We start from the raw sequence: 57671 nt of genomic DNA on the forward strand, positions 1-57671 counted from the left end.
CGGCGCGCCGTGGGGACGATGATCAAGGGAGACAACGGCTTCGTACCGTCCGTGCCGCTGCGGATCGCCGTACGGGGCGGTCTGGACGCGATGGCGCTGCTGGTCACGGAGCGCGGGACGGTCAGGGGCGACGGGGACGTGGTCTTCCACGGCTCGCCGGTGCATCCGTCCGGTGCCGTGCGGCTGACGGAGGCCGGCGACGGCACGGCATGGCTGGAGATCGGCCTGGCCTCGGTCGAGGAGCGGATCGCGCGCGTCCTGCTGGTCGGGTCGACGGAGCGGGGCACGATGCGTGACGTCGCCGGTCTCGTGGTGGAGGCGTACGCCCCTGACGGCACGTCGGTCGCGCGGTACGAGGTGACGGACGGCGCCGGGGAGACGGCGATGGTGCTGGCCGAGCTGTACCGGCGGGCGGGCGGCTGGAAGTTCCGGGCCGTCGGCCAGGGGTACGCGAACGGCCTCGCGGGCCTGGCCACGGACCACGGGGTGGACGTGGCGGAGCAGGGCGCGGACGGGGCGGCGCCGGTCCCGCCGGTGGCCCCGCCGATGATCCCGCTTCCTCCGCAGGCCCCGAACGTGGCGGTTCCGCCGCACCCCGCGCCGGCCTTCGCGTCGCCACCCCCGCCGGCACCGGCCTTCGCGTCGCCGCCCCCGCCGGCACCGGCCTTCGCGTCGCCGCCCCCGCCCGCACCGGCCTTTGCGTCGCGGCACCCCGCGCCGGCCTTCGCGCCGCCGCCCCCGCCCCCGCCCGGATTCGCGGCGCCCGCGCCCCCGCCGGCCTTCGCATCGCCCGCGCCCCCGCTCCAGCCCGCGCCTCCGTCCCCGTACCCGTCTCCGCCCCCGCCCCCGGCTCCGTCTCCGCCCCCGTACGTTCCCGCGCCGGCGGGCTGGTGGTCGTACGGTCCCGTCTTCACGCCGTACACGCAGACCGGCCGGGACAACGACGTGATCACGGTCAGCGGGCTTCCGCCGGGGCCGGTCGTCGTGCAGCTCGACGTCCAGGGCGACGGGTACACGGGTCTCACGGTGCTCAACCGGCGCAACAAGGAGCAGGACCTCCTCGTCAACAGCACCGAGGAGGACTTCCGGGGCCGGCTGCTCGCCACGGTGCCCGGGAACGGGACCCTCCGTATGAGACTGGAGGCGGACGGGCCCTGGCGTGTGGAGGTGTCGCCGCTGGCGGCGGCCCGTCGCCTGACCGAGGAGGAGGCGGAGTTCCGTGGCCCCGATGTGCTGCTGCACATGGGCGGCGTGGCCGACCTCGCCATCCACTACCGAGGCGACGACAACCTCATCGTGAACATCTACGAACTCGCCGGGCACGACGACCACACCGCGCTCCCGGAGGACGAGAACGTGGTCAACGAGATCGGCAGGCGGCACGAGACCGTCCCGCTGCCCGAGGGGCCGCTGGTGGTGCAGGTCGAGGCGGCGGACAGCTCGTGGACGGCCCGCCTGAGACGGCTGTAGGCGGGTGCGGGCCTCCGTTCGGGCGGTGCGGAAGCGGAACGACCGTGTCCGTCGGGACGTCGTCCCGTTGTGAGGGTGTGACCTCAACACGACGTATGTCCACAGTCCTCGCCGTCGCCGCCGCTTTCTCGTGCCTCGGCGCGTCCGCGGCGAACGCCGTCGCCCCGGCCGGCCCGCTCGGCCCGCCGATCAACCCGATCAGCGAGCTCGACTCCCTCGCCACGACCGGCATTCCCGAGGAGTCCCGTGAACAGTTCCCCGGGATCGCCGGTCAGCTCGGCGGGCTCAACCAGGTGCACCAACTGAACCAGCTGCACCAGCTCACCGACCAGGCCGCGCCGGTCACCGGCCTGCTGCCCGAGATCTCCTGACCGACCCCTCGCAGGGCGGCGCGACCGGACTCCCCTCGCGCCGCCCCCGAACCGGTACACGGCGATCCACCCTCCCGGCGCAACCTCCCGAGCCGCCGGTGGGGCACACGTGCAGGAGGCTCGGGGGAGTCCCGCGGCCACGGCCCGGGGCAGCCTGCCGGACGCCGCCGCCATCCGGGCAGCTCCCCACCGGGTTCTCCCGGTCCGGCGGACAAAGCGATGGCCGTCCGCCCGGCAGTCCTGACACGATCCGGGTGTGACCACGTTGTTCCTGATGGTCGGCCTGCCAGGGGCCGGCAAGACCACGAGGGCTCGGCAGCTCGCCGAGGAGCACGGCGCGCTGCGCCTGACGCCCGACGACTGGATGATTCCCCTGTTCGGTGAGGCGGACCCGGACGGGAAGCGCGACGTACTGGAGGGGCGCATGCTCTGGCTCGCCCTGGAGGCGGTCAGGCTGGGCACCGACGTCGTGGTGGACTACGGCTGTTGGTCCCGGGACGAACGGTCCGCGATCCGCCGGCTGGCGGAGGCCGAGGGCGCGTGCTTCCGGATGGTCTACCTGCCGGTGGACGTCGAGACCCAACGCACCCGGATCGCCCATCGCAGGGCGACCACCCCCGAGGAGACGCTCCCGATCACCGAGGCTGACATCCTGCAAGGGCGTGCGTACTTCGAGGAGCCCGACGCGGCGGAGCTGGAAGGTTGCGGGGCCGTCGCCCCGCCCCCCGGCTGGGCGGGCTGGCGGGAGTGGGCCGCCGACCGGTGGCCGTCGTTCGCGTGACTGTTCCGGCCCGGCACGGAGTGGCCGGGCTCCGGAGGCAGGGCCTCGGTCAGCCGGCTTCCGGCAGGGACTGCATCGCCTTGCTCGCCCGCTTCTCCATCTCCTCCTCCGAGACGTCCTCCACGTGCGTGGCCAGGCTCCAGCGGTGGCCGAAGGGGTCTTCGAGCTGGCCGGTGCGGTCTCCGTAGAACTCGTCCTTGACCGGCGACAGCTCCTTCGCGCCCCGGGCCAGGGCCTTGGCGAAGACGGCGTCGACGTCCTCCACGTAGACGTGCAGGGTGACGGGTGTGCCGCCGACCGCCTTGGGTGAGCGGAACCCCATGTCGGGGAACTCGTCCGCGAGCATCACGACCGAGTTGCCGAGGGTCAGCTCGGCGTGGCCGATCGTGCCGCCGGGCGCCGGCATCCGCATGCGTTCGACCGCGCCGAGCACCGACACGTAGAAGTCGATCGCGGCCGCGGCTCCGTCGACGCAGAGGTACGGCGTGACGCGCGGGTATCCCTCGGGAATGGGCTGGACAGCCACGGTCTCCCACCTTTCCGGAACGGTGACGGTCTCGGGCGCCGTCGCCTGTGACCATGGATAGCCCGAACCCTCGTCGGAACAGTCGACGCCGCGCGACGGCCTGCGCGGGTTCCATCGAAGGGCTGCGGTCCACACCGTCCGTACGGCGGCCCGCCGGTCGAGGCGGCGCGCGAGGCCGGCGCGGCCGGCGCGCGAGACCGTTCCGGATTGGGGCTGTCCGAAGTCTTGTCGGGGTGATCCGTTCTCTCTAATGTGAACCTTCAAATCCCGGGAATGCCATGCACCGGGCTTCATGAGGGGCATATTTTGAACGATCAAATTCATCCACGGGCACCCGAGGCCGCCGCCCCCGCGGCTCCCGGTTCGACCCCCGTCCGTGGTCCGATGCCGGGATACCTGGACCACGCCAGGATCGGCCCGCTCTCCCGCCAGGCGGCCGACGCGATCGCCACGGCGGCCGCGCTGGCCACCCGCGCGGCCCCCGCCGACCTCGACCGGCTCTTCGCGCTGAGCGACGCCGCGCGGGCCTCGGCGGCCCGGCTCCTCGACGCCCGGCCGCACGAGATCGCGCTCTCCCCGTCCACCAGCAACGGTCTGTTCACCGTGGCCGCCGGACTCCAGGGACCCGGCACCGTCCTGGTGCCCCGCGGCGAGTTCCCCGCCAACGTCTACCCGTGGCTCCGGTTCGCCGGCCGTGGCGGCCCGGACGTCCGTCTCCTCGACGCGGACGGGAAGCGGCACATCACTCCCGACCTGCTGCGCCGGAACCTCACCCCCGACGTCACCGCGCTCACGGTCAGCGCCGTCGACTCCCTCACCGGACACGTCGCACCGCTCGCGGCCCTCAAGGAGGTCCTCGGTCCCGACCGCCTCCTGATCGTCGACGCCATCCAGGGGCTCGGCGCCGTCCCGCTCGCGGCGGACGCCGCCGACGTCCTGGTCAGCGGCGGTCAGAAGTGGCTACGGGCAGGCTGGGGCGCCGCGCTGCTCCTGATCCGCGACCGGTGCGCCGAGCGCGTGGCCCCCGGCCTCGGCGGCTGGGCCGGTGTCACGGAGCCCTTCGCGGCACGGCATCCGGCGCCGCCGCTGTCCGGGGCCGCCGCCCACCTCGCGACCAACCCGGACTTCCCGGCCGCCGCGGCCATCGGCGCGGCCGTCGACGCCCTCCTCGACCAGGGCGGCCCGGCCGCCGTGGGCGCCAGAATCAGGGCCACCCTCGCCGAGTTGCTCGACCGGGCGCGGCAGGCCGGCGCCGACGTCCTGCTGGACGGGCTCGGCCACCAGGAGCGCGCCGGCATCGGCACCTTCCGGCTCCCCGGTCACGACCCCGTGACCGTTCACCGCACTCTCGAAGCGGCCGGTGTGATCACCACGCGCCGCGACGAGTGGATCCGCCTCTCTCCCCACGCCTCCACCCCGGCCCTCGCCGTGGACCTGTTCGCGGAGGCACTGCACACCCTCACCCACTCCACCCGGACCAGCGCCGACGACAGCACCAGCAGCGCAGCCACCAACCCTCGTACGCACGACACCCAGGAGCCGACATGTCCCACCAGCTGAGCCGCCGACAGATCCTCCACCTCGCCACCGCCACCGCCGCCGGACTCGGCCTGACCGCCTGTGGCGGCAGCGGCAGCGGCGGTACGGGCGGTGCCGACGACGGTGCCGACGGCGACAGCGGCAAGATCACCGTCTGGAGCTGGACCACCGCGGCCGAGGCCCTGCGCGGCGTCGTCCCCTCCTTCGAGCGGGACAACCCCGGAATCACGGTCGACGTCCAGGACCTCGGCAACCCCGCCATCTGGGACAAGATCACCGTCGGCCTCGCCTCGGGAGGCAAGGGCCTCGCCGACGTCATGCACATCGGTGTCGACTACCTGCCCGGCTACATGGAGAAGTTCCCGCAGGGCCTCGCCGACCTGTCCAAGCTCGGCGCCGACCGGCACAAGGACGCCTTCGTCAACGGCCTGTGGCCGACCGTCATAGGCAAGGACAGAGCCGTCCACGCCCTCCCGTGGGAGGTGAACCCGCTCGGCCTGTTCTACCGCCACGACTACTTCGAGAAGGCCGACGTCGACCCCGCCTCGATCGCCAGCTGGGACGACCTCATCGCCGCGGGACCGAAGATCCGCGCCGCCACCGGTGCCCAGCTCCTCGGCCTCGACAAGCCCGGCACGACCCAGGACATGGACTTCTTCCAGAACCTGATGCAGCTTCAGGGCGCCTTCTACTTCGACGCCGAGGGCAAGGTCACCCTCGCCTCCGACGAGGCCGTCCAGGCCCTCACCGTCATCAAGCGGCTCAACGACGCCGGCCTGCTCGCCGACACCGCCGGCCAGGGCACCTGGAAGCGCCTCGTGGGCCAGGGCAAGCTCGCCACCGTCCCGTACCCCGCCTGGGCGATCGAGTACCTGGCGACCAAGTTCCCCGCCCAGAGCGGCAAGTGGCGCGTCATCCAGCCGCCGGCCGCCGTGCCCGGGGGAGGCCGCAGCGCCATCGTCAACTCCACCTTCCTGACCGTCTCCGCCACCAGCAAGCGCCGCAAGGCCGCCTGGCGATTCGTCGAGTACGCGCTCACCAAGCCGGCCGAGATCAACCGGATGTTCGCCTCCGGCGGCGTCTTCCCCGCCCTCAAGGGTGCTTACGCCGACCCGAAGTTCAGCGCGCCCCACCCCTTCTACGGTGGCCAGAAGGTGCTGCGGTCCTTCGTCGACTCGCTCGAATCCGGCGCCGGCGCGACCAACTTCACCGGCGACTACAGCCGCGCCCTCAAGCTCGCCAGTGACGCCCAGAGCCAGGTGCTGATCAAGGGCGCCGACCCGGCCGAGGCACTCAAGGCCGCGGCCAAGCAGCTCGCCCAGCAGACCGGTCGGCAGCAGGCGGCCTGATCATGTCCCTCGCCCCGTCCGAACGCGCTCCCGCCTCCGGGACCGCGACCGCCACCGCGACCGGCACTCCCGCCGGTCGCGGCACCCCCCGGCGCACCGACCGTGCCCGCCCGGGCCGACGCCGCCTGCTGACGCGGGAGTCCGTCCCGTACCTGCTGATCATGCCCGCCGTCCTGGGCTTCGCGATCTTCAAGGCGTACCCGATCGCCGCCTCGTTCTGGATCAGCCTCACCACCGGAAACGGCGACGCCCGGCAGTTCACCGGGCTCGCCAACTACCGGCGCCTCCTCGACGACCCGCTGTTCTGGACGGCGCTGAAGAACACCGCGCTGATCCTCGTCGTCCAGGTCCCGCTCATGCTCGGCCTCGCCCTGCTCGTCGCGCTCGGCCTCAACTCCACCAAGGTCTGGCTGCGCCCGCTCTGGCGACTCGGCGTCTTCGTGCCGTCGCTGACCGGTCTCGTCGCCGCCGGCGTGATGTTCTCCGTGATCCTCAACCGCGACGCCGGCCTGCTGAACTGGGTCCTCTCGCTCTTCGGCGTCGACCGGGTGAACTGGCTCGGCAGCACCTTCTGGGCCCGCGTCGGCGTCGTCCTCGTCATCACCTGGCACTACACCGGCTACAACGCGGTGATGTACCTCGCCGGCCTCCAGGGCATCCCCAAGGAGCTGTACGAGGCCGCCATGGTCGACGGCGCCGGACCGATCCGCCGGTTCGTCTCCATCACGCTGCCCCAGCTGCGGCCGATCCTCCTCCTCACCGTGGTGCTCTCCACCATCGGCACCCTGCAGCTCTTCGACGAGCCGTACGTCCTCACCGGCGGCGGCCCCGACAACGCCACCCTCACGGTCACCATGTACCTCTACAACAACGGCTTCAAGTACTTCGACTTCGGCTACGCCTCGGCCCTCGCCTACGCGCTCGCGCTGATCGTGTCCGTCCTCGGCATCCTGCAGGTCCGCCTGATGGGAGAACGCCGATGAAGACGCGAGGCCCCCTGCTCACCCTGCTGCTCGCGGGCGCCTTCGGGCTCTGCGTCGGCCCCTTCTACTGGCTCGCCATGGCCGCCACCCAGGACGACAAGGACGTCTTCTCCTGGCCGCCGAAGCTGCTCCCCGGCGGCCACCTCATGGACAACCTCCAAGGGCTCCAGGAGTCGATCGGACTCACCCGCGTCCTCCTCAACACCATCCTGGTGGCCGGACTCCAGACCGTCGGCGCGGTCGTCGTCTCCGTCCTCGCCGGCTACGCCTTCGCCAAGTTCGACTTCCGCGGACGCAACCTGTTCTTCGTCCTGCTGCTCAGCACCCTGGTCATCCCCGACACGGTGATGCTGATCCCGATCTTCCAGATGATGATGGACCTGGGCCTGATCGACTCCTACGAGTCCGTCATCCTGCCCGGCCTGGTCACCCCGTTCGGCATCTTCCTGATGCGGCAGGCCCTGCGGTCCATGCCCGACGAACTCCTCGACGCCGCCCGCGTCGACGGCGCCGGCGAACTGCGGGTGCTGTGGAAGATCGTCATCCCGGTCAACCGGCCGATCATCGCGGCGCTCGCGCTGTTCGTCTTCCTCGGCGGCTGGAACCAGTTCGTCTGGCCGCTGATCGCGCTGCGCAGCCCCGAGATGTACACACTGCCCGTCGCCACCGCCACCCTGCAGGGCCTGTCGACGACCAACTACGCCCAGGTCCTGCTCGCCAGCGCCATCGCCGCCATCCCCGTGATGGCCCTCTTCCTCGTCCTGCAACGCCAGTTCATCTCCGGCCTGCTGGCCGGGGCCACCAAGGAGTGACCACCGTGACCACCGCACCACCGAACGCCACTCCCGAGGACGCGGAGGGCGACACCGCTCCGCAGCCGCCCGTCCCCGCCTGGCGTCCCAACGCGGCGGCCGAGGACGTCCCCGGCACCGTCGTCCACCGGCAGCTCCCCACCGGTCTGCTCCACTCCACCGGCACCCCGCTCACCGTCCATCTCACCGGGCTCGGCGGCGACGCGTGGGAGTCCACCGTCACCCAGGTCGACCACGGGGTGGTCCTGATCGAGGTCACCGCGACGGACGCGGTCACCCTCCGCGCCGAATGGCGCGTCCCCTGCGTCGGGGCCACCGCCTACTGGACTCCGGACACCAACGCCTCCCACTGGCTGCCGCAGTCCTGGATCGTCCCCCGGACCGTGTCGCTGGCCCTGGGCGCCCCCGTCGCCAGCCTGGTCGGCACCCAGGACCGCGCCCTGTGCACCGCCGCCGCGGGCGAGACGGCCGCGCCGGTACGCGTCGGCGCCGGCGTGGTGGAGGAGAGCGGCGAGTTCGCCTTCACCGTCGAGCAGGAACTCACCCCGGACGGGGCGCCGTTGCGGCTGCGCATCGACCTCAGCGGCCGCCACTTCGCCACCACCCTGCAGGCCGTCAGCGACTGGTGGGGCGAGGGACAGCGGCATCCCGGCGTCGCCCCCGCCGCGCGGATGCCCGCGTACTCCACGTGGTACAGCCTCCACCAGAACGTCGACGCCGCCGTCGTCGAACGCCAGGCCGCCCTCTCCGCCGACCTCGGCATCGAGAGCATCATCGTCGACGACGGCTGGCAGACCGCCGACCGCACCCGCGGCTACGGCCACTGCGGCGACTGGGAGCCCAACACGGCGGCCTTCCCCGACCTCGCGGCACACGTCGCCGAGGTCCACCGGCTCGGTCTCGCCTACCTCCTCTGGTACGCGGTGCCCTTCATCGGCCGGCACAACGACGCCTGGGACCGCTTCAAGGGCATGACCCTGCGCGAGGTGTCGCAGCTGGACGCGGCGGTGCTCGACCCCCGCCACCCCGAGGTCCGCTCCTACCTGATCGAGAAGATCTCCCGCGCCGTCGAGGAGTGGGACATGGACGGGGTGAAGCTCGACTTCATCGACCTCTTCGCCGTCGCCGACGTGCCGCCCGCGCCCGCCGGCGCGGACCACGACACCGTCCACGAAGGCGTACGCCGGCTCCTCGCGGACCTCGACGCCCGACTGCGCCGCACCCGGCCCGACGTGATCGTCGAGCACCGCCAGCCGTACGTCAGCCCCGGCCTCCGGCCGTACGCCACGATGGTCCGCACCGTCGACTGCCCGCTCAGCCTCGCCGAGAACCGCCAGCGCATCGTCGACTGCCGGCTCACCGCCGGCCCGCTCGCCGTCCACGCCGACATGATCATGTGGAACGCCGCCGAGACGCCCGAGTCCGTCGCCGTCCACCTCGTCAACGCCCTGTTCTCGGTGCCGCAGATCTCCGTCGACCTCACCACCCAGACCCCCGGACAGCTCGCCACCCTGCGCTTCTGGCTCGGTGTCTTCCGCCGGTACGCCGACGTCCTCCAGCTCGGCTCCCTGGAGCCCGCGCGCCCGGACCTCGGCTACCCCCTGGTCCGCGCCGGCGACGGCCGCACCACCGTGGTCGCCCGCTACGCGCCGCTGCCCGTCGCCCTCCCGGACCGGGACGCATCCGCCGGTCAGGAGACCGTGCTCGTCGCCAACGCGGACGCCGACCCCGTCGTGCTCCTGACGACCACGCGGCCGGAGCAGGCCCTCGCCCGCGTCCAGGACTGTCGTGGTGAGATCCTGTCCGAGACCGTTCTCGACCTCGTCGCCGGGGTGAACCCGGTGACCGTGCCGACCGGTGGCCTGCTCACCTTGACCCGCGAGCACTGACCCACGGGGGGCTGGGGGCGGCCGCCCGCCGCCCGCAGCCCGCCGACCACCGCACACAGAGGAACGATGACCGCTCGACAGGTGACCATCGAGGACGTCGCACGGACGGCGGGCGTCTCCCGCCAGACCGTCTCGAACGCCCTCAACGCCCCCCACCGGCTGCGCGCCACCACCCTCGCCCGGGTCACCGCCGCCATCGACGAACTCGGTTACCAGCCCGACCAGTCCGCCCGCAGCCTGCGCACCGGCACCCGCAAGGTCATCGGCTACCCCGCGCCCGCCGACAACCCCGCCGACCCCAACCCCCTGATGGGCGGCTTCCTCCAGGCGCTGGTGAGCGCCGCCGACGCCGTCGGCCACCGCATCCTGCTCTTCCGCTGCGACCCCGAGCAGGGCGCCGGAGCGGTCGCCAAGTCCTTCAACGGCCTGATCGCGGCCCGCCAGGTCGACGGGTTCGTCCTCTCCGACGTCATCCACGACGACCCCCGGGTCGAGGTGCTCGCCGAGGCCGGATTCCCCTTCGCCGCCTTCGGCCGCACCGCCCCCGGCCGCCCGCAGAACTGGGTCGACATCGACTCGGCCGCCGCGACCGCCGCCCTGGTCCGTCTCCTGCTCGACCAGGGCCACCGCCGGATCTGCTACGTCAACTCCGCGGCCTCCCTGCCCTGGCTCGCCGACCGCAGGGCAGGCCTGCTGCAGGCCGCGGCCGCCGCGCCCGACGGCGCCTTCGAGGTCGGCGTCCCCGACGACGACCCGGCCGCGCTCTCCCACGCCGTGCAGCGCCTGCTCGCAGGACCCGACCGGCCGACGGCCCTGGTCTGCGCGAACGACTGGCTCGCCCTGACCGCGTACCAGGCCGTCCGCGCGGCGGGCCTCACCGTCGGCGCCGACGTGGCCGTCACCGGCTTCAACGACATGCCGCTCTGTACGGTGCTCCAGCCCGCCCTCACCAGCGTGCGCCTGCCGCTGTCCGGCATCGCCCACGCGCTCGTGGACCGGCTGATCGCCGCCGTGGAGGACCCGGCCGCCGCCCCGTCGAGCGGGCTGCTGCTTCCGGCGGAGCCGGTCGTACGGGACAGCACGCCCGGGCGGTAGGCGCCTGCCCCGGGGGATGGGGGAAGGTCCTCCTCGGGAACGCCCTCCTCCGGAAGGCCCTACTCGGGCGTGGTCCGGCCGGTGGGGACGCGGTAGAACGCGGCGGCGTTGTCCCACAGCACGGCGTCGAGGTGCTCCTCGCCGACGGTTCCGGCGACCAGGGCGAGGTCGTCGTCCGCGAACGGGCGGCGGGCACGGGTGGAGGGCAGATCGGTGCCGGCCATGAGGGCGGTGGGGTCGGTCCTCATGATCGCGGCCATGGCCTCGGCGGGATCGAGGTCGACACGGCCGAAGCCGGTGGCCTTGACCTTGACGCCCCGCTCGACCAGGGCCAGCAGCGGGGGGAGTCCGTCCCGGTGCAGGCCGAGGTGGTCGACGGCGACGGCGGGCAGCGCGGCCAGGGTGGAGGCCAGCTCGGGCAGGTCTCGGGCGTCGACGTAGAGCTCGGCGTGCCAGCCGGCGACATCGTGGACGCGGCGGGCGAGACGGTCCAGCTGGTCGAGCGTGGCCGAGCCGCCGCGGCGCACGTTGAAGCGCACCGCGCGGACCCCCGCGGCGTCGAGACGGGTGATCTCCTCGTCCGTCACGCCGGCCGGCACCTGGGTGACGCCGACGAAGGAGGGGCCGAGCGCGGCCAGGGCGGCACACAGGTAGCCCTGGTCGAACCCCTGGAAGGAACCCGAGACCACCGCGCCGCCACGGACGCGCAGGCCGGCGACGCGCTCGCGGTACTGCGCCACCGTGAAGGCGGGCGGCAGATAGCCGTCGTTCTCGACCAGCGGGAAGCGTGGGTCGACGATGTGCAGGTGGGCGTCGAAGAGCGGACGTGGCAGAGGTACACGCTCGTTCACGTGGGGGACTCCTCGGTGGTCGGGGCTCCGGCCCGCCCGGTCCGTCGGTCGAGCTTCCTGAACGGAGGATTCCCGCTGACCAGCGTTTTGACACGAATTCGTACGGAAGTCGCCGAGTGGGGGGAGACTGGGAACGGGGCACGGGAGGAGGCATCCGATGGAAGAGGTCCGACTCTCGGCGCGCGAGCGGCGCGCCCTCGCGGAGATCGAGGAACAGCTGGACCGGGACGAGCCGCTCGCGGAGCGACTGCGCACGATGCGTAACGGCCCGGGTCTCTCCGCGCCGTCGCTCTCCGGAGGGCGACGGCGACTGCCCGTGCTCGGGGTCGCCGTGCTCGGCGTCATGGCTCTCGCGCTGCTCGTCCTCGCCGTGGCCACCGAGGTACCGGCGCTGATCTGGGCCTTCGCGGCCGTGTGGGTCCTGACCCTGGTCGGCCTGCTGGGCCTGGTCGTGCGCTGGTCGCGGCGCCGGGCGCGCAACGGCCCCGCCCGGGAGCCGTGACCCCGATTGACCAGGGAGACGGCCGCTCCGGCTCCCCTCGCCGGAGGCTTCTTTCCGAGGCGTACGGCATCGCCCCCGCCGGTCGGCCGATACGGCCCGTGCGCGGCGGCGGAGTCAACTAAGTTACCGACGTGGAACAGTTGACCTCCGAAGACCCGACCTCCCTGGGCGCCTACCGCCTCATCGCCCGCCTGGGAGCGGGCGGCATGGGCCTCGTGTACCTGGGACGCTCCGAAGCGGGGCGTACCGTCGCCGTGAAGGTGGTGCAGGCCGAGCACGCCCAACACCCCGAGTTCCGGCGTCGGTTCGCGCGCGAAGTGGCTGCGGCCCGCCGGGTCGGCGGGGAGTGGACCGCGGCCGTACTGGACGCCGACACCGAGGCGCCGGTGCCGTGGGTCGCGACCCAGTACATTCCCGGGCCCGACCTGACCACCGTGGTCGCCGAGGACTTCGGGCCGCTGCCCGAGCACTCGGTCCGCACCCTCGCCCACCGGCTCGCGGCCGCCCTGCGGTCCGTGCACGGCGCGGGCCTGATCCACCGGGACCTGAAGCCGTCCAACGTCCTCGTGACGGTCGACGGGCCCCGTGTGATCGACTTCGGCATCGCCCGGGCCATGGACACCCTCGCCGGCGACAGCCTGCACACCCGCACCGGGATGCTGATCGGCTCCCCGGGCTTCATGTCGCCCGAGCAGGTGCGAGGTCTCGAACTCACCCCGGCCAGCGACGTGTTCTGCCTGGGCGCGGTCCTCGTGTACGCCGCCACCGGACGTCTCCTCTTCGGCGCCACGGAGACGGGGCTGAACGCGCACCTCTTCCGGATCGCGGAGGAGGAGCCGGACCTCACCGGTGTACCGGAGTCGCTCGTCGACCTCGTCCGCGCGTGCCTGGACAAGGACCCGGCGCGGCGGCCCACCCCCGCCGAGATCGCCGACCGTACGGAGGCGGAGCGGCCGGGGGAGTGGCTGCCGGGCTCCGTGCTCGCCCAACTCGGGCGCCGTTCCGCCCAGTTGCTGGACTTCGCCCCGGATCCGCGGGTCGTGGCGGTGGATCCGAGGATCCCCTCGCAGGTCCCGCCTCAACTCCAGCCCCAGGCCGCCGAGTCCCGGGCCGGCGCCCACAACCAGCCGTTCCCTCCCTCGCCCGCCTATGTGCCGACGACTCCGGTCGGCAGCCCCGCGGCCCCGGCGGGCTTCGGACCGGCCGACGCCGTCGGACCCGGAGCCTGGACGCCTCCCGCGTTCCCTCCCGAGGTACCGGAGCCGTCCCCGAAGCGGTGGTGGGGACTGGCGGCGGCCGTGGCGGCGCAGCTGCTCGTCGTGATCGGCGGGTCGATCACGACGGCGGCCGCACCGGTCCTCGCGGCCGACCTGCATCTCGCCGACGACGCGTTCAGGCTGATGTTCCTCGCCTACGGACTGGCCTTCGGCGGCCTGCTGCTCCTCAGTGGGCACATCACCGACCTCCTGGGCCGCAAGAGGACGGTGCTCGTCGCACTGCTCGGCTTCGCCGTGGCCGCCGCGCTCGGCGGCTCGGCGACCGTCACCGCCGTGCTCGTCACGGCCCAGGCCCTGCAGGGCGCGTTCGCCGCGCTGCTCTCGGCGGCGGCCCTGGCGCTGGTGGCCGGCGGGTTCACCGAACCCAAGGAACGCGCCCGGGCCTTCGGGGCCTACGCCGTGCTCGTCGGCGGCGAGATGGCGATCGGCGCGTTCGCGAGCGGCTGGCTGGTCGAGTTCCTGACCTGGCGCCTGTGCCTCTACGCCCTCGTCCCGCTCGCGGGCGTCGTGGCCCTCGTGGCGAGCCGCCTGCCGAGCGACAGCGCGCCCCGTACCCCCGCGGGCGGTGACGTGCCGGGCGTGCTGCTCGGCACCGGTGGGCTGGCCGCCCTCATCTACGGCCTCGACAAGGCCACCGTGGTCGAGGGCTCCGACGGCCCCCTGCCCGGCGGCTGGTCCGACCCGCTGACCCTGGTCCTCCTCGTGGGCGGCACCACGCTGCTCGTGGCCTTCGCGTGGTGGCAGACCCGGGCGCGTACCCCGCTCGTCCCCGCGTACGTCCTCAAGGACCGTCAGCGCGTCGGCTCGCTCCTCGCCCTCGCCCTCGCCGTCACGGGCATGTTCATGCTGTTCCTGATCCTGTACCGCTACCTTCCGGGCGTCCTCGGCCTCGGGTACGGACCGGGCGCGACGGGCCTGGCTCTGCTGCCCGTGGCGGGAGCGGTCCTGATCGGCTCCACCCAGATCGCCGCGCGCCTCCAGTACCGGGTGGCCCCCCGTCTGCTGATCGTGCCGGGCCTGGTGCTCGCGGCGGCGGGCCCCGCGCTGATGACCCGGATCGACGGCGTCACCTCGTACGCCGGCGTCGTCCTGCCCGGCACGATCCTCCTGGGCCTCGGTCTCGGACTGGCCTTCGCGCCGCTGATCGCCACCGTGACGGGGACGACGACCCCGGAGCGGCCGGGAGGGATCGCGGCGCTGGTCCTCGTCGCCCAGAGCCTGGGCGGCTGGATCGCCTCGCCGCTCCTCGGCGGCGTGCTCGCCTGGACGATCTCGGACCGGCTCGGCGAGGTGGCGGGCATGCCGGAGGAGCTGGTCGACGCGTACAGGAACGGCGCCCTGCTCGGCGGGCAGGGCCTCCCGGAGTCGATGGCCGACATGGTCGCGCAGGCGGACGCCGCGGTGCTCGGCGCCTACTCCGCCGCCCTGTGGTGGGCGGCCGGGCTGATGCTGCTCGCGAGCCTCCTGGCGGGTCTCCTGGTCACGGACCGGGCGCCCGAACGGCGCTGAGCGCGAGCCGCACCGGCGCCGTGGTGGCGTGGGGGGTCACCCGACGGGGTGGCCCCCGCTGTCCGTGCGGTCGGCCTGGCTGGAGAACTTGTTGAGGAAGACGTCGTACCGGCCGTCGGGGCGCTGGGTGACCGTCGCGCCGTCCTGCCAGATCCCGTTCTCCGGCCACCACTGCGAGCCTTCCGGATCGCCCTGGTTCTGATGGACGTTGTGCATCCCGAGGTCGCCTTCGGGGTCGTCGGTGAACGGCTCGCCGAAGATGAGGACGCGCTGCCCGGGAGCCAGGACGGTCTCCAGCGCGGCGGCCGCGTCGACGTTGGAACCCGTGTGCCACGGCCGTGAGCCGAGCAGGTCGAGGAGCTCCTGCAGCCAGGACGGCGGACGGCGCCGGAACAGGACGCCGGTGCGGTCCGTGAGCTCCGGATGGCGCAGATAGTCCATCGCGCCGGAGTCGGGCGTGGAGTCCAGGTCGTGATAGCCGGGGGCGAGGGCCGCGGCCGGGCCGAGCGCTCCGGCGTCCACGGTGAAGCTCTTCCACTGCACACCCACGTTGGACTTGTGGCTGTCGACGTCGATGGCGCAGTGGTACCGCCCGGCGGGCGCGTCCACCTCCAGGTTGACGTGGAACCAGCGACCCTGGGTGTCCGGCTGGTCGCGGTAGTGGCGGTGGAGGGTTCCCGAGAGGACGCCGTAGTAGTCGAAGGGCATACCGCCAGTGAAGCACCCTCCGTCACCATCCGCATCGGGAACGTGACGTGGAGTAATCGTGCGGATGTGCGCCCGCACGCCGCTGACCACGGGAAACGCGGGTGAACGGCACCCCGGAGGCCTGGTAGATTGATCTCTGTCGCCGCGGACATCACTCCGCGTCACGACACACACCTGGTCCAAGTGGCGGAATGGCAGACGCGCTAGCTTGAGGTGCTAGTGCCCTTTATCGGGCGTGGGGGTTCAAGTCCCCCCTTGGACACGGGATATCCCTCCGCCCGGACAGGCCACGGCCTGTCCGGGCGGAGGAGCATCCGGACCGGGTCAGGCCAGGAACACCGGCAGGTCGAACAGGTCGTTCTGGGTGACCACCGGCTTGTTCCGCAGCTCCTCGCGCGGCACCGCCAGCCGGAGCGCGGGGAAGCGCTCGTACAGCGCGGGCAGCGCCACCGACGCCTCCAGCCGGGACAGCGCGGCCCCCGGGCACACGTGCGGACCGTGACCGAAGGCGATGTGCCGGTTCGACTCACGGGTCACGTCGAACTCGCCCGCCGTCGGACCGTGCTGCGCCTCGTCCCGGCCGATGGCGCCGAACGACACGATCAGACCGTCCCCCTTGGGCAGGATCCGGTCGCCGACCTCGATGTCCTCGGCCGCGAACCGGATCAGGACGTGCGAGGTGGGCGTCGACCAGCGCAGGGTCTCCTCGATCACGTCCTCCCACGACACCTCGCCCTTCAGCACGAGTGCGCGCTGCTCGGGATGGGTCTCCAGGGCGACGACCGCGTTGACGATCAGGCTGATCGTCGTCTCGTGGCCGGCGGCCACCATCAGCTGGAGGGTGTTGGTGATCTCCTCCGTGCTGAGCCGGTCGCCGCCCTCCGACGCCTCGATCAGCGCGCTGGTGAGGTCGTCGCCGGGCTGCGCGGTCCTGGCCGCCACGATCCCCGAGAAGAGGGCACCGAGGTCGGCCATCATCTGCGGCACCTCCTCGGGCGGGGTCTGCGTCGAGAAGAACTTGTCGAAGAGCGCCTTCATCCGCGGGTGGTCCGCCTGGTCGACACCCATCAGGTCGCTGACCACGTTCATCGGCAGCGGGTACGCGAACTCCGCCTTCAGGTCCACCACCTCGTCCGCCGACCGCTCCGCGAGCCGGTCCAGGCTCTCCGTCGTGAGGGCCTCGATGCGCGAGCGCAGCCGCTCCACCCGGCGCGCGGTCAGCGCCTGCGCGACCAGCGTGCGCAGCCGCCGGTGCTCCTCGCCGTCGACGGTCAGCATGGACTTGCCGGGGTTGACCAGGCCGATCAGCGGCCAGTCCAGGGGTATCTCGCCGCGCTGCCAGGCGCCCCACACGTCGATGTCCTTGACCAGGCGCGCGTCCGTGAGCAGCTTCCGCGCCTCGGCGTGGCGGGTGACGGCCCAGACGGGCACGCCGCCGGGCAGGACGACGCGGGTCAGCGGGCCCGCCTCGCGCAGCCGGGCGCTCTCGCCGTCGAGGTCGGCGACGAAGGGGTCGAGGACGATGACGTCGGTGCCGGGCGTGGCGGTGTGGTCGTACGGGCAGCTCATGCGGAAGCTCCAAGGGCGGGAGTCGGGGTGTAGGTCACGGGGAGCGCGGTGAGGCCTCGCAGCCAGGGGGACGGGCGGCGGGTGAGCGCGTCCTCCGCGACCGCGAGATCCATGTCCGGGAGTCGGTCGAGCAGGACCTCGATGCCCGTCCGGGCGATGGTCTCGGCGACTTCCTGGGCGGGGAAGGGGCAGCGGTGTTCGCCGTGCCCGAAGGAGAGGTGGGCGTTGTTGCCGCCGGTGAGCGCACCGGAGTCGGCCCGTACGTGCGGGTCGGAGTTGGCGGCGGCCAGGCCCAGCAGCAGGAGGTCGCCGCGGCCGATCCGGCGTCCGCCGAGATGGGTGTCGCGGGAGGCCCACCGGCCGGCGACGTTCTGGGTGGGGGTGTCCTCCCACAGGACCTCGTTCATCGCCTCGCCGACGCTGTGCCGGCCACCCGAGAGGGAGGCCGCGAACCGGTCGTCGGTGAGCATGAGCCGCAGCGAGTTGCCGATCCAGTCGGCGGTGGGCTGGTGGCCGGCCGCCATCATCACCATGAGGTCCTGGGCGACCTCCTCGACCGTGAACCCGGCGGTGTTGGCGATCATGTGCGAGGCGACGTCGTCGCCGGGCGTCGCGGCCTTGGCGGCGAGCAGCGCGAACATGGACTCGGCCAGGTGGCGCTGGCCCTCCAGGGCCCCTTCCTGACCGTTGATCATGTCGTTCATGGCGGTCACCAGGGCCGGACCCTGCTCGTCGGCGAAGCCGTAGATGCCGGCGAGGACGCGGACCGGCAGCAGCATCGCGTACTCGGCGATGATGTCGCAGGCGCCCTTGCCGCAGAGCGCGTCGATGAGTTCGTCGGCGAAGCGTTCGGCCCGTTCCTTCAGGGCGAAGGGGTCGACGGCTTCGAGCGCGTCGCAGATGACCCCGGCGCGCTCGCGGTGCCGCTCGCCCACGGTGTAGAGGATCGAGGGCTGCTTGCGGCCGATCATGGGCAGCAGCGGCCAGTCCGCCGGGATGGCGTCCCACTGGTTCCACAGCTCGGAGTCGCGCGAGAACAGGACCGGGTCGCTGGTGACCTGGTGCAGCTCGCGGTAGCCGAGGACCAGCCAGGCGGGGACGTCGCCGTCGAGCACGACCGGGGCGACGGCGCCGTGTTCGCGCCGTATCCGGCGGTACAGCTCGACGGGATCGGTCTGGAACAGGGGGCCGCTCAGCGGGATGGGCCGGTACTCGGGATGGGTCACTGGGTGGGCTCCGGGATCGGCTGCGGGTGCGGCTGCGGGTTCGACGGCGGGATCGGCCGCGGGTCCTTGGCGACGACGGTCTGCAGGTGCTCGACGAGCGAGATGAGGACCTGCTTGCTGGACTCGCGCGACCGGGCGTCGCAGAAGACCAGCGGGACGTCGTCGGCGAGGTCGAGGGCCTCGCGGACCTGGGCGGGGGAGTGGGTGGGGCCGCCGAAGTCGTTGCAGGCGACGACGAACGGGGTGCCGTGGTGCTCCAGCCGGTCGACGGCGTACCAGGAGTCGGCGAGCCGGCGGGTGTCGACGAGGACGACGGCACCGAGCGTTCCCGAGAAGAGCCGGTCCCACAGGAACCAGAACCTCTCCTGGCCGGGGGCACCGAACAGGTACAGGACGTTGCGCGCGTCGAGCGAGATCCGGCCGAAGTCGAACGCCACGGTGGTGGCCGTCTTCGTGGCGACGCCGCCGGTGTCGTCGATGTCCTCGCCGGCCTGCGTCATCGTCTCCTCGGTGTTCAGCGGACGGATCTCGCTGACCGAGCGGACGAGGGTGGTCTTGCCGACTCCGAACCCGCCGACGACGACGATCTTCAGTCCGTTGTCGGCGGTGCTGTGCAGGGTCTGGCGCTGTTCAGAGGCTACGGAGTCCAACGAGCACCTGCTCCAGGATGTCGTGATCGGGAAGGCGGTACGTGGGCCGGGGATGGCGGGCGCTGATCCGGCCGGTGTCGTGCAGGTCGGCCAGGAGGATCCGCGTGATGGAGACCGGCAGGCCGAGCCCGGCCGCCACCTCCACCACGGCCATGGGGAACCGGCACATGCGCAGGATCGCGGCGTGCTCGGACTGCATGCCGGGGACCGGGTCGCTCTCGGAGACCACGAGCGTCACCACGTCGAAGGCGGTGGAGCCGGCACGGCTGCGACCGCCGGTGACCGTGTAGAGGCGGTCGGGGGAATCGTCCCTGCCCGGCCTGGCGCGGCTCATCCCCGGGGCCTGGCGACGAGGTGTTCACCCAACTGCTCGACCAGCTCCGTCATGTTGTGGCCGACGAGTCCTGCGTCGGCGTCCTCGTCGGCGACGAGGGCGAGGTGGGCCCCGTCGCCGGCCTCGACGATGAAGAGGATGCCGCCGTAGAACTCGGCCATCGCCGAGCGGACCCCGCCCGTGCCGTCGCCGAACTCGACGGAGGCACCGTGCGACAGGCTCTGGATGCCCGCGGCGATAGCGGAGAGCTGGTCGGCCTGGTCGACGGACAGCCCGGCGGTACGGCAGAGCTTGAGGCCGTCGCGGGAGAGCACCAGGGCGTGACGGGTGCCCGGGGTGCGTTCCAGCAGTCCTTCCAGGAGCCAGCTGAGCTTGTCGTCGGTGGTGGTGCCGGTCATCGCGGGTTGCCTTCCGAATACGGGGGGTTCGGGGAGTACGGGGAGGTCGGGGCGTTCGGAGCGGGCGGGGACGGCACCGCGGGAGGTACGGCCGCCGGGCTCTGAGGGGCGGGCGGGACAAGAGATACGGGTGTGGCGGCCGGGCTGTCGGCGCCGGGGGTGTCGACGACCGGGCCGTGGGCGCCGGGGCTGTCGGCACCCGGGATGTCGGCGGCGCGGGGGGTGTCGGCACCCGGGATGTCGGCGGCGCGGGGGATGTCGGCACCCTGGCGGTCGGCCGTCCCGCGCACCGCCTTGTGGAAGCTGCCGAAGCGCGGCGGGGTCCCGGTGGTCCCGCCTGCCGCGCCGGTGCGCGAGGCCGCAGGGCGGGTCTCCCCGGCCGTCTCGCCGGACTTGAGCTGGGCGGCCAGGGTCTCTCCGCGGCGGCGCCGCGGCAGGATGATCCCGTCCGGGGCGGGTGCCTCGCCGTCGGCGGCGCTGGCGTGGTCGGTTCCGGGCTCACGTACCGGACGTACGGCAGGGGCGACGTCAGGGGTGGGCGCGGAAGTACGGGCGGAGGGCGCCCGGTCGGCCGCCGGAGCGGTCACGCCGCGCGCCGCCACGGGCAGCGGCGGTTCGCCGGGCGAGGCGACCGGTTCCTCGGGCGCACGGCTGATCAGCTCCTGCGGCACCATCAGCAGGGCCCCGGTGCCGCCGCGCGCCGAGGGGCGGAAGGACACGGTCAGACCGTGCTTGCGCGCCAGCCGGCCGACCACGTGCAGGCCGAGCCGGGTTCCGGAGAGACCGGCCAGGTCCTGCTTCGCCGCTCCGACGGCGGCCTCGGCGCGCCTCAGTTGCACGTCGCTCATCGCCAGGCCGCTGTCCTCGACGGTGATGACGATGCCGGCCGGGACCTCCTCGACGTAGACGTGGACCTCCGCGCTCGGCGGGGAGAAGTTCGCCGCGTTGTCGAGGAGTTCGGCCAGCGCGTGCATGATGCCCTCGGCCGCGTGGCCGGTGACGGCCGCTTCGCTGCCGGAGTGCAGCCGCACCCGCTGGTAGCCGCCGATCCGCCCCATGGCGCCGCGCAGGATCGACTCCATGACGATCGGGCGCGACCAGCGCCGGCCCGACCGGGCTCCGGTCAGGACGGCGACGGAGTCGGCGAGCCGGCCGGCCTGGGCGGTGCGGTGGTCGAGGTGGAGCAGGTCGCCGAGGACGTCCTCGTCGGCGTGCCGGTGCTCCATCTCCCGCAGGTCCGCCATCATGCTCGTGGCCAGCGCCTGCATCCGTCCGGCCGCGTTGGCGGCCGCGGCCATGGCCGCGGACCTGCCGGACTCCGCTCGCCGGACCCGGCCTTCCAGGCGTTCGAGGTCGGCCGCCCGTGCCGCGACGAGCTGTGCCGTCTCGGCCTCGTGCGCGCGGACGAGCTCGCCCGTACGTGCCGCGTGGTCGGCGGCCGAGGCGGCGACCGCCGCCGCGTGCCGCTCCTCGGCAGCGGCCGTATCGCGTTCGGCGGTGGCCTGGTACCGGCCGATGTAGGCGTCGCGCGAGGCGAGTTCGGCGGCGAGTACCTCCGTCCGCCGGGCGAGTACCCGTGCGGTGCGGGCGTACCAGGTGACGGCGAAGGCCGCGGCGGACAGGAGGAGGACGCCGCATGCGGCGAACCAGCCGAGTGCGGGGCGGACCTCGGCGGGCGCCGCTGTCGTCGCCGCCACGGCGAGCGCACCACCGGCGGCGAGTGTCAGCAGCGAGGCGATCAGGGCAGGGCGGAACGGGGTGGGCGACGCCGTCATCAACCAGACTCTCGAGAGCAGTCACACGGGGGAAGAAGGTTGAACGACGGAACTATAGAGCCGATCTTGATCGGTTCGGAACTCTCCTGAGCGGATTGGTATTCACCAGACGACAGAGTCATCCGTCGTCGCGCCCAGGAATGCCGGACATGGCGCGATCTATGTCCAACTCTCCCTGTCGCCCAGGTCAGAGCGGACGGACCACCCGGGATCACACGGCGAAAGCGGCGCCGTCCAGGGTCCAGTGGGGGTCGGGTGTGATGCCCAGGGCGGTGTAGACGTGGGCCGCGACGTCGGCGTGGTGAAGGGGCGCGGGGAGCGCGCCGACGGGCAGTCCGGGACCGCACGCGGCGATCCAGGCCGTGCGCTCCAGGTGGCTGCGTCCCCCGTGCCCGCCTTCGTCGCGGTGGCCGTGGTCCGTCACCACGATGACCGTCCACTGCTCGGCCGCGTGGCCGGGGCGACGGCGTACGGCGTCGAGGAGCCGTCCGAGCCGGCGGTCCGCGGCCTCGATCGCCGCGCGGTACTCCTTGTCGCAGCCGAGGAAGTGGGCGGTCTCGTCGACGGCGCCGAGATAGACGAAGCCGGCGTGGAGCTCCTCGTCCAGGCCGAGGAGGTGTTCCGCCTCGGCGGTCACCAGGTCGTCCACCTCTTCCCAGGCCTCGGGGGTGTCCTCGCGGGGAGCGACGTAGCGGAGCCGGGTGGGGGCGACGAAGAGCGGGCCGCCCTGCTGGGCGAGGAAGAGGGGGGCCCACCCTCCGACGGCGAAGGTGCGCCGACCGCAGTCGGCCGCGAGGCGGGTCGTGAAGTCGGGGAAGACGTCGAGCCGGTTGCCGTCCAGACGGTTGCCCCACACGCCGTGCTTGGCGACGCCGACGCCGGTGACGATGGTGGTCCAGCACGGGCCCGACATCGTGGGGGTCACGGCGTCCACCTCGACGGGGGCCAGGAAGCCCGCTCGGGCGACGCCGTCGAGGTGAGGGGTGAACAGTTCCGGGAGCAGATCGAGGCGTACGCCGTCGATGCCGATGACCAGTACGCGGGCGGTGTCCATGGGCGGGTCCAAGGTGTCGTGGGCGGAGGGGGAGGGAGGGGAGAGGGAGGGGTGGGGGCGGGCCCGGGTTCAGGGGCCGACGCGGCGGAGCCGGATGAGGCTGCTCGCGTAGTCGCCGTCGGGAAGCCGCGGGTCGATGCCCTTGCGTACCAGAACGGCCCCGCTGTGCACGCGGTTCAGTTCCGGGTCCAGGTAGAGCGCCTCGGGGTCGAGCGCCGGAAGCCGCACCGGGTCGGGCCCGTGACCGAAGCGGGTCGTGGGGCGCCACACGAGGAGCGCGTGCTCGCTGTCGTCCGGCGCCGCGTAGTGGACGGCCGTCACCGGTCCGGGCGGTGTGACGCGGTGCTGGTGTCCCCGCTGGACGAGCGGACGGATCTCCTTGTACCGGGCGACGAGTTCGGTGGCCTCCGCCAGCTCCTCCTCGGACCAGGAGGTCAGGTCACCGCCGAGACCCAGGGCACCGGCCATGGCGACATGGAAGCGGAAGCGCAGCGGAGTCCGCCGTCCGGTGGTGGTGTTGGGGCTGTCGGTGACCCACGCGGCCATCGCCTGGGCGGGGAAGAGCTGACCGAAACCGTGCTGGATGCCGATCCGGTCGACGGGATCGGTGTTGTCCGAGGTCCAGGCCTGGTCGGTGCGGGCGAGGATGCCGAGGTCGACGCGCCCGCCGCCGCCCGCGCACGCCTCGATGCGCAGCCCGGGGTGGTCGGCGCGGAGCTGATCCATGATCCGGTGGACGGCCCGCGTGTGGTCGATCCACAGGCGGTCGGGGTCCGGGTGCCCGGGCCAACCGGCCTCCGTGAAGGCCCGGTTGGCGTCCCACTTGAGCCAGTCGACGCCGTGGGTGCGGACGAGGTGGTCCAAGGTCCGCCGCGCCCACTCCTCGACCTCGGGCCGGGCGAAGTTCAGCACCAGCTGGTTGCGCAGTTCCGTCGCGTCGAGCCGGGGGGAGTGGAGGACCCAGTCGGGATGTGCCCGGTGCAACTCGCTGTCGCGGTTGACCATTTCCGGCTCCACCCACAGCCCGAAGTCCATGCCCAGGCGGTGTACCTCGTCGGCGAGCGGACGCAGCCCGCCGGGGAAGGCCTCCGGGCGCGGGGTCCAGTCGCCGAGCCCGGACCGGTCGTCGCGGCGGGTGCCGAACCAGCCGTCGTCCAGGACGAAGAGCTCGGCGCCGACGCGGGAGGCCAGCCGCGCCAGCCGGATCTGGCCGGCCTCGTCGACGTCGAACCCGGTGGCCTCCCAGGAGTTGTAGAGCACCGGCCGGTCCCGTTCGGGCTCCGGCAGCACGTGCCCGCGTATGTAGTGGTGCCAGACGCGACTGGCCGCGCCGAACCCGTGCGGAGTGTAGAGACCGGCGTACGCGGGTGTGCGCAGGCTCTGGCCCGACCGCAGCGTCCAACTGAGCCCCTCGTGACCGAATCCGCCGGTCCAGGTGGTCCTCCCGACCGGATCGCGGTGGACCGTGACGCGCCAACTCCCGCTCCAGGCGAGCGCGGTGCTCCACACCTCGCCCTGCTCCTCCGTCGCGGTTCCGTCGTCGACGGTCAGCCAGGGGCCGGCGTGGTGGCCCGTGATCCCGCGGCGGCTCGTCAACACGGTCTCGGCGACGGGCAGTCGGTCGCGCTGGAGCTGGAACTCACTGTTCCAGCCGCCGACCAGATGGCCGAGCCGGTAGTCGGACAGCGGGGGAGCGGTCCAGGATGCGGAGTCCAGCCGGTCGACGGTGATCGGCTCCGGCGGACCGTCCGGGGAACCGGTGTGCGTCAGCTCGGTCCAGCGCTCGATGACGTCCGTGTCGGCCCGCACGCGGTAGCAGAGTTCGGCCCGCAGCGGGCCGTGCCGGTCGTCGAGGCGCAGCCGCAGCTCGTCACCGTCCACGCGGTGACCGGTGAAGCGCCACTGGGCGCCCCGGGTTCCGTCGGCGAAGCGGACCTGAAGACCGGCAGGTCCGAACCTCGCCCCGGTCTGCGGCGCGAGCTCGTCGGGGGCGGCGTCGGCCTCGAAGCTGCTCGCGGCGGGCGAGACCGCCTCCGGGAGCGCGGCGAGGGTGAGGGTGTCGAGCGGGGCGCCCCAGTACAGGTGCCGGGGACTGCCGTCGGGGGCGACGCGGAGCGCGTACAGGCTGTTCGGCGTACGCAGCACAGCGAGGCCGAGGTCGGAATCGAAGGTGACGGGTGGAAGCGTGGCGAGCACGAATGGTCCCCTGACGTACTGAGGAGGAACAGAGCTACGTCCAAGGCGACTTGGCGCGAGAACGGTGCCGTCTTCGAGCGTCGTGGAGCGCGCACGGAGGCGGGCATGAGCGTAGGACAGCATCAACTCCCCATTCAATACTGGAAGAAGTTATTTATTTGCTCTACGTTGCATCCGTGTTTCGACATCACTCGCAGCCCTTGGTCACCGCACCCGCCGAGACCGCGGTGCTCGCCCTGCTCCTCGCCGAGGGGCCGCTCAGCCGAGTGGAACTGGCGCGGCGGACGGGGCTCTCCTCGACCGCCGTCACCAAGGCCGCCAGGCCCCTCATCGACGACGGCTACCTCTACGAACTCCCGCCGGAGCGCACCGCACCCGGTGCGGGCAGGCCGGTCAACCCGCTCGCGGTCGCTCCCGACCGGGAGTTCTTCGTCGGGCTGAAGATCAGCGCCGGTCGGCTCCTCGGGGCCGTCTGCGATCTCCGGGCCGGCATCCGGGCCACGGCCGGCCGTGCGATCGGCACGTGCACCCCCGAGGCCGTCGCCGCGCTCACCGCCGAGCTCGTCGACGAACTCCTCGACACCGAACCGGTGTTCCGGGACCGCACGCGTCACCTCGGTGTCACGGTCAATGGTGACGTGGACCGGGACAGCGGCCGGGTTCGTCACTCCGGACTCCTCGGCTGGCGGGACGTCCCCCTCGCCGAACTCCTCGCCGCGTCCACCGGTCTGTCGGTCACCGTCGAGAACGACGTCAGGGCCCTGACCGTCGCGGAGCACTGGTTCGGCGAAGGCATCGGAACCGGCTACTTCGCCCTGGTCACCATCGGCGCGGGCATCGGATCCGCCCTCGTCGTCAACGGACGCCTGCTCAGGGGCGCCTACGGCGTCGCGGGCGAGGTCGGACACATCGGCGTCGACCCGACGGGTCCGCGCTGCTGCTGCGGCGCGCTCGGCTGCGTCGAGGCGATCGCCTCGACCGACGCGATCCTCGCGGCCGTCCGCCGTGACACCGCGTATGCGCACCTCACGTTCGACGAGGTCGCCACCATGGCCCGCTCGGGACACCCCGCGGCCGGAGGGGCGTTCGCCCGGGCCGGACGGGCCATCGGGACCGGCATCGCCGCACTGGTCAACCTCGTGGGACCGGAGCGGGTCGTCGTCAGCGGCGAAGGGGTCGACACGTACGACCTGCTCAGCCCGCACATCCAGGAGGCCTACGCCGCACACGCCTTCGGAGCGGCATCCCGATGCCCGCTCTCACTGCGCCCGCTCCCCTGGGAGGAATGGGCCCGTGGCGGTGCGGCCGTGGCCATCCAGGCCCTCTTCCCCCAGTACGGGGCCACTCCCACGACCGGCGTCGGCTGATCGTCCCCGCAGCCGCCGCGTACGACTCCCCGGCCGTCGCCCTCCTCTGCCGGCAAGCACTGACGAAGGCGCCGACCAGGTAGCACATCCGCCCTGCCCCCACCCTCACAGAAGGATGCGACATGAGCGCACGCAGACCCGAGCTTAGCCGACGCGGATTCCTCACGGGATCGCTGCTCGTCGCCGCCGGAAGCGTCCTGACGACCGCCTGCAGCACCGACCCCACCGGCGGCTCCGCCTCCGGAGCCGAGACCACCCTCAACGTCTGGTACCACGCCTACGGAGAGGCCGGCACCCAGCAGGCGGTCCTCCGCTACGCCACCGCCTTCACCAAGGCCAACCCGGACATCGCCGTCAAGGTGACCTGGGTCCCCGGCGACTACGCGGGGAAGCTCAACGCGACCCTGCTGACCGACGCCGCCCCCGACGTCTTCGAGATCGGCGACTTCAGCGAGGGCCTCGCCCGCCGCGGGCAGATCGCCGCGCTCGACGACGTGTACGGCAGCGCCAGGAGCGACTTCAACAAGAACGCCGTCGACGCGGTCGGTGTCGACGGCAAGCTCTACGGCGTCAAGATGATCGACGACGTCATGATGCTGTACTACCGCAAGAGCGTCCTGGCGAAGGCCGGGATCGCCCCGCCCACCACCTTCGACGAGCTCGTCACCGCGGCGAAGGCCCTCACCACCAAGAAGAGCAAGGGCCTGTTCGTCGGCAACGACGGCCTCGGCGACTCCGCGACCCTGGCCGTCTTCTCCAACGGCGGTGACCTCGTGACCCCCGACGGCAAGGTCGCGTTCGGATCGGCGCAGGCCCTCGAAGCGCTGACCGGTCTGAAGCGCCTGCGCGACGACAAGTCCCTGCTGCTCGGCTTCACCACCGACTGGTGGGACCCCGCCGCCTTCACCCAGGGCGTCGTGCCCATGCAGTGGTCCGGGCTGTGGGCGATGCCGGCCGTCGCGGCGGCACTCGGAGACGACTTCGGGGTGGTGCCCTGGCCCGCCTTCAAGGCCGGCGGCGCTCCCGTCGTACGGGTCGGCGGGTGGACCAGCTGCGTCAACGCCAAGGGGAGGAACGTGGCCGCGGCCAAGAGGTTCGTCCAGTGGCTGTGGGTCGAACAGGCCGACCTGCAGCGAGACTTCGCGGAGAGCTACGGCTTCCACGTCCCGCCCCGCACGTCCGTCGCGGCGACCGCGAAGAAGCTCTCCGACGGCCCGGCCAAGGAGACCGTGGGGCTCGCCCAGCAGCACGGGAGGCACTACCCGGGAACGTGGGACACCGCGGTCAGCAGCGCGTTCAACGCGGCCGCGGCGAAGATCGCCGGCGGGGAGGGCGATCCGGCGGCCCTCCTGGCCGACGCGGTGAGGAAGGCCCAGAGCGAGATAGACAAGCAGCTCGGCCGATGACCCCGGCGACCGACAGCACGGCGAAGCCCGCACGTGCCGGGCGCCCCGCGGACTCTCCGCGGGGCGCCCGGCGCGCGGGCCTGCTTGGCGGGCGTCTGCCCCGTGTCGGCCGGCCCCGTGCCGGTCGACCGGGCGCGAACCGTCCCCGAGCAGACCGCCCCCGTGTCGGCCGGTCCGGATGGATCGCCTTCGTGGTGCTGACCGCGCCGATGCTCATCGGGCTCGGCGTCTTCAAGTACGTCGCGATCGGCTGGAGTTTCCTGCTCAGCCTCAGCGACGCGCGCGGCACCATCGCCCTCGGCAGCTGGGTCGGGCTGGAGAACTACCAGAGGCTCCTGTCCGACCAGGCGTTCCGCGACTCCCTGCTCCAGATCCTGGTGTTCACCGCCTTCATCGTGCCCGTCACCTTCGCCGCCTCCCTCGGGCTCGCCCTGCTGGTGCACCGGGTCAGGCGGGGCCGGGCCCTGCTGCGTACCACCTTCCTCGTCCCGGCGGCCGTCTCGTACGTCGCCGCGTCACTGCTGTGGAAGATGTCCCTGTTCAACGGCCTGCCGACGGGCATCGCCAACATGATCGGCGGCTGGTTCGGAGCGGAGCCCGTGCCCTGGCTGCAGTCCGGCTCGCCGCCGCTCTACTGGGTCGTCCTCGTCACCCTGCGCCTCTGGCTCCAGGTCGGCTTCTACATGGTGCTCTTCCTCGCCGGACTCCAGGCCATCCCCCGGGAGGTCGACGAGGCCGCCGCGCTCGACGGCGCCACCGGTCGACGGCTCCTGACCAGGATCACCCTGCCGATGCTGCGCAACACCTCCGTCGCCGTCCTCATGCTGCTGTTCATCGCCGCCTTCCAGGCCTTCGACGAGTTCTACAACCTGTTCAACAGCGGGCTCTCCGGAACCGGCACCGCCCCCGTACAGACACCGCTGGTCCACCTCTACAACACCGCGATGGGCAGCCAGAACTACGGTCTCGGCTCGGCCGGAGCGTTCCTGCTCACCGCCGTCATCGTCGGAGTGACCCTGATCCAGGGGCGGTTCACCGGGTTCGGCAGGAGCGGAGAGTGAGACACACGTGATCACCCTGCCCGGACTGTCCCGAACCGTCCGCCTCCTCGTACGCGGCCTGCTCGTCGGCCTGCTGACGGCGGCCTTCCTCGTGCCCTTCTACCTCATGCTCCGCAACGCGCTCATGGACTCCCGGAGCCTGACCGCTCCGGAGTGGACGTGGTGGCCCTCGACGATGCACTTCGAGAACTTCACCGCGCTGTTCGCCGACCCCGCCGTCTCCATGGGCCGGGCCCTCGGCAACTCGCTGCTGATCGCCGCCGTCACCGCGCCCGTCTCCACGCTCCTCGCCTCCGCCGCCGGCTACGCCCTCGCCCGGATTCCCGTGCGGGGGCGCGGAGTTCTGCTCGCGCTGGTGGTGGCCACGCTGATGATCCCCGGCTCGGTCACCTTCGTACCGACGTTCGTCGTCGTCGGCTCCATGGGGGGTGTCAACACGCTGTGGGGCATCATCGTGCCCGGTCTCTTCAACCCGTTCGCGGTCCTGCTCTTCCGCAACTTCTACCTCCAGTTCCCGACGGAGATCGAGGAGGCCGGACGGCTCGACGGCCTCGGCTGGCTCGGCCTGTACCGCCGGATCGCCCTGCCGAGCTCCGGGGCGATGCTGGCCTCGCTCGGGGCGCTGTCCTTCATCGACAGCTGGAACTCCTTCCTGTGGCCGCTGGTCATCGGCCAGGACCCGTCCGCCTGGACCGCGCAGATCGCGCTGTCCACCTTCCTCACCTCGCAGACCATCAACCTGCCGGGGCTGTTCGCCGGCGCCGTCGTCACGATCACCCCTCTGGTCGTCATGTTCCTCGTCGCCCAGCGCTACATCGTCGAAGGCATCGCCACCAGCGGCCTCAAGGGCTGACCCCCGCACCACAAAGAACAGGCTCACGACCCCTTCCATAAGGAGATCCCGTGAAACCTCGCACCATGCTCCGACGCGCGACCGCGGCCCTCGCCGTGCTGTCCGCGCTCGTCCTCGGCACACCCGCCTCCGCCACATCGCTCCAGCCCGCCGTCGCGGCGGCTGAGGTGGCGCCGCCCACGCCCCTGACCGGCCCGGAGCTCGCCGCGTCCTGGACCGCACCGCTCAGCACCCGGGGCCGCTGGATCGTCGACGCCGACGGCAACCGCTTCAAGCTCAAGTCGGGCAACTGGGAAGGCGCCCAGGGCACGTGGACCGGCAGCGGGGACATCAACGACCCCGCCAACCACGCCCACGCCATCCACGCCTACAACATGCCCCTCGGCCTCGACCGGGTCCCCATGGCCACGATCCTGGCCGACTTCCACCGCCTCGGCCTCAACAGCATCCGGCTGCCGTACTCCAACGCCCTCGTCCACGACACCACCCCCGTCCCGGACGCGGCCGTCGCCGCCAACCCCCAGCTGAAGGGCAAGACCCCCCTCCAGGTCCTCGACGCGGCCATCGCCGCGCTCACCGCCGACGGCTTCGCGGTGATCCTCAACAACCACACCACCACGGCCCGCTTCTGCTGCGGACTCGACGGCAACGAGCGCTGGAACAGCGGCCAGACCACTCAACAATGGGTGAACGACTGGCTGTTCATGGTGAACCGCTACAAGCACGACAAACGCGTGGTCGGCGCCGACCTGCGCAACGAGGTCCGTCGTGACACCTGGGACGACCCCAACTGGGGCTGGTACGACGACCACGACCTGTACGCCGCGTACGAAGAGGCCGGGAACAAGATCCTCCAGGCCAATCCCGACATGCTCATCGTGATGGAGGGCATCAACTGGTACGGCATCCCGCTCGACGGCCTGCCCCACGGCCGCCCGAACCTGAAGCCGGTGGCCACCCTCTCCCACACCCTGATCCGGTCCGACAAGCTCGTGTACGCCGCCCACTTCTACGCCTACACGGGCCCGGCCAACACGGGGGCGGACAGCGGTCCCGGCTCCACGAGCGACCCGCGCTACGAGGACTTCACCCCCGAGCAGCTCGCCCAAGTGGTCGACTCGGAGGCCCTGTTCGTGACACGGACCGGACAGCACTTCACCGCCCCGGTGTGGATCAGCGAGTTCGGCGCCGGCGGCCGTGGCTCGACCGACACCAAGGAACAGACCTGGCTCCACCGCTTCACCGACGTCCTCGTCGCCAACGACACCGACTTCGCGATCTGGCCCCTCGTCGGCTGGACCGACGCCTCCGGTGCCCAGATGGACAACTGGGCCCTCCTCGGGTACGGCGCGAACGGCGCCCGCCAGGGCATCCAGGACGGCGGTGACTGGCGCGCCGACGACTGGAACAGGCTCGTCACCACCCCGGGCAGGACCGGCCACGTCGCACCGACCACCCGCTGGAACATGCTCGACCTCGACCACGCCGACTACAACGTCTCCGCCACCATGCTGGCGAAGCCGGACTGGTCCCCGGGCAACCGCAAGGGCAACTGCCCGGACAGCCAGCGGCTCGTCGGCCTCGGCCGCAGCGACAGCCGGGGACTGTGCACCGACGCCGGACAGCCGGCGAAGGCGAGCGGCCCCTGGACCGTCGTCACCGACGAGCGGTACGTCACCGGGGGCGACTGGGCGAGCGGTTACAACAAGCTCCAGTGCCCCGACCGCACCTTCGCCGTCGGCTACAGCGTGCGCGCCAACGCCATGGCGGCCCTGCTGTGCGCCCCCGCGACCGCCACCCTGCCCACCACGGGCCGCGTGCTCTGGTTCGACCGCGGCGACAACCGGCCCGCCACCGGAGGCTCGACCGCCAGTGACTGGGCCCCCGGCTATTACAAGGGCCAGTGCGCCGACGACGAGTACGTCGCCGGTGTCGCCTACACCTGGAAGTGGAACCACGGCGGCGTCCCCGACGCCCTGCTGTGCCGCCCGCTCCGCTAGGGGTGCCTTGTCGGTCGGCCCGGCCTGATCGACAAGACACCCCCTAGGGAGAAGGGCCTGTCGGTCCTCGGCCTGATCCCCAGGACCAGGCCGAGGACCGACCCACCCGCATCCCGAGGACCGACCCACCCGCATCGGCGCACCGCCAGGGAGCCACCCATGTCCAGCGAACTCCAGGCAGTCCTCTTCGACATGGACGGCACCCTCGTCGACACCGAGCGGCTATGGCGGCAGGTGGTCGAGGAGGCGGCGAGCGGCCTGGGGCTCGCCCTCACGGACGCGGACCTGGCGTTCGTCCTCGGCCGCGCCGTCGAGGACTGCGCCGCGCACCTCGCCGACCGGACGGCGGGCCGCGCGGAGGCGGCCGGGCTCGGCGAGTCCCTCGAACACCGCTTCACCGAGCTCGTACGCCGACGGGTCGTCCCCCTGCCCGGAGCCGTGGAACTCCTGTCGGCCGTCCACGCCGCGGGCGTGCCCACGGCCCTGGTGTCGGCCTCGCCGCGGCCGGTCGTGGACACCGTCCTCGACGCCCTCGGCCGCCACTGGTTCACCGTCTCCGTGGCGGCGGGCGAGACCCCGCGCACCAAGCCGTTCCCCGACCCGTACCGCGCGGCCCTGACCATCCTCGGCGCCGCTCCGACCGCCTGCGTCGCCGTCGAGGACACCCCGACCGGCGTCGCCTCCGCGGAGGCGGCCGACTGCGCGGTGGTGGCCGTCCCCTCCCTCACCTCCATCCCCCCGGCACCACGGCGGCCCGTCGTACGCAGCCTCCTGGACGTGGACCTCGCCCTGCTCCGCCGCCTGGCCGCCGGCCTCTGAACCGGGGCGTCGGGACTCGGGTTCCGGACGGGACCCGAGCCTGGCATTGCCAAACCCTTGCTTAACTGAACCCGTTAACTAGACAACGTTGTCAAGGTCGGGGCATGGTGAGCCGGAGTTCATGAAGCGCAACGGAAAGGCTGAACGCGATGGTGTACGGAGCACTCGACATCGGGGGGACGAAGATCGCCGGGGCTCTCGTCGACGCCGACGGGCACCTGCTCGTCCGGTCGCAGCGGCCCACCCCCGCGCGGGGCTCCGCCGAGGAGCTCATGGCAGCCGTCTCCGCCGTTCTCGACGACATCGCCACGCATCCGCAGTGGGCCTCGCTCTCCTGCCTCGGCATCGGCAGCGCGGGTCCCGTCGACACCGTCGCGGGTACCGTCAGTCCGGTCAACATCCCCGCCTGGCGCTCCTTTCCCCTGGTGGACCGGGTACGGGCGCACCCGGCGGTACCGGCGGGGACACGCCCGGTGCTGGTCGGCGACGCCGTGGCGATGACCGCGGCCGAGCACTGGACGGGCGCGGCCAGGGGCGTGGACAACGCCTTGTGCATGGTGGTCTCCACCGGCGTCGGCGGCGGGCTGATCCTGGGCGGGGCGCTCCATGCGGGCGCGTCCGGGAACGCCGGTCACATCGGGCACATCAGCGTGGACCAGCATGGTCCCCTCTGCCCGTGCGGGTCGCGTGGCTGCGTGGAGCGCTTCGCCAGCGGCACCGCGATCGCCGCCCACGCGCTCGAATCCGGCTGGACGCCGCCCGCCGGTGCCCCGGCGACGGCCCAGGAGGTGGCGGCCTCCGCCCGTGCGGGCGACCCTCGCGCGCTGGCCGCGTTCGACCGAGCCGGACGGGCCCTCGCCGCCGCGATCGCCGCGACGACGGCCCTGGTCGAGCTCGACCTCGTGGTCGTCGGCGGCGGCGTCGCCCAGTCCGGGGAGCTGCTGTTCGGCCCGCTGCGGCACCACCTGGCCTCGTACGCGGTACTGGACTTCACCCGCGACGTACCGGTGGTGCCGGCGGGGCTCGCGCTCGACGCGGGGCTGATCGGCGCCGCGGCAGCCGGCGCCGCTGCGGCGGGTCTCTCGCGGGCGGGCACCGAAAGCACGGGCCGCCCCGTGTGCTGATCCTGCTCCGAACCCGTCCGCACCCCCCGAACAGGAAGAACGCGTGGATCTCCTCCTCAACACCGTCCAGTCCTACGACTGGGGCTCCACAACGGCGCTGCCGCGTCTGATGGGGGCCGAGCCCACCGGCGAACCCCAGGCCGAACTGTGGATGGGGGCTCACCCCGCCGCACCCTCCCAGGTCCGGCGCGCCCAGGGCCTCCTGCCGTTGGACCGGATCATCGCCGCCGATCCGGAGACGGAGCTCGGGGCCGCGGCCCTGCGACGGTTCGGGCCCCGACTGCCGTTCCTCCTCAAGCTGCTGGCCGCCGAGGCGCCCCTGTCGGTCCAGGTCCACCCCGACCGGGCCCAGGCGGAGGCGGGCTTCGCGCTGGAGGACGCCCTGGGCGTTCCCCTGGGCGCCCCCCACCGGAACTACCGGGACGCCCACCACAAACCCGAGATGATCGTCGCCCTCACCGCTTTTCGCGGGCTGTGCGGGTTCCGGACCCCCCTGCAGTGCGCCGACCTGCTGGACGCGCTGCGCGTACCGGCGCTGCGTCCTCACGCCGACGGTCTGCGTACCCTTCCCGAGGCCTCGGCGCTGGAGCAGGTCTTCACCGCCTTCCTCCGCCCTCCCGCCGGCCTGGGTCCGGTCGAGGCCGTGACGGACGCCGTGGTGGCAGCGGCGGCCGGACAGGGCCCGTACCAGGCGGACTTCGCCGCCTACGCGGAGGTCGCGCGGGCCCACCCCGGGGACCCGGGGCTGCTGCCCGCCCTGCTGCTCCGCTACGTCGAACTCCAGCCGGGAGACGCTCTGTTCCTGGGAGCCGGGATCCCGCACGCGTACCTCTCGGGTCTCGGGGTGGAGATCATGGCCAGTTCGGACAACGTCCTGCGATGCGGGCTGACCTCCAAACACGTCGACGCGGCGGAGCTGGTGAAGGTCGTCCGCTTCACGGCCATGCCGACCCGTGTCCTCAGGCCCCGGGAGGAAGCGGGAGAAGAGGTGTACCCGACGCCCGTCGACGACTTCCGGCTGTCACGGTTCCGGCTGAGCGCGGCCGGACCGGCACGGCGGCTCGGGGCCGGCGCGCCACAGATCGTCCTGTGCACCGAGGGCGGGGCCGAACTCGCCTCGGTGGGGGGCGTCCTGCGCCTGGGGCCCGGACAGTCCGCCTACCTCCCCGCCGCCGCCGAGGCCTCCCTGAGGGGAACCGGGACCGTCTTCCGCGCCACGGTCGCTTCTCCACCACCCCGTGCATTCCACTGAGAAACACATCCCACATCTGGCCTTAACCGGTTCTGTTCCACGACGAGAGGCTGTACCTCCCCAGGGAAGTACAGCCTCTCGTCGTGGTCCCCGGTTCCAGGTCCCTGAGCCCTACGCCCGGGGCGGCGGGCCCGTGGACCCCCGAGGGGTCAGGGAGGGCGTCGGGACCTGGAGCGCCCCCTTGTGCGTGCCCTCGATCACGCCGAACAGGGCACGCGCGACCTCCGCGCCGAACTGGTGCACATCGTGGCTCATGGCCGACAGCGGAGGGTGCGTCAGCCGGCACAACTGCGAGTCGTCCCAGGCGAGGAGCGACACGTCGTCCGGTACGACGAGCCCCATCTCGGAGGCCACGGCGGCCCCCGCGACGGCCATGATGTCGTTGTCGTACACGATCGCCGTCGGGCGGTCCGGGCCCAGCAACAGGCTCCGGGTCGCCCGGGCTCCCTCCTCGCCGACGAAGCCGGTGGACACCTGACGGCTTCCCCCGAGGCCGAGTTCGACCGTGGTGGCCTCGAAGGCCGCCGCGCGGATGGCGCTGTGCCCGAGCCCGGCGGGGCCGCCCACGCGGGCGATGCGCCGATGACCGAGCGCGGCCAGGTACCGTACGGCCTCCGCCGCCGCCGAGGCGTCGTCGGTCCACACCGAGGGGAACCCGCCGGTCAGCGTGGGATGTCCGACGGCGACGGCGGGCATCCCGAGGGCCCTCAGCGGGGCGATCCGCGGATCGTCCCGGTGGAAGTCCACCAGGATCGCCCCGCCGATGGTCCGGCCGCGCCACCACTCCTCGTAGACCGCGGTCTCCTCCGCCAGGTCGCGGACGAGCCGCAGCAGCAGGGAACAGGAGCGCTCGGCCAGGACGTCCTCGATGCCCGAGATGAACTCCATGTAGAAGGGCTCGAGTCCGAGCAGGCGGGCCGGTCGGCAGATCGCCAGCCCCACGATGCCCGCCCGGCGGCCGGACAGGTTGCGAGCGGTCTGGTTGGGGGCCCAGCCGAGTTCCCGGGCGATCTCGAAGATGCGCTCCCGGGTCGCCCGGGAGACACCCGGGCGGTTGTTGAACGCCATGGAGACGGCACCCTTGGAGACGCCGGCGCGCGCGGCGACGTCGTTGATGGTGACGCGGGGGGCCGGGACGCTCACGCCGGTCCCACGCTGAACAGGGCGTTCCGTACGTCGGACACGTCGATGTCGGCCAGGCCCGTGACGGCGATCCGCGCCTCCTCCCCGGGAAGCAGGGTGAGCAGGCCCCGGTCCGCGCTCGCCTCTGCGCCGAGCCGGTCGGGCTGCAGGAGCAGGTCCCGCACCAGCGTCCGGGCCGTGACGACCACGTCCACCGTCCCGCTCCCCGCGCCGGTTTCGACGCGGACGTCGTACTGCGGGGACGGGTAGGCGAACTCCCTGTCGAGGACGGGGAAGTGCACCGCGCGCAGGTCGTCGGCGTCGGCGACGAGGAACTCCTCGGCCGATTCCGCCTCGGGCAGCAGGGCGGCCGGAACCACCAGCCGGACCACCGTGCGTGCCGCGGCTTCGAGCGCGAACGTCGCCTCTCGCAGGACGGTCCCGTCGGCGTGGACGCGGCGCAGGGTCACCGTCGTACGCCAGGGGGTGCCGGACTGGTTGTCGAGGGCGAGCACCGGTCCTTCCCCGTCGGGTACGAGACTGAGGACCCGGTCGGCGTAGACGCGGCGCAGCTCGTGGTAGAGCGGCTTGAGGCGGCCGTCGCCGTCGATGGCGGCCCAGGAGCTCACCGGCCAGCAGTCGTTCAGCTGCCACACGACCGTGCCGGCGCAGACGGGCCAGTTGGCCCGCCAGTGCTCGATGCCCGCGGCCACGGCCCGGGCCTGGACGACCTGGGCCAGGTAGTGCCAGCGGTCGAAGTCGTTCTCCGGCAGGCCGAAGTGGTGGTCGATGCCGCGGTTCAGTTTGCCGTTGCCGTCCTCGGCCTTCTGGTGGTGCAGCATGCCGGGGGAGTCGGGGGCGAGTACCTCGTCGGGCAGGGCGCGGCGCAGCGTGGCGAGGGCGGGCGGGGCCTGCCAGCCGAACTCCGCGCAGAACCGGGGCACGTTCGCCCGGTACTCGGCGTAGTCCTGGCGGTTCCAGACCTCCCACGAGTGGTGGGTGCCGTGGCGGGGGTCGTTGGGGTGGTGGTCCCAGGACCCGGACCAGGGGCTGCCCGCGGTGTACGGGCGGGTCGGGTCCAGTTCGGCGACGATCCGGGGCAGGATCCCGAGGTAGTACCCCTCGCCCCAGGAATCACCGGCGAGGGGTGTCTCCCACTCCCAGTCGCGGAAGCCCCAGAGGTTCTCGTTGTTGCCGTTCCAGAGGACCAGGCTGGGGTGCGGCATCAGGCGGACAACGTTGTCACGGGCCTCTGCCTCCACTTCGCCGCGCAATGGCTGTTCCTCCGGGTAGGCAGCGCAGGCGAAGAGGAAGTCCTGCCAGACCATGAGGCCGAGCTCGTCGCAGACGTCGTAGAAGGCGTCGTCCTCGTAGATGCCGCCACCCCAGATGCGGACCAGGTCGATGTTGGCCTCGGCGGCCTGGGTGAGCCGGGTCCGGTAGCGGTCGGGGGTGACCCGGGAGGGCAGGACGTCGTCGGGGATCCAGTTGACGCCGCGCGCGAAGATCCGGACGCCGTTGACGACGAAGGTGAAGCCGGTGCCGTGCTCGTCGGTGGAGCGGTCGACCTCGACGGTACGGAAGCCGATCCGCCGCGACCAGGTGTCGAGCGGGGCGCCGTCCTCGTCGAGCAGGGTCACGTCGAGCTCGTACAGGGGCTGTTGTCCGTAGCCGCGCGGCCACCACAGCCGGGCCTCGGGCACCTCCAGGACCACCACGGCCTCGTCGCCATCGAAGGCGGCCTCGAAGGCGGTGTCGGAGACGGTCTCGAAGGGGGTGTTGGAGACGGTCTCGAAGGGGGTCTCGCCGGAGGTCTCGACGTTGGTGGCGGAGCCCGCGTGGGAGACGGTGGCGCGGAGGCTCAGCGGGAGGACCGCGCCGCTTTCCGTGCGCGCGACCCGGACCCGCAGCTCGACCCTGCCGGTGGTGCCGTCGACCGTGACCAGGGGGCGGACCTCGGAGAGCCGGGCCGTCGACCAGTGCTCCAGGCGTACCGGGCGCCACATGCCGGCGGTCACGACGGTGGGACCCCAGTCCCAGCCGAAGGAGCAGGCCATCTTGCGGATGTACTGGAAGGGCTCGGGGTAGACGTTGGGCCGGTCACCGGTGAGCGCGCGGACCCGCTCGGCCTCCTCGTACGCCGAGGAGAACCGGACCTCCAGCGGGCCCGTGCGGCCCGTGACGTCGAAGCGATGGACGCGGTGCATGTTGCGCGTCGCACCGAGGGAAGCGCCGTCGAGGAACACCTCGGCGGCCGTGTCCAGGCCCTCGAAGACCAGCTCGGTGCGCTCGTGCGCGCTGTCGTGGACCGGCTCCGTGACGTAGGACCACGCCTGTCGGCCCACCCAGGCGATCTCGGCCTCGTGGTGACCGATGAACGGGTCGGCTATCGCGCCGGACGCCAGCAGATCGGTGTGGACGCAGCCGGGGACGGTGGCCGGAAGTAGTCCGTCCTCGTGGCGCAGGTTCCAGCCCTCGTGCAGCTGGGTGACGTCCTTCATGGTGTGCGGCTCCAATCGCCTGGCAGTGGGCGGGTGCGTGTACGGGGCGACAAGGTAGCCGCGCCGTCGCATGGCTGTCCATGAACCGATGAAGCTGCGGATCTTTTACGGACAGTCGTCGAAAAAGGGGCGTGACGTGCCTCGTTCGGTAACTTTCGAGAGGTCACGGTAACGATTGAGCATCACGCGGGAAATCAGCACTTTACCGGTTCACGTCTGGCTGGCATAGTGCCGACATCCCACCGGTAAGACCTGAGTCGTATCTCAGAAGGAGTTGGGCAATGGGGAAGAAGTCGATGGCGCTCGCGGGCACGCTGCTGACGGCCACGATGCTGACCGTGGCCGGATGTAGCGGGGGAGGGAGTGCCGTCACGGGCGAGACGGCTGCTGCCCCGTCCGACCCGAAGGAGGTCTCGGGCGAGATCAAGGTCCTCACTCACCGGACCGACCTCGTCCAGAACGGGGTCATGAAGCAGTACGCAGCCGAGTTCAACAAGATCTACCCGAAGGTCAAGGTGAGCTTCGACGGCATCACCGACTACGAGGGGGAGGTGAGGATACGGCTCAACGCGAAGGCCTACGGTGACGTGCTGGGCATCCCGGGAGCCGTCGCCAAGAACGACTATCCGAAGTTCTTCGCGCCCCTCGGTACCTCCACGGAGCTGGCGTCGAAGTACCGTTTCGCCGACAAGACCGAGGTGGAGGGCAAGTCCTACGGCATCGCCCAGTTCGGCACCGCCAACGGCTTCGTCTACAACAAGGCCGTGTGGAAGAAGGCCGGGATCACCGCGTGGCCGAAGACCCCGCAGGAGTTCCTCGCCGGCCTGAAGGCGATCAAGGAGAAGACGGGCGCCACCCCGTACTACACGAACTTCAAGGACGGCTGGCCGCTCACCCAGTGGAGCGCCAACCTCGGCGCCGTCACGTGTGACGCGCAGGCGAGCAACAAGCTGGCCGGCCCGGTCTCGCCGTGGAAGGAGGGCGGGGAGCTCCACACGATCGACACCCTGCTCTACGACATCGCCGAGCAGGGACTCTCGGAGAAGGACCCCACCACCACGAACTGGGAGTCCTCCAAGGCGCTGCTCGCCGAGGGCAGGATCGGCGCGATGATGCTGGGCTCCTGGTCGATCACGCAGATGCAGGGCGCGGCGACGAGCGCGGGTCTCAAGGCGGAGGACATCGGCTTCATGCCCTTCCCGGTCCAGAAGAACGGCACGTTCTGCTCGACCGTGACCTCCGACTACCAGCAGGCCGTCAGCATCTACTCCGAGAACAAGCCCGCGGCGCGCGCCTGGGTGGACTGGTTCACCGAGAAGTCCGGCTACTCGGAGAAGGAGGGTGTCGTCTCCACGGTGAAGGCCGCCCCGATGCCCGCGACCCTCAAGGACTTCGTTGACAACGATGTCACGTTCGTCGACCGCTCCGAGGCGAAGACCGCCACGGTCAACGACATCGACGAAGCGGCCGAGATCGGCCTGAACAAGCAGGACTACCGGCAGAAGTTGGTCGACACCGCGCGGGGCGCGGCGAAGGGCAGCGCCGAGGACTTCTTCGCCGACCTGAACAAGAGGTGGGACGAGGCGGCGAAGACCGCCGGCTCCTGACGGACCGGCGGAGCGGGCCCCGGCCGGACGACACCGGTCGGGGCCCCTGGACCTCCCGCAGTCGCGGACACGAAAGGCCGACATGACCGAGACAATCGACACCACTCCCGGGGGCGCCGCCATGACAGGGCGATCCACCAAGAAGGGCAGGGCACACGGAGGGGACCGCCCGGCGGGCCGGCGCCGTGCTCCCGCCGGCGGACCACCCCGTTCCTGGCGGCATTCGCCGCTGCGCCGGATCACACCCTGGCTCTTCCTCGCGGCACCGCTGGCGCTGCTGATCACGTTCACCTATGTCCCCGTGGCGAGCATGATCTCGTACAGCTTCACGGACTGGGACGGGGTGAGCCCGGACCGGGAGAACGTCGGCTTCGACAACTACGTGCAGATCTTCACCCGCCCCGAGCTCTTCCGGGTGTTCTTCGTCAGCGGGTACTACCTGGCCGCCTCCGTGGTCCAGATCGCCGTCGCGCTGTACTTCGCCGTGATCCTCAGCTTCGACCTCAGGTTCCGCAACTTCTTCAAGGGGATCCTCTTCTTCCCCTACCTCATCAACGGCGTCGCGATCGGCTTCGTCTTCCTCTACTTCTTCCAGGACGGCGGCACCCTCGATTCGGTGCTGTCCTGGCTCGGCGTGAGCACCGACCACCCTTGGCTCGGCGATCCCACCTCCGCCAACATCTCGCTCGCGGGAGTCTCGGTCTGGCGCTTCACCGGACTCAACTTCGTCCTCTTCCTCGGCGCCATCCAGTCCATCCCCGGAGAGCTCTACGAGGCCGCCGAGCTGGACGGCGCGGGGAAGTGGAAACAGTTCCGCCACATCATCGCCCCGAGCATCAAGCCCGTCATCAGCCTCAGCGTCATCCTGGCGATCTCCGGCTCCCTGTCCGTCTTCGAGATCCCCTACATCATGACCGGCGGCGCGACCGGCACCCAGACCTTCGTCATCCAGACGATCAAACTCGCCTTCCAGTTCAACAAGACCGGCCTGGCCTCGGCCGCGGCCGTGGTGCTGCTCCTGATCATCCTGCTGATCACCTGGATCCAGCGCCGGCTCGTGCCCGACGACAAGGTGGACCTCGTATGACCCCCGACCTCACCGCCACCCCGGCCCCCGCCCGCGCGCCCCGGCGCCGGCGTCGTCTTCCCGTCGGGGCCGTGCTGACCTACTTGTCGCTGCTCGCCGCCACCGCGGTCGTCCTGCTGCCGCTGACCGTCGTCTTCCTCACCTCCCTCAAGACGTCGGAGGAAGTCGGAGACGGCGGTGCGCTCTCGCTGCCGGGGAACTGGCTGAACTTCGACAACTACGTCACGGCGTTCACCGATGGCAACATGCTCATGGCCTTCGGGAACACCGCGTTCATCCTGTTCTTCTCCATCGGCGGCACCGTCGTCATCGGCTCGATGACGGCCTACGCGGTCGACCGTTTCGACTTCAGGGCCAAGAAGCTCGTCATGGCGCTCTTCCTGATCGCCACCCTCGTCCCCGCCGTCACCACGCAGGTCGCCACGTTCCAGGTCATCAGCGGCTTCGGCCTGGTCGACACCCGCTGGGCCCCGATCCTGCTCTACATGGGCACGGACATCGTCTCCGTGTACATCTTCCTGCAGTTCATCAGGGGCATTCCCACCTCGCTGGACGAGGCGGCCCGGCTCGACGGCGCCAACGCCTTCACGATCTACCGGAAGATCATCTTTCCGCTGCTCAAGCCGGCGATCGCCACCGTCGTCATCATCAAGGGGATCACCACGTACAACGACTTCTACATCCCCTTCCTCTACATGCACTCCGAGGACCTCGGGACGATCTCCACCGCGCTGTTCCGCTTCAAGGGCCCCTTCGGGGCGCATTGGGAGGCCATCTCGGCCGGCGCGATCCTCGTCATCCTGCCGACGCTGATCATCTTCCTGCTGCTGCAGCGCTGGATCTACAACGGCTTCTCACAGGGAGCAACCAAGTAGCGGCGGGCGCCACTTCGCGGGGCCGGGTCGTACGAGGGGACGGCCCGGCCGTCCCCGCTCGCGTGGGGCCGCGTCAGGGGGAGGTCGGCTTCGAGGGCGGTGGGCAGGTGCTGCCCCGAGGGACGAACCGCGCGTACCCCTCGCGGATGTCGTCGACGTCCTCGCCGTCGATGAGGGCGAGGAGCGCGGTGGCGGCCCGGGCGCCGTAGGCCGGGATGTCCCGGGTGACGGCGGACAGCATGGGGCGGACCACCTGCGTCAGCGGCGACTCGTCCCAGGCCACGATCGACAGGTCGGCGGGGATGGAGAGATTCAGCTCCTGGGCCACGGAGAGCGCGGCCACCGCCATGATGTCGTTGTCGAAGATCATGGCGGTCGGCCGGTTCGGGCCGATCAGCAGGGTGCGGGCGGCGCTCGCCCCCTCACCGCCGGTGTAGTCGGTGTACGTCACGGTGGCTTCGGGAATGCCCGCCTCCCGGCAGGCGGTACGCAGCGCGGTGTCGCGGACTTCGGTGTGGGCCAGCCCGGCGGGGCCCGCGACGCGCGCGATGTTCCGGTGCCCGAGCATCGCCAGGTAGCGCACGATCTCGTGCACGCTCTCGCCGTCGTCCGACCAGATCGCGGGGAGGGTGCCGGACGCGGAGGGCGGGCCGATGGCCACGGCGGGCAGGCCCATGGCCTCGACGGTGGGGACGCGGCGGTCCTCGGCCTGGAGGTCCATCAGGAACACCCCGTCGATCCGACGCTCGCCCCACCAGCGCCGGCACAGCTCGATCTCGCTGTCCTGGTCCGCGACCATCTGGAGCATCAGACCGTACGACCGCTCGGACAGCACGCCTTCCACGCCGCTGATGAACTCCATGAAGAACGGCTCGACTCCGAGCGTCCGGGCCGGGCGCCGCACGGTGAGCCCCACGGCCTGTGCCCGCCCGCCGGTGAGGGCCCGGGCGGCACTGTTCGGGCGCCAGCCCAGCTCCTCCGCGATGCTCTTGATCGAGGCGCGGGTGGCCTCCGACACGCCGGGCTGGCCGTTGAGCGCGTACGAGACCGCCACCTTGGACACGCCCGCGCGGCGTGCGATGTCCGCCATGGTAGGCCGCTTCACGCGCCACCCCTGTTCCTTGCCGGTCCGCTGTCGATGCCCTGACTTTACCGCTCGACCGGCAGCGCACCGAGGGGGTCCTGCCTCCCGCCGTTCCTGGAGTTAGCCGGTTAACCGCCGTGCTGCGGGAGCGGGCGAATCGGCTCCCGGCGGGAGCGGGGGGCGCCCGCCCCGGCACGTCATCCGTCCGAGGCCACCTCGGTCGCCTCGGCCACCGTGGCCTCCTCGGCCTCCCAGCGCAGCAGGTCGCCGGGCTGGCACTTGAGCACCTCGCAGAGCGCGGCGAGCGTCGCGAAGCGCACCGCCTTGGCGCGGCCGTTCTTGAGTACCGCCAGGTTGGCGGGAGTGATCCCCACGCGGTCCGCGAGCTCGCCCACGGACATCTTGCGCCTGGCCAGCATCACGTCGATGTCGACGGCGATCGGCATCAGATCACCTCGTCCAACTCGGCCTGCATACGGGCCGCTTCGACGTTACGCGCGACGGCCTGGGCGAGCAGCATCCGCAGCACGAGCACAATGAGAGCGACCCCCAGGATGGCCACGCCGACCCCGCCCATGATGACGGTGACGCCCGGGTCCTCCCGCTGGCCCGGCGCGTTGATGGCCGTGACCGCGAACCACACGAGGGCAGCCGCCACGATCGCGCCGATCACGACGTCGACGTACCGGAAGGCGGCGTGGGAGAACACGGTTCCGCGTCGCACCATCGCCACCAGCCGCCAAATGCAGACCAGGGCGACCTGGACCGATACCAGGCCCAGGATCGTGAGCACGCGCAGCGGGGTCAGCGGGAGCGACCCGTCCTCCGGGTCGGTGGCCAGCGCCCACACCATCAATGCCTGTACGCCCACAGTGCCGGCGAGCACCACTACGAGCACGGCGCGCAGCGCGCCCACTGTCAGTCTTCCCATGGCCCATCCTTCCATCGAGTGGCGATGGGAATCTATCGAGATTCGATAGGTGAGGCAAGGGTTGGGGCGGAGGGCGGAGGGCGGAGGGCGGAGGGCGGAGGGCGGAGGGCGAGCGGCGGAGCACCCGCTCGTCCTGACCGTGCACGAGTCGCCCTTCCGCCCGCATCGGCCGGAAGGGCGACTCGTCGTCCCGCGGGTGCGGGGGAGTGTCCGAGAAGGTCAGTGGTCGGCGGAGCTGCCGCGGACGACGCAGGAGCGGTTGCTCTCCCAGCCCCATCCGTCGCCGTCGGGGTCGGACGCGGTGCCGTTGACGCAGTACGGGTACCCGTTCGGCGCGGTGCCGCCGGTGGAGCCGGTGTCCGCCGCGCTGCCGCGGACGACGCAGGAGCGGTTGCTCTCCCAGCCCCATCCGTCGCCGTCGGGGTCGGACGCGGTGCCGTTGACGCAGTACGGGTACCCGTTCGGCGCGGTGCCGCCGCCCGTCTCTCCGCCGTCGTCACCTCCGTTGTCACCGCCTCCATTGCCGAAGACGGTGGCGGCCTTGGACGTGGTGGAGATGCCGTTCGCGCCGTTGAGGAACCGGTTGCCCCAACCGGTCAGGGAGTCGGCGTTGAACCCGTTCACCATGTCGAGGTACTCGACGCCGCTTCCGTTGCCGCTCCAGGACCAGCCGAGGTAGCCCAGCCGCAGGGCCTGGGCGGTCGCCATGATCGCGTTCTCGTCGGGGTTGCCGTCGCTGTGGGCGTCGCCGAACTCCCCGACGACGAGGGGAAGGCCGTTGCCGACGAAGTGGTTCAGGTAGTCCTGCACCTCGGCTGCGGTGTCGTAGACGCCGTACATGTGGATGGAGAAGATCGTGTTGCGGTCGGGGTCGGAGGCGAAGACCGAAGCGGCGTTGTTCCGCATGGTGTTCGACCAGTCCTGACCCCAGTTGGGGGCGTCCACCATCAGGGCGTGGTCGAGGCCGGCGGCGCGGAGCTTGCGGATGGCGTTCTTCGTGGCGTCCGTCCATGCGCTGTAGTTGCTGTTTCCGAAGGGCTCGTTGCCGATGTTCACGACGACGTAGTCCTCCTGGCCCTCCAGCGCGCTCTTGACGCCGATCCAGTAGTCCGCCGCCTTGTCGAGGGAGGTCGCGGCCCCGTCCTCGCCGTAACCCGTCGTGTCGTGCACCTCGAGCACGCAGATCACCTTGCTCGCCTTGCACTGCCCGATCAGCGACGCGACCTCGGCCGTGCCGGTACGGGTCCACCGGTCGCCGCTGCCGAGGACGACCCGGACGGTGTTGGCGCCCTTGGCGGCGATGTCGGCGATCGAGCTCGTCCGGTCCGGGTACCAGGCGTGAGCATGGTTGACGCCACGCATCACGAACTCGTTCCCGTTGGCCTCGTACACGCGGCCGTTGGCGACGTGGATGCCCGTCGCGGCCGCCTCGGCATCACCGGCAGGGCCGAAGACGGGCAGCAGCAGGCCGGCGACACCGGCGAGGGCAGCGCCGAAGGTCGTGAGCCAACGGCTCCGTGGAATGTTCATGCCTCTCCTTGAATCTCGTGGGGGCTCGCCCGGATATCGAGACAACGTTGTCAAGATGACGTCAGGATCTGAATCCGGGCCATGCGGTGTGCGGGGGGTTGCCGTTGTGCGGCGCGGACTCGTCGGCGCCGCTCGGCTGACGTGAGTCCCCATAAGAAGGCCTCGGCGCCTTCTCCGTGTCAAGGGATGTGACGCCGGCATGACGTCCTGAGGGAATTTTAGTGAGTTCAGTGAAAGTAAACTCAAGCTAAACCACGTGAGTTCGAAGAAGAGGCTTGTTGCCGCTTTCCTTTTCCCTTACCGTCCCTTCTCGATCGACCGGTGAGCGGCAGGCGCGAGGCCGGGGTGTCAGAGGCGGCGGGCAGACTGGGACGCATGACTTTGGTGACTGCGGACGACTATGCCTGGATACGTTCCTCTGCCCTGTTCCGCGACGCGATAGAGGGCGGATACGGCCTGACCCTGGTGCGGGACGTCGCTCCCGGCGACGTCCTGCAGGCGATGGGGGCGGAGCCGCAGGGCACGTGCGCGGGGGTGGACGCGCTGATCGAAGCGCATCTGAACCAGCGTGATGCGACGGACTACTGGGACGACTCCTTCATCGCGGGCGCTTTCACCGTGCCGGGCACGGACGGCGACTGGACGCTCGTCCTGCACTTCGACGGCGGCGTGGGGATGCGAGCGCGCTTCCTGGAGGCCCTGTCGGCGGGCGGGCGGGCCGTGACGCACTCCAGTAACGGGGGCGCGCCCATCGACTTGTTCCACTGGTACGAGGCCGGCGAGCACCGGACCACGTTCGAATGGCCCACGGCCAGGGACGGCAGCACCCCGGACGACCTGGTCCCCCTGATGCGAGAGGTCGGCTTCGCCCTGCCCGAGAACGGGGCCGGGGGCGAGAGCGAGGACGGAGACGGCGAGGGGCTGAGCACCGACACCAAGGCGGCGGTCCTCGCCCTCGCGGAGCGGATGACCGGTGTACGGGTCACGGAGGAGCTGCTCAAGGACGCCGAGTACCACCTGGGGCACGTACCGGAGGAGCCCGCCGAGGAGTGGACCAAGATCGTCATCGACATCACCGACGCGCACGGGGAGCGCCTCTACAAGGAAGTCACCCGCGAGGAGGTCGAGGCCGCCACGGCCCGCGCCCGCGAGGAGGCCAATGCGCCGATCGTCATCCTGGGCCCTTCGTCACCCACCTCCTGACGATCACAGCCAGGCTGCCCGCTCGGTACGAGCGGGACCGCCATCGCCATCCACCACGTAGGTCAGTGCCTCTGCGAAGCTGGGGCCCAGCTGCCACAGGAAGCCCGCTCCCACGGCGATGACACGCCCGCTCGCCGCCACGTATGACCTGTACTGGATTGACCACATGCCCAGAGGGCTGTAGTTCTCCCCGTATCGGCGCCTCAGCCTCTGAGCCTCCATAGACGCGTCGATACAGGCGTCAACGGGATCCAGGTGCAGCGACGAGGAAGGGACACGAGCCGGAGAACTTTTGATCGTCAGTCCGCCGAACTCTGCCCAGACCGCTGTCGCCACCTCGTTGAACTCGAACCCGGCCGCCACGAGTCGTTGTGTCCAGGTCTCGGTGTCGATCCGTCGTCCTGCGCTCCACCCGGCAGTCCTGAGCGCTTCCCACACCGAGGGCCCGCAGCCCGTCAACAATCCACCGATGCGCTCTATGCGCCCACCCCGTCTCCTCGGCAAACCTGCTTTCACGCAAGTCTTGCAAGTGCGGACCCGCACAGTACAGGGCGGCGTGGCACGTGCCGGCAGGGAGATCCTCGACCGGGAGATCGAGAGCCGGGGGCTGGACTGGATCGACAGGCAGCGCGTCGCGACGGAGGTATCGCGGCACCTCGACGAGCCGCTCAGGAACGAGTACTTCCAGGCTTTGATCGACGGGTGCGGTCAGGTGCAACTGTCCGCAGCAGGAAGGCGGCCGGCCGGTCACCAGGCCCACCCCGGAGAAGGCGGACCAGGCGGCCGGCCGACTGTGACGCGGAAGCGCCGACGGCCGGCCGCCCGGCTCCCCTCGTGATCGCCAGGACACCCCCTAGTTGATCGCGGGTCCGGAACCGTTCAGCCAGGCCCACGACGACCAGGTGGTGAACCCGGTCTGCCAGCGGTGGTAGACGCCGGCGTGGCTCGTACCGAAGACCTCGATGCGGCCGTCGGCGTTGTTGCTCGCGCCGATCGCGGTGCCGCCGCCGCCGAAGGTCTCCCACGGTGCGTACGAGGCGTTCGGGCCGGTCTGCCAGGTGTGGCTCGCGGTGTCGCCGTTGATCGCGAACACCTCCACCCGGCCGTCGACCGAACGCGAGGTGGCCAGCTCGGCGTTGGGGATCCCGCCGGTACCCGTCCAGTCCGACCACGAGGTCGGGCTGGTCTGCCAGCGGTGGAAGACGCCGTTGGCGTTGGAGGCGAACACCTCAAGCCTGCCGTCCTGGTTGTAGCTGGTCGTGACGGCGTGTCCGCCGCCGCCGAAGTTCTCCCAGGCGGACCAACCGCCGTTGACGCCGGTCTGGTAGAGATGCCCGAACGTCGAGTCGGAGAGCGCGAACACTTCGAGTCGCCCGTCGGCCGCGGTCTCCATGGCGAGCCGCGAGTTGGCCGGGCCGCCGCCCACGCCCTCCCAGTTCGCCCAACTGCCGCTGGGTGCGGTCTGCCAGCGGTGGAAGACGCCGTTGGCGTTGGAGGCGAACACCTCGATACGGCCGTCGGCGTTGTTGCCCGCCGCCAGCCGGTACCCACCGGTGCCGAAGTTGCTCCAGCCGGACCACCCGGCGTTCGGCGTGGTCTGCCACATGTGGTCGAACGTACTGTCCGACAGCGCGAAGAGCTCCAGGCGGCCGTCGGCGTTGGCCGCCACCGCGAGCTGCGCGTTGCGTGGGCCGCCCTCGAACCGCCACGGCGACCAGTCGCCGTTCACCGCGGTCTGCCACGCGTGGTACACGCCGTCGGCGCCGGCGGCGAAGGCCTCGAGCCGACCGTCCGAGGACTGGCCGGACACCACCCGGCCCGAGGCGTACGGGTGCTTGGGGCCGCCGCTCACCCCGGACCACAGCGCGTTGGCCATGAGCGTCGCGTCGTCCGCCTCGATCGCGTACAGACCGCGCAGGTCCTCCCTCGGCCGCTGGACGTGCCAACACACCTCACCGATCGCCTCGTTGTTCCACGAGCCGCCCGGATACTGCTGCTCCATCGCGTCGAGGAAGGCGTTGGTGGCGTAGGCCGGGTCCAGACGTTGCTCCCGGGTGCCCCACCAGTCCTGCTGCTGGAACAGCCCGATGCTGGTGTAGTCGACGGCCTGGGAGTAGTTGTTCATGCTGCTCTCCACGATGATCGTGGCGATGGCGATCGCGGCGGCCCTCGGGTTGAGCCCCCGGTTCTTCACCGCCTGCGTGACCATCCGGGCGCAGGACATCTTGTACGCGTTCAGGTACCCCGCCATCTTCGCGTTCAGCTGCGGGTTGAGCTGGTCGGCCATGACGGCGTCGGTGGGCGAGGGACCGGCCGGATCACAGGGCTCGGTCGAGATGGCGAACCCCTGGGGGCCACCGAAGTACCGGGAGACCCCGGACCGGTCATCGCGCGGACTCGGAAGGGGCCCGGGTCCGGCGAGGGCGACCGAGCCGGTCGTCCCGACGAGCAACGCCCAGACGACGGCCACGAGCGCCAGTCTGGTGAACACGCGGCATAAGCCGTTCCTCGCCATGCTGTGCCTTCCCGTCGTGAATCGTGCCTCGTGAAGTGAGGATTCGTCGGCAAGGTAGTGGGAGGAGTGTCGAACAGGGCATCCGGAACGCTCCGGAGTGACACGCACGCCTTCGACAGGCCCGGTCCGAAAAGGGGCGGGCCCCGACCAGTGGTCGGGGCCCGCCGGAGTGTGGTGGGTGCTCGGGGACGCCTGTCGCTACCTGACGCCGGGGCCGGCGATGCGCCTCGTCGGCGGCTTCGGGTAGTTGATGACGCCGTCCCACGCGGAGATCTCGAAGACCGCCCACCTGGTCTTGGTCGGTACCGCGTTGCTCCCCATGGCGATCGTCTCGAAGACCAGCATCCGGCCCGACGGGGAGAGGCCGTAGCTCTCCCCCGCCTTCGGGGCCAGCTTGATGCCGTTCGAGATCTCCTTGTTCGTGGTGGTGGTTTTCTCCTTGCCGTTGGTCACGGAGATCTCGCCGCTCACGTTCACGCCGAGGGACACCGACGCCAGGCGGGCGAAGCTGCCTTCGCCGCCGAGATCGACGCCGCCGCCGCCCGTGATCGACTTCTCGTACGACTCCATCAACTCGGTTTCGGCTCCTTCCGTGATGCCGATCTCGCGCTCCTGATCGCCGTTGGCCTTACCCACGTAGCTGTACGAGACCGAGAGGTCCGTGTAGTCGTCATGGCTGACCAGCCGGTGGTAGACGTTCGTCGTGCCCGGTATGGAGGGCGCCTTGGACAGGTACTGGGCCCAGTCGATGTCCGCCGGTTCACACGTGGTGCAGTAGTCCCAGGTCTTGCTGAGAATCTCCTCGGTCGTCTTGACGACCTTCTCCTGGAAGTTCTGCTTGTTGCCGTCCGCGACACCGGTGAAGTCGTCATACGCCATCAGACCGGACGGGTCACTGCGCGTCACCGGATTACTGCCCGCGTAGTTGTATCCGCCGAGCTGCTGGGGATCGGACGGGGCGAAGACCGGGTCCAGGCTGATGAAGCGGCCGAGTGCCGGGTCGTACTTGCGGGCGCCGACGTCGGTGTAGCCGGCGGCCGCGTTCTCGACCGGGGCGCCGAGGAACCCGCGCGAGGGGTCCGGCCAGCCGGTGGCCGTGCCGCGGCTCTCGCCGTAGGGCTTGTACAGCGAGCGCGTCACCTTCTGGGTGGTGCTGTCCAGGGCGAGGTTCACCGTGCCCTGCTGGTCGGACAGCACGTAGTGGACGCCGCCGCCCGGCAGGGTGGACGCCGTGGCGACCGTCTTGCCGTTGAGGCGGTAGTCCCGGACCGCGCCCGCGATCACCTTGGGAGTGACGGAGGTGTTCACGACGATCTGTGTGTCCCCGGCGAAGAGCGTGGTCCTGCCCGGATCGCGGCGGATCAGCTGGCTGCCGTCGGCGTCGTACACGAACCGTGTGTCGGTGGTGCCGTGAGCGATCAGGTCGAGCCGGCTCTCGGAGTTCCACGTGAGGGTCTGCGCGGTGCCCGAGGAGGGAGTGCGCTTGCTCATCGTGCCGACGGCGTCGTACGTGAAGGCCGTGGACGTGCTGCCCGCCGGGCCCGTCGTGGCGACCGAGGTGAGGGTGTGCGGCTGGCGGCCGTTCGGGCACTGCTGTGCGGTGCCGGTGCAGCCGTTGGTGTACGTGGTGGTGGTGTCACCTCCCTGTCCGCCGGTGGCGTGCTCGACCGACGAGGTGCGGTTGCCCAGCGTGTCGTAGCGGAAGGACTGCCAGTACGCCGCCGCCCCGCCGGACACCTCGGCCGCGACGGGCGCGGATCCGGCGGTCTGGCAGGTGTTCGCCGCGGTCCAGGCCTCGGCGAGCCGGTTGAGGACGTCGTACCGGTAGCACTGGGTCTCGGTGAGGGTTGTGCCGCTCTCCGACCGCTGGTCGGCGACCGAGGTCGGGTTGCCGACGGCGTCGTACGTGTACGTGAGGTCGTCGACGAGCCGGGGGGTCTGGCTGCGGGAGGCGGTCGCCTGCAGCAGTCGCCGGGTCTGGCCGTCGTAGCGGTACGTCGACCAGGCCGGGTTGTCGGAGGAGCCGTAGGTGTACTGGGCCGGCAGGCCGTCGTCGGTGAAGGTCGCCGAGGCGACGACGCCCGGTCCCGCGAGGCTCTCGACCTTGTCGAGATCGGTGTGGCCGTACACGACGTCCTCGGCGAGCAGGCCGCCGACTCCGGGTGACCGCTGGGTCAGCAGCCGCTCGGTGGCGGGGGAGTACGAGTAGCTCGTGGTGTAGCTCGCCGGAAGCGGAGCCTCGCTCGTGGGGAGCGAGATCTTCGTTCCGGTGGGCTTGCCCAGCGCCGTGAAGCCGGTCGTCTGGACCACGTACGATCCGCTGACCCCCGGCACGCTCCGCGCGGAGTAGGTCAGCTTGCCCGGCCGGACGCTGTCCCACTTCCAGGTGGCGAACTTGAAGTTGTTGTTGCTCTTGTCGACGGCGGTCAGCTTCCGGCCGGCGAGGTCGTAGGTGTAGGCCAGTTCGACGTTCCGGCTGTCCTTGGCGACGACGAGGTTGCCCGCGTCGTCGTAGGTGGACGTGGTGGTGCCCGCGTCGGGGTCGCTCTGTGTCGTCCTGCGGCCCAGCAGGTCGTAGGCGGAGGACCAGACGCTGCCGTCGGGTCCGGTCACCGTGGCCTGGGCACCCGTCGCGGTGTAGCCGAACATGGTCCTGGCCAGGGTGCCGCCGTCGGCCCGGTAGCCGCTGGTGGGGCCGCCGGTGACGGTGGGCGGGGTCGTGTACTGGCCGAGTTCGGTCCGGCGCCCGCGGGCGTCGGTGACGGTCCGGGTCGTCACGCCGCCGGCGCGCGGCACCGTGACGGTGGTGTCCCCGGTGTGGGCGATCATCGCGCTCATGCCGGGCGGGGTCGTGCCGTGGTCCTCCTCGTGGGTGGCGGTGGCTCGGCCGACGCCGTCGTGGTCCGTGACCGTGCTGCTGGGCACGCTCGCCTGGGCCACCTTGACCACGGCCGGCTCGGGGAATCCGGCGGTGCTGTAGCGGTTGTTGGTCCGCACGGTCCAGCCGTGCGAGTCGTACTGGCTGTCGGAGACGATCTTGGATCCGTTGTCACCCGGGGTCTGTACCTGGCGGACGCGCAGCATCGCGTCGTACAGCGCGACCGAGGGGACGTAGGAGCCGTCCTCCAGGAGGTTCCGGGAGATGACCGCGGTCGGGTCGGTCTGGCTGAGCCGGTAGTCGTAGGTCATCGTCGCGGGCTGGCCGGCCGCCTTGGACTGGGTGGGCAGCCATACGGCGGAGAGACGGCCGAGACCGTCGTACCTCAGCGTGGTGCGGGTGTTGGCGATGTCGGTCTTCTCCGTCGCCAGACCCCGGGTGGGCGAGAGGGTGTCGGTCGACACGTGGTAGGTCGGTGCGGTGCCGCCCGTGACCTGCACCTTGGTCTGGACGCTGGTCGCCGGCCCGGTTGCCGGGGTGTACGTCTTGCTGACCGTGCGGGCCAGGCTGCTGCCGTCCGGGGCCTTCGAGTCAGGAGTGCGGATCTCGGTGCTGAACCGGCCGTACCCGTCGTACGTGTGGCGGCTGACCGTCACGAAGGTCGTGGCCTGCGGCCCGGAGGCGGCGGAGCCGGTCTCCCGCGAGGTCACGTCCCCCTTCGTGGGTTCGACGCCACCGGCCAGACCCTCGCGGGTGAACGCGTGGCCGTCGTAGGACGTGCGGGCGTGCGACACGAGCGTGCCGCCGAGGGCGTCGTCCGGGCCGTTGCAGTCCTGCGCGGTGGCGATGGTCTCGGCCTTCAGGGCCATGGCCTTCGCCGGGTTCACCGCGTAGCGGTGCCAGGTGCAGACGGGGACGTTGCCGGCGGCCGAAGGCTCGCCGCGGTCCAGCTCCCGCACCAGGACACCGGTCGTGGGCTGACCCAGTGTCGTGTTGTAGAACGAGGCGGTCTCGGTGTCGCGCCAGCCGTACGAGACGGCCTCGCGCTCGTGTACCCGGGCGGTGCGCACCATGGTCGCGACCAGCGGGCGCAGCCCCGTGCGGGAGCGGCTCGCGGTGGGGCCGATCAGCGTCGGGAGGCTGACGCGGCTGGAGCTCACCGTGTCACTGTCGCCGTCGTAGGTGATCTCCTCGAAGGGCATGCCCGAGAGCTCGTTGCGGTCCTCGTGACCGAACCGGGTGTCCTCGGAGGTCAGGGTGACCGTGGAGCCGCCCGTGCCGTCCTTCGTGTTCCGCGACATGCCGCGGAAGTACACGGTCTTCGCCTTGGTCAGCCGGTCGTTGACCTGCGTGCCGTTCCTGGTGTGGGAGACGGCTGTGTCGCCGGTGCGGGTCTCCACTGCCGCGTAGCCCCGGAACTGGCTGTAGGTGCGGGTGTCGGCGGGGGTGAAGTCGCTGTCGTCGTGGTGCCAGGCGGCGCCGCCCAGGTAACGGTAGGAGGTCAGCAGGCTCGGGTAGGTGCCGTCCTGGTTGTCGGTGTGGAGGTCGTCCGTGCGGACGCTCGCCACCGTGTACTTGTGGAACCAGTCCTTCTGCTTCGACGAGTAGCCCGGCGGCTGCCAGATGACCGGGAAGCAGGCCTTGGTGTTGGTCGCCGGGTCCGCCGGAACGTTGGCCGGGGTGCACTCGCGCGGGTTGTACGTGACGGTGATCTGCGCGCCGGACTCGGTGAGGATGCTCTGGATCCGGTCGTGGAACATCGCGGGCTGGTTGGTCACCGTACCCACGCGGTTGGCCAGCTGGGCGGGCTTGCCGAAGTCCGTCGGCGGCAGCTTCACCGGCACCGGGTACTCCGCGCTCGTGTCCATGCCGGTGCGCTGGATGCTCTGCAGCCACAGCGTCGGGGCGTGGTCGCCGCCGTCCGGGAAGGTGTGCGTGAAGGCGTACGTGTCGACGGGCCTGGGGGTGCCGTTCACCTGTACCTGGGTGGTCAGGGAGACGAGGCGCTTGCGGGACCAGAACGAGGGGCCGGTGTACGGGCAGACGGCACCGGCGGCGCAGTCGAGGTCGATCGGGACGTCCGGCCACCAGGAGGCGCGGGTCGACGAGAACTCCGACATCTCGCAGGTGGCACCGGCCGGTGAACCGGGGATGCAGCGCTCGGCGACCTCGAAGACGATCTGCTGGGGAGCGGTGCCCGCGTACACCGTGGCGGAGGTCATGCCGTAGTCGATGCGCCGCAGGTACCCGCCACGTACGTAGGCGGTGCCGGTCGTCGCGCCCGCCGCGGTGTAGTGGTTGATCTCGGGCTGGTAGTAGTACGCCGTGGCGTTGCCGTGCTGGTCGACCACGTAGTCCAGGTTCCAGCGCCAGCCGAGGAGGCACGAGGTGGCGGCGAACGTGGCGCCCTGGCAGGCGGCCTCCGGGGTGCGGTGCACCGGCAGCGTCCAGGCCGACTGCGTCTCCTCCTTGCCCGCGGTGTACCCGGGGAGCCGGCTGAGACCGAAGTAGTACTCGATGCCGTCCTCGGTGACACGGAAGTACTCGCCGTTGCGGGTGCCGTTGCCGGAACCGCCGGAGTGGAAGAGCCGCTCGATCTTCGTCGTCGCCTGGTCGGCGGCGGCGCGGAACGTCGTGCCGTCGTGGACGATCTCGGTGGACTTGCCGTTCAGGGCCAGAGTGAGCACCTGGCCGCCCCAGCAGAGGTCACCGGAGCCGGCGGGGGCGCCCGAGGAGGGGTCGTCCGCGCAGGGGCGGTAGCTGCGCTCGATGTACGACTCCGAGGACGTCCAGCCGTCGCCCAGCCACGAGGACTGGTTGTTGGTGCCCGCGGTCCGTCCGTCCTGCAGGGAGGAGTCGTACGTCAGGGACACGCTCGGGGTGGGGCCCCCGGTGGCGACCGGCACGTTGATCGGGTACGCGTACGTGAAGCCGCCGGTGTTGGAGCCCGCGGTCCAGGTGCCGGCCGGTGAGAGCGACGTGGCCCCGTAACTGCCCGCGGCGCCCTCGACCGTGGAGGTCGCGGCGAGCACGGTCGTTCCGGTTCCGGAGGCGGCGGATCCCGCCTTTCGCGCGGGGGACAGCCGCACCTCGGCGGTGAGCGCCGTCCCCGCGGTGGTGGCCACGGGCCTGGCCACCCGGCACCGGGGCACCTCCGGCGTGGTCATCGCGCAGGCCGGCAGCTCCACGAGACGCAGGCGGGAGGCGTAGTCACCGCCGAACGCCGAACGGAAGGACGTGGGATCCACACTGACCGCGGTGGTCCCGCCCGGTGAACTTCCCTCCGCCTGGAGGGAGAAGAGCAGGCCGCGGACGCCGGCGGCCTCGGCCGCGTCCGGCCGCGCGGTCGTCACCCGGACCCGTGTGGGTGCGGCCGAGGCGGAGCCGCCCGCCGTGTGCCCCAGCAGGACCGGGAGCCGGCCCGCGCGGACCATGGAGGTCTTCGTGCGCGTGCCCGCCGCCGACGACTTCCGCGAATCGGCGGGCAGTTCGACGGTCTCCGTGCCGGCCACCGGCAGCGCCGCGGCCATGGCCGGATCGAACTTGCGGTAGGAGGCAGGCTCCTTGGCCCGCCCTGGGGCGGACGTGCCGGCGACGAGCTGTTCGGTGCGGGGCACCTCGGGCGCCCGCTGCTGATCGCCCCCCGGCCACTGGGCGGCGGTGACCCCCGATATCGCCAGGGCGCCGGCCAGCAGCGCGGTTCCCGCGGCCAACACCCCCTTCTTTCTTCGGTGCAGACGACGGAACGCGTCTTCCCCCACGACGACCTTCTTCCATGAAGCTGTTCGAGGCACTTACGTGCGGCCGACATCCTGTCAGTCGTGATCAATGACGTACATCACGATTTGATCACTGCCTTCATCGTTTGCTCGGACAAGCTGCCCTATATCGACACAGCTCCAAGTCCGGGACACGACACGGCGGTTGGAACCAGGCATGGTTTTCGGCCGCTGGGCCGCAGAATGCATCCCACCGGGCGCGCAACGAAGTCGGCGCGCCCCAACAGGGGATGGGACATCGGCCACATGGCCTTCTTCAGACATGCCCGCGACCGTCGGTCGTGGGGGACCAGCCTGCTGCGACCGGTCTCGGGCGCCACCGCCCTCGCCGTCGCGGCAGGGGTGTTCGCAGGAACCGTCGTACCCGCCGAGGCCGCGGCCGTGGGGCCCAGGCCCGACGCGGCGCAGGCCGCGCCGAGCGGCGTGGGCCGGGCGGACCGGATCGACCGGGCCGAGTACGCCGCGCGCACGGCCGCGACCGCGCGGGCACGGGGGGCCGAAAAGCCCGTGACGGTCGACGCGTTGACGACCGAGAACACCCGGACCGTCGCCAACCCGGACGGCTCGTTCACGCTGACCCAGAACGCGGTGCCGGTCCGTGCCCGCAAGAACAAGACCTGGGTCCCCATCGACACCACACTGGCCCGACGGTCCGACGGGCGCCTCGCGCCCGCGGCGGTCGTGACCGACGTGTCCTTCTCCGGCGGCGGCAGCGGCCCGCTGGCGACCATGACCAGGGACGGCAAGAGCGTCTCCCTCGACTGGCCCACCGCGCTGCCCACGCCGGTCGTCGACGGCAACACCGCGACCTACCCGTCCGTACTCCCGGACGTCGATCTCGCCGTCACCGCCAGCGCCGTAGGCTTCGGCCACGTCCTGGTCGTCAAGACCGCGGAGGCCGCGGCCGACCCAGCCCTCGCGGACCTGCGGCTCGCCACGGACACCGAGGGCGTGACCCTCAGCGAGAACGGCAGCGGCGACGTCATCGCCAAGGACCAGGCGGGACGCACGGTCTTCCGCGCCGACCCGCCCCTCGTCTGGGACTCAGCGGGCGAGACGCCCCTCGGCCCGGTCACCTCCGCGCCGACCCGTACGACCGGGTCGGCCGTCGCCGGCAGCCTCCTGGCCCCGTCCGGCGAGGCCATCACGTCCGACGAGGCCCGCGCGTCCGGCCGCTCCAGCGTCCACGGCCCCGGCCGGAACGCGCACCACAGCCGCATCGCCATGACCGTGCGCGACGACCGCATCTCCCTCGCCCCGGACAAGGCGCTGCTCACCAGTCCGGACACCGTGTACCCGCTGTACATCGACCCGAACTGGACGGGCAGTCCGTCGCTGGTCTCCTGGGCCTCCATCAACAGCATGGGCTGGAAGGCCACGACCGGCAGCGAGGCCCGCGTCGGCTACCTCGGCAACTGGTCGGGCTGCGGCGACTACTGCGGCTCGACGGCGCGCTCGTACTTCATGATGAACGCCGACGGCATCCGTGGCGCCAACGTGACGTCCGCCACCTTCCGCCCGTGGTTCTTCAAGGCCGCGAACTCCGCCCCCGAGCCCACCGAGATCTATCTCGACGAGGCCGTCCCCGCCGATCTCCACTGGGGCAACAAGCCGTCCGGGGGCAACTCGACCTACGTCACCACGGTCCCCTCCTGCATCGGCAACGACAGCTGCGGTGACGGGCAGGTGCACTTCGACGTCACGTCCGCGGCGAGGACGGCCGCGGCCGGTGGCCGCCGCACCTTCGAGGTGAAGGCCCAGAGCGAGAGCAACAACCTCCAGTGGAAGAAGATCGACCCGACCCAGACCGACT

At 71.4% G+C, this 57671-nt stretch carries 44 protein-coding genes and 1 tRNA gene (1 of these 45 cut by a window edge); 25 read left to right on the forward strand and 20 right to left on the reverse strand.

Annotation, left to right across the window (positions count from 1 at the left end):
- Positions 1–18: 18 nt before the first annotated feature.
- The 3 genes from OG580_RS33375 to OG580_RS33385 all read left to right on the forward strand — a co-directional run bounded on the left by OG580_RS33375 (position 19) and on the right by OG580_RS33385 (position 2622).
- The gene (locus OG580_RS33375; RefSeq protein ID WP_267048213.1) at positions 19–1470 is read left to right on the forward strand and encodes a TerD family protein; all 1452 of its coding nucleotides are present in this window, start codon (positions 19–21) and stop codon (positions 1468–1470) included.
- Positions 1471–1565: 95 nt separating this feature from the next.
- Complete coding sequence (locus tag OG580_RS33380) at positions 1566–1841, forward strand: hypothetical protein (protein WP_267047389.1); 276 nt, start codon at positions 1566–1568, stop codon at positions 1839–1841.
- Between the two features lie 256 nt (positions 1842–2097).
- On the forward strand, positions 2098–2622 hold the full coding sequence (locus tag OG580_RS33385) for an ATP-binding protein (protein WP_267047390.1): 525 nt from the start codon (positions 2098–2100) through the stop codon (positions 2620–2622).
- Between the two features lie 49 nt (positions 2623–2671).
- Here the strand turns inward: OG580_RS33385 and OG580_RS33390 are convergent, their stop codons facing one another.
- Positions 2672–3148: a VOC family protein gene (locus tag OG580_RS33390; RefSeq protein ID WP_267047391.1), complete on the reverse strand. Its 477-nt coding sequence runs from the start codon at positions 3146–3148 to the stop codon at positions 2672–2674.
- Positions 3149–3532: 384 nt separating this feature from the next.
- Here OG580_RS33390 and OG580_RS33395 point away from each other — a divergent pair, with 384 nt between their 5' ends.
- The 6 genes from OG580_RS33395 to OG580_RS33420 all read left to right on the forward strand — a co-directional run bounded on the left by OG580_RS33395 (position 3533) and on the right by OG580_RS33420 (position 10815).
- Complete coding sequence (locus tag OG580_RS33395; protein ID WP_267047392.1) at positions 3533–4708, forward strand: aminotransferase class V-fold PLP-dependent enzyme; 1176 nt, start codon at positions 3533–3535, stop codon at positions 4706–4708.
- The gene (locus OG580_RS33400) at positions 4693–6036 is read left to right on the forward strand and encodes an ABC transporter substrate-binding protein (RefSeq protein WP_267047393.1); all 1344 of its coding nucleotides are present in this window, start codon (positions 4693–4695) and stop codon (positions 6034–6036) included. Before OG580_RS33395 ends, OG580_RS33400 begins: the two co-directional genes overlap by 16 nt.
- Before the next feature lie 2 nt (positions 6037–6038).
- Entirely contained in the window at positions 6039–7019 is a 981-nt protein-coding gene (locus tag OG580_RS33405; protein WP_267047394.1) for a carbohydrate ABC transporter permease, read from the forward strand.
- Complete coding sequence (locus OG580_RS33410; protein WP_267047395.1) at positions 7016–7831, forward strand: carbohydrate ABC transporter permease; 816 nt, start codon at positions 7016–7018, stop codon at positions 7829–7831. Before OG580_RS33405 ends, OG580_RS33410 begins: the two co-directional genes overlap by 4 nt.
- 5 nt (positions 7832–7836) lie before the next feature.
- Positions 7837–9720, forward strand: a complete 1884-nt coding sequence (locus OG580_RS33415; protein ID WP_267047396.1) for a glycoside hydrolase family 36 protein — start codon at positions 7837–7839, stop codon at positions 9718–9720.
- Between the two features lie 66 nt (positions 9721–9786).
- Complete coding sequence (locus OG580_RS33420; protein ID WP_267047397.1) at positions 9787–10815, forward strand: LacI family DNA-binding transcriptional regulator; 1029 nt, start codon at positions 9787–9789, stop codon at positions 10813–10815.
- A gap of 59 nt (positions 10816–10874) precedes the next feature.
- On the opposite strand, the gene OG580_RS33425 is transcribed toward OG580_RS33420, so the two are convergent.
- Positions 10875–11666 (reverse strand): amidohydrolase family protein, encoded by a 792-nt coding sequence (locus OG580_RS33425; protein ID WP_267047398.1) that lies wholly within the window; start codon positions 11664–11666, stop codon positions 10875–10877.
- Positions 11667–11823: 157 nt separating this feature from the next.
- On the opposite strand from OG580_RS33425, the gene OG580_RS33430 reads away from it, so the two are divergent.
- Together OG580_RS33430 and OG580_RS33435 are read left to right on the forward strand one after the other, a co-directional pair.
- Complete coding sequence (locus OG580_RS33430) at positions 11824–12168, forward strand: DUF3040 domain-containing protein (protein ID WP_267047399.1); 345 nt, start codon at positions 11824–11826, stop codon at positions 12166–12168.
- Between the two features lie 131 nt (positions 12169–12299).
- Entirely contained in the window at positions 12300–14954 is a 2655-nt protein-coding gene (locus tag OG580_RS33435; RefSeq protein ID WP_267047400.1) for a bifunctional serine/threonine protein kinase/MFS transporter, read from the forward strand.
- Positions 14955–14990: 36 nt separating this feature from the next.
- On the opposite strand, the gene OG580_RS33440 is transcribed toward OG580_RS33435, so the two are convergent.
- Positions 14991–15662, reverse strand: coding sequence for a DUF2278 family protein (locus tag OG580_RS33440; RefSeq protein ID WP_267047401.1), 672 nt, complete (start codon positions 15660–15662; stop codon positions 14991–14993).
- 177 nt (positions 15663–15839) lie between these two features.
- Between OG580_RS33440 and OG580_RS33445 the strand changes: the two genes are divergently transcribed.
- Positions 15840–15924, forward strand: a tRNA-Leu gene (locus OG580_RS33445).
- A gap of 62 nt (positions 15925–15986) precedes the next feature.
- On the opposite strand, the gene OG580_RS33450 is transcribed toward OG580_RS33445, so the two are convergent.
- From OG580_RS33450 to OG580_RS33485, 8 genes are all read right to left on the reverse strand, one after another.
- The gene (locus tag OG580_RS33450) at positions 15987–17231 is read right to left on the reverse strand and encodes a cytochrome P450 (protein ID WP_267047402.1); all 1245 of its coding nucleotides are present in this window, start codon (positions 17229–17231) and stop codon (positions 15987–15989) included.
- On the reverse strand, positions 17228–18457 hold the full coding sequence (locus OG580_RS33455; RefSeq protein ID WP_267047403.1) for a cytochrome P450: 1230 nt from the start codon (positions 18455–18457) through the stop codon (positions 17228–17230). The genes OG580_RS33450 and OG580_RS33455 overlap by 4 nt, the downstream gene beginning before the upstream one ends.
- Positions 18454–19107 carry an ATP/GTP-binding protein gene (locus OG580_RS33460; RefSeq protein WP_267047404.1) on the reverse strand — a complete coding sequence of 218 codons (654 nt, stop codon included), beginning with the start codon at positions 19105–19107 and terminating at the stop codon, positions 18454–18456. The genes OG580_RS33455 and OG580_RS33460 overlap by 4 nt, the downstream gene beginning before the upstream one ends.
- Positions 19088–19441: a DUF742 domain-containing protein gene (locus tag OG580_RS33465; protein ID WP_267047405.1), complete on the reverse strand. Its 354-nt coding sequence runs from the start codon at positions 19439–19441 to the stop codon at positions 19088–19090. The genes OG580_RS33460 and OG580_RS33465 overlap by 20 nt, the downstream gene beginning before the upstream one ends.
- Positions 19438–19839, reverse strand: a complete 402-nt coding sequence (locus tag OG580_RS33470) for a roadblock/LC7 domain-containing protein (RefSeq protein WP_267047406.1) — start codon at positions 19837–19839, stop codon at positions 19438–19440. The genes OG580_RS33465 and OG580_RS33470 overlap by 4 nt, the downstream gene beginning before the upstream one ends.
- A complete protein-coding gene (locus OG580_RS33475; protein WP_267047407.1) occupies positions 19836–21614 on the reverse strand; it encodes an ATP-binding protein in 1779 nt (592 codons plus the stop codon). The genes OG580_RS33470 and OG580_RS33475 overlap by 4 nt, the downstream gene beginning before the upstream one ends.
- A gap of 211 nt (positions 21615–21825) precedes the next feature.
- Complete coding sequence (locus tag OG580_RS33480; protein WP_323182652.1) at positions 21826–22668, reverse strand: alkaline phosphatase family protein; 843 nt, start codon at positions 22666–22668, stop codon at positions 21826–21828.
- Between the two features lie 69 nt (positions 22669–22737).
- Complete coding sequence (locus OG580_RS33485; RefSeq protein WP_267047408.1) at positions 22738–24864, reverse strand: alpha-galactosidase; 2127 nt, start codon at positions 24862–24864, stop codon at positions 22738–22740.
- A 176-nt stretch (positions 24865–25040) separates the two neighbouring features.
- On the opposite strand from OG580_RS33485, the gene OG580_RS33490 reads away from it, so the two are divergent.
- The 8 genes from OG580_RS33490 (at position 25041) to manA (ending at position 34746) form a co-directional block, all read left to right on the forward strand.
- Entirely contained in the window at positions 25041–26231 is a 1191-nt protein-coding gene (locus OG580_RS33490) for an ROK family transcriptional regulator (protein WP_267047409.1), read from the forward strand.
- A gap of 122 nt (positions 26232–26353) precedes the next feature.
- Positions 26354–27637 carry an ABC transporter substrate-binding protein gene (locus OG580_RS33495; RefSeq protein WP_267047410.1) on the forward strand — a complete coding sequence of 428 codons (1284 nt, stop codon included), beginning with the start codon at positions 26354–26356 and terminating at the stop codon, positions 27635–27637.
- A gap of 191 nt (positions 27638–27828) precedes the next feature.
- On the forward strand, positions 27829–28698 hold the full coding sequence (locus OG580_RS33500) for a carbohydrate ABC transporter permease (RefSeq protein ID WP_267047411.1): 870 nt from the start codon (positions 27829–27831) through the stop codon (positions 28696–28698).
- A 7-nt stretch (positions 28699–28705) separates the two neighbouring features.
- Positions 28706–29551, forward strand: coding sequence for a carbohydrate ABC transporter permease (locus tag OG580_RS33505; protein WP_267047412.1), 846 nt, complete (start codon positions 28706–28708; stop codon positions 29549–29551).
- A gap of 65 nt (positions 29552–29616) precedes the next feature.
- Complete coding sequence (locus OG580_RS33510; protein ID WP_267048214.1) at positions 29617–31551, forward strand: glycoside hydrolase family 5 protein; 1935 nt, start codon at positions 29617–29619, stop codon at positions 31549–31551.
- Positions 31552–31710: 159 nt separating this feature from the next.
- Positions 31711–32370, forward strand: a complete 660-nt coding sequence (locus OG580_RS33515; protein WP_267047413.1) for an HAD family phosphatase — start codon at positions 31711–31713, stop codon at positions 32368–32370.
- A gap of 149 nt (positions 32371–32519) precedes the next feature.
- The gene (locus OG580_RS33520; RefSeq protein ID WP_267047414.1) at positions 32520–33494 is read left to right on the forward strand and encodes an ROK family protein; all 975 of its coding nucleotides are present in this window, start codon (positions 32520–32522) and stop codon (positions 33492–33494) included.
- 43 nt (positions 33495–33537) lie between these two features.
- Positions 33538–34746: a mannose-6-phosphate isomerase, class I gene (manA, locus tag OG580_RS33525; RefSeq protein ID WP_267047415.1), complete on the forward strand. Its 1209-nt coding sequence runs from the start codon at positions 33538–33540 to the stop codon at positions 34744–34746.
- Positions 34747–34857: 111 nt separating this feature from the next.
- Here manA and OG580_RS33530 read toward each other — a convergent pair whose 3' ends face one another.
- Positions 34858–35889 carry a LacI family DNA-binding transcriptional regulator gene (locus tag OG580_RS33530; protein ID WP_267047416.1) on the reverse strand — a complete coding sequence of 344 codons (1032 nt, stop codon included), beginning with the start codon at positions 35887–35889 and terminating at the stop codon, positions 34858–34860.
- Entirely contained in the window at positions 35886–38369 is a 2484-nt protein-coding gene (locus tag OG580_RS33535) for a glycoside hydrolase family 2 protein (protein ID WP_267047417.1), read from the reverse strand. The genes OG580_RS33530 and OG580_RS33535 overlap by 4 nt, the downstream gene beginning before the upstream one ends.
- A gap of 281 nt (positions 38370–38650) precedes the next feature.
- On the opposite strand from OG580_RS33535, the gene OG580_RS33540 reads away from it, so the two are divergent.
- The 3 genes from OG580_RS33540 (at position 38651) to OG580_RS33550 (ending at position 41938) form a co-directional block, all read left to right on the forward strand.
- Positions 38651–39976: an ABC transporter substrate-binding protein gene (locus OG580_RS33540; RefSeq protein WP_267047418.1), complete on the forward strand. Its 1326-nt coding sequence runs from the start codon at positions 38651–38653 to the stop codon at positions 39974–39976.
- A 121-nt stretch (positions 39977–40097) separates the two neighbouring features.
- On the forward strand, positions 40098–41063 hold the full coding sequence (locus tag OG580_RS33545; protein WP_267048215.1) for a carbohydrate ABC transporter permease: 966 nt from the start codon (positions 40098–40100) through the stop codon (positions 41061–41063).
- Complete coding sequence (locus tag OG580_RS33550; protein ID WP_267047419.1) at positions 41060–41938, forward strand: carbohydrate ABC transporter permease; 879 nt, start codon at positions 41060–41062, stop codon at positions 41936–41938. Before OG580_RS33545 ends, OG580_RS33550 begins: the two co-directional genes overlap by 4 nt.
- Before the next feature lie 73 nt (positions 41939–42011).
- Here the strand turns inward: OG580_RS33550 and OG580_RS33555 are convergent, their stop codons facing one another.
- The 4 genes from OG580_RS33555 to OG580_RS33570 all read right to left on the reverse strand — a co-directional run bounded on the left by OG580_RS33555 (position 42012) and on the right by OG580_RS33570 (position 45483).
- On the reverse strand, positions 42012–43028 hold the full coding sequence (locus OG580_RS33555) for a LacI family DNA-binding transcriptional regulator (protein ID WP_267047420.1): 1017 nt from the start codon (positions 43026–43028) through the stop codon (positions 42012–42014).
- Positions 43029–43219: 191 nt separating this feature from the next.
- On the reverse strand, positions 43220–43468 hold the full coding sequence (locus tag OG580_RS33560; RefSeq protein ID WP_267047421.1) for a helix-turn-helix transcriptional regulator: 249 nt from the start codon (positions 43466–43468) through the stop codon (positions 43220–43222).
- A complete protein-coding gene (locus OG580_RS33565; protein WP_267047422.1) occupies positions 43468–43953 on the reverse strand; it encodes a DUF2975 domain-containing protein in 486 nt (161 codons plus the stop codon). Before OG580_RS33565 ends, OG580_RS33560 begins: the two co-directional genes overlap by 1 nt.
- 219 nt (positions 43954–44172) lie before the next feature.
- Positions 44173–45483, reverse strand: a complete 1311-nt coding sequence (locus OG580_RS33570) for a cellulase family glycosylhydrolase (RefSeq protein WP_267047423.1) — start codon at positions 45481–45483, stop codon at positions 44173–44175.
- Between the two features lie 375 nt (positions 45484–45858).
- Here OG580_RS33570 and OG580_RS33575 point away from each other — a divergent pair, with 375 nt between their 5' ends.
- Positions 45859–46686: a DUF6461 domain-containing protein gene (locus tag OG580_RS33575; RefSeq protein ID WP_267047424.1), complete on the forward strand. Its 828-nt coding sequence runs from the start codon at positions 45859–45861 to the stop codon at positions 46684–46686.
- A gap of 3 nt (positions 46687–46689) precedes the next feature.
- On the opposite strand, the gene OG580_RS36285 is transcribed toward OG580_RS33575, so the two are convergent.
- From OG580_RS36285 to OG580_RS33585, 3 genes are all read right to left on the reverse strand, one after another.
- Positions 46690–47229, reverse strand: a complete 540-nt coding sequence (locus OG580_RS36285; RefSeq protein WP_354006209.1) for an SUKH-3 domain-containing protein — start codon at positions 47227–47229, stop codon at positions 46690–46692.
- 310 nt (positions 47230–47539) lie between these two features.
- A complete protein-coding gene (locus OG580_RS33580; protein ID WP_267047425.1) occupies positions 47540–49201 on the reverse strand; it encodes a peptidase M23 in 1662 nt (553 codons plus the stop codon).
- A 198-nt stretch (positions 49202–49399) separates the two neighbouring features.
- Positions 49400–55792 (reverse strand): RHS repeat domain-containing protein, encoded by a 6393-nt coding sequence (locus tag OG580_RS33585; protein WP_267047426.1) that lies wholly within the window; start codon positions 55790–55792, stop codon positions 49400–49402.
- A gap of 312 nt (positions 55793–56104) precedes the next feature.
- Here OG580_RS33585 and OG580_RS33590 point away from each other — a divergent pair, with 312 nt between their 5' ends.
- Positions 56105–57671 carry the beginning of a hypothetical protein gene (locus OG580_RS33590; protein ID WP_267047427.1) on the forward strand. The gene runs 3143 nt beyond the window's last position, so only the first 1567 of its 4710 coding nucleotides appear in the window; its start codon is at positions 56105–56107; its stop codon lies off the right edge, out of view.

Origin of the sequence: Streptomyces sp. NBC_00094 (genome assembly GCF_026343125.1) — a bacterium.
Classification (GTDB): domain Bacteria; phylum Actinomycetota; class Actinomycetes; order Streptomycetales; family Streptomycetaceae; genus Streptomyces.

Excerpts from the sequence above, each read along its gene's own strand:
- OG580_RS33520 (WP_267047414.1), top strand. The coding sequence starts at position 32,520 with ATGGTGTACGGAGCACTCGACATCGGGGGGACGAAGATCGCCGGGGCT.
- OG580_RS33540 (WP_267047418.1), top strand. The coding sequence starts at position 38,651 with ATGGGGAAGAAGTCGATGGCGCTCGCGGGCACGCTGCTGACGGCCACG.
- OG580_RS33400 (WP_267047393.1), top strand. The coding sequence starts at position 4,693 with ATGTCCCACCAGCTGAGCCGCCGACAGATCCTCCACCTCGCCACCGCC.
- OG580_RS33440 (WP_267047401.1), bottom strand. The coding sequence starts at position 15,662 with ATGCCCTTCGACTACTACGGCGTCCTCTCGGGAACCCTCCACCGCCAC.
- OG580_RS33405 (WP_267047394.1), top strand. The coding sequence starts at position 6,039 with ATGTCCCTCGCCCCGTCCGAACGCGCTCCCGCCTCCGGGACCGCGACC.
- OG580_RS33375 (WP_267048213.1), top strand. The coding sequence starts at position 19 with ATGATCAAGGGAGACAACGGCTTCGTACCGTCCGTGCCGCTGCGGATC.
- OG580_RS33395 (WP_267047392.1), top strand. The coding sequence starts at position 3,533 with ATGCCGGGATACCTGGACCACGCCAGGATCGGCCCGCTCTCCCGCCAG.
- OG580_RS33475 (WP_267047407.1), bottom strand. The coding sequence starts at position 21,614 with ATGACGGCGTCGCCCACCCCGTTCCGCCCTGCCCTGATCGCCTCGCTG.
- OG580_RS33480 (WP_323182652.1), bottom strand. The coding sequence starts at position 22,668 with ATGGACACCGCCCGCGTACTGGTCATCGGCATCGACGGCGTACGCCTC.
- OG580_RS33380 (WP_267047389.1), top strand. The coding sequence starts at position 1,566 with ATGTCCACAGTCCTCGCCGTCGCCGCCGCTTTCTCGTGCCTCGGCGCG.
- OG580_RS33560 (WP_267047421.1), bottom strand. The coding sequence starts at position 43,468 with ATGCCGATCGCCGTCGACATCGACGTGATGCTGGCCAGGCGCAAGATG.
- OG580_RS33565 (WP_267047422.1), bottom strand. The coding sequence starts at position 43,953 with ATGGGAAGACTGACAGTGGGCGCGCTGCGCGCCGTGCTCGTAGTGGTG.
- OG580_RS33450 (WP_267047402.1), bottom strand. The coding sequence starts at position 17,231 with ATGAGCTGCCCGTACGACCACACCGCCACGCCCGGCACCGACGTCATC.
- OG580_RS33535 (WP_267047417.1), bottom strand. The coding sequence starts at position 38,369 with ATGAAGGACGTCACCCAGCTGCACGAGGGCTGGAACCTGCGCCACGAG.
- OG580_RS33410 (WP_267047395.1), top strand. The coding sequence starts at position 7,016 with ATGAAGACGCGAGGCCCCCTGCTCACCCTGCTGCTCGCGGGCGCCTTC.
- OG580_RS33420 (WP_267047397.1), top strand. The coding sequence starts at position 9,787 with ATGACCGCTCGACAGGTGACCATCGAGGACGTCGCACGGACGGCGGGC.
- OG580_RS33465 (WP_267047405.1), bottom strand. The coding sequence starts at position 19,441 with ATGAGCCGCGCCAGGCCGGGCAGGGACGATTCCCCCGACCGCCTCTAC.
- OG580_RS33470 (WP_267047406.1), bottom strand. The coding sequence starts at position 19,839 with ATGACCGGCACCACCACCGACGACAAGCTCAGCTGGCTCCTGGAAGGA.
- OG580_RS33545 (WP_267048215.1), top strand. The coding sequence starts at position 40,098 with ATGACAGGGCGATCCACCAAGAAGGGCAGGGCACACGGAGGGGACCGC.
- OG580_RS33510 (WP_267048214.1), top strand. The coding sequence starts at position 29,617 with ATGCTCCGACGCGCGACCGCGGCCCTCGCCGTGCTGTCCGCGCTCGTC.
- OG580_RS33555 (WP_267047420.1), bottom strand. The coding sequence starts at position 43,028 with ATGGCGGACATCGCACGCCGCGCGGGCGTGTCCAAGGTGGCGGTCTCG.
- OG580_RS33580 (WP_267047425.1), bottom strand. The coding sequence starts at position 49,201 with ATGGCGAGGAACGGCTTATGCCGCGTGTTCACCAGACTGGCGCTCGTG.
- OG580_RS33575 (WP_267047424.1), top strand. The coding sequence starts at position 45,859 with ATGACTTTGGTGACTGCGGACGACTATGCCTGGATACGTTCCTCTGCC.
- OG580_RS33515 (WP_267047413.1), top strand. The coding sequence starts at position 31,711 with ATGTCCAGCGAACTCCAGGCAGTCCTCTTCGACATGGACGGCACCCTC.
- OG580_RS33570 (WP_267047423.1), bottom strand. The coding sequence starts at position 45,483 with ATGAACATTCCACGGAGCCGTTGGCTCACGACCTTCGGCGCTGCCCTC.
- OG580_RS33495 (WP_267047410.1), top strand. The coding sequence starts at position 26,354 with ATGAGCGCACGCAGACCCGAGCTTAGCCGACGCGGATTCCTCACGGGA.
- OG580_RS33430 (WP_267047399.1), top strand. The coding sequence starts at position 11,824 with ATGGAAGAGGTCCGACTCTCGGCGCGCGAGCGGCGCGCCCTCGCGGAG.
- OG580_RS33550 (WP_267047419.1), top strand. The coding sequence starts at position 41,060 with ATGACCCCCGACCTCACCGCCACCCCGGCCCCCGCCCGCGCGCCCCGG.